The following is a 57,260-nucleotide window of genomic DNA, read 5'->3' on the forward strand; positions in this document are numbered from 1 at the left end:
TACCGGTATCCGGCGTCCCGCATCCCCGAGGACACCATCGAGTCGGCGGCCTGGCGGACCTGCGCCTCGGTGATCCCGCATCCGAAACTGTTCCAGCTGTTCCATCCCAGCGGCGGAGTGAGCGCGGGGCTGCCCGGTGCGGCCGCGGCGGTCGTGCCGACGGAGGCGGTGACGGTGGCGGTGAGCGTCAGTGCGGTGGCGGTGAGGAGACGCAGCAGTCGTCTGTGGATGGGAACCATGGGAGGTCCTTCCCGGGAGGCGAAGCGGAAGCTGCTTTGCCTCCCTCAAGGGACAAGGTCACGAGCTGGTGATCACGTGCGCGCAGGTCAGCGCTGAAGGGTGAGCACGCCCGGCCGGTACGGCAGTCGCTGGTAGGGGGTTTGGCTTGGGATGTTGGGGTCGTAGCCCTGGTAGAGGAACTGCAGGTTGCAGGGGTCGATCGTCATGGTCTGGTCGGGGTTGGCGCGGACCAGGTCGCCGTGGCTGATGTCGTTGGTCCAGGTGGCACCGCTGTTGGCCTTGCCCGCGAAGGGGCTGCTCTCGCTGCCGGCCTGGAGGGTCCACGGACCGTTGAGACTGGAGGCGGTGAACGAGCGGAAGTAGCGGCCGCCCGCGCCCTTCGCCTCAACGATCATGAGGTACTGGTTCTGGCCCTGGACCTTGTAGACCTCCGGCGCCTCGAACAGCTTGTCCTCCGTGTCGCTCATGACCGTCGTGTACGACGAGCCGAAGCTGCTCGGGAAGTTCCCGATCGGCATGGTCGACTTGAAAATGCTGCCCTTGTCATTGGCGAAGAACAGGTACATGTTCTGGTCGTCGGCGATCACGGTCGGGTCGATCGGGCCGCCTGTGGGGAGGCTGCCGGTGAAGAGCTGCTGCGGCGCGGACCAGCCGTTGGGGTCGGTGGGGTCGCTGGACGTGCGGTAGGTGAAGGGCCAGGCGGTGCCCCATCCATTCGAGACGAGCACCCATATCCTCTTGGGCGCGAAGTAGAAGAGTTTGGGCGCCACCGCGGCCCCGCTGATCCCGGTCTGGCCGGCCGAGGCCATGTCCGACCAGTTCGTGAAGGGCCGGAACGTCATCGCGCCCCACGACGATCCGTCAGAGGTGGTCGCGTAGACCAGGCGCTGGCCGTTGTACGTCACGGTGGTGAAGTCCTTGAGCGCCACCCAGCCGTTCGCCGGCTGCGCCAGCGGACCGGTCGACGTCCATCGGTATGTCGACGGAAGAGAACACGAGTTGGGCGTCCCGGACAGGCCGGTCCACTTCTGGTTGCTGCCGCCGGTGCAGTTCCAGAGCTGCACCGCCGTGCCGTTGGCCGTAGCGCCGCCGCTGACGTCCAGACACAGCCCGGACTCCACGGCGATGATCGTGCCGTCGGCGTTCACCCGCCACTGCTGGTTCGTACCGCCGTTGCAGGACCAGATCACCGGCCGGGTACCGGCCGTGGTCGCGTGGCCCGGGACATCCAGGCACTTGTTGCCGTAGACGGTCAGCTGGTTGTTGTCCGTCAGCGTCCACTGCTGGTTGGTCCCGCCGTGGCAGTCCCAGATCTGCAGGTTCGTGCCGTCGGTCTGGGCGGCACCCGGTACATCGAGACACCGATTGGAACCGACACCGCGCACGGCACCGGTGGTGGCCGCCTGAGCCGGATTGGCGACGAGCGTCGCCGCCGACGCGACCAGGGCCGCGAGCACCACGGACAGATGTCTGCGGCTGAAACGTAGTCTGCGCAATGCGGGCCTCACATTCGTTGAGTGAGCGTTTCCGGTTCGCCTCCGTCAGAGGCTGTCCGGACTGTCGATGCGCTGCGCCTCGACCTCTTTTGTTCTCGATATCGAACAAAGGTCGAAAGCTCGAGCGCGGTGGAGGATGGAGACCGACCAGGATGTGCTTCCTCGGCGGCCTAGTTCCTTACGATGCGCCACCGGTTGTCGGCACTGCCGTCGTCCGAGTCCTGGACCGCGAACGCACCCACAGCGGTGGAGTTGTTCGCGATGGCGAGCAACTTGCCGCTGTTCTCGTTGCGGATCTTGTAGGTTCCGTCTCCCTGGTCGAGCAGCGTCCATCGGTGGTCGGCGGTGCCGTTGTCCGACCACTGCAGGACGGTCGCGCCGTCTGTCGTCGACATGTTCAAGACGCCGAGCACCTTGCCGCTGTGGGCGTTGCGGAAGCGGACCGCGTTTCCGTCGGCGATCATTTGCCAGTCGTGGTCGGCGGTGCCCGAGTCGTTCCACTGCAGAGCGCGTCCACCGTCGGCCGTGGACATGTTCTGGATGCCCAGCACGAGACCGCTGCCCACGTTGGCGAGCCGGACGGTGCCGCTGGTGTTCCAGTAGACGGTGTAGTTGTGGCCGTGCGCGTCGTGGAACGGTCCCAGGTTGACGGTGGAGCCGTTGGCGGTCGCGGTGAAGGCGAGCGAACTGCTGCTGGTCCGTGTGATCGAGGACGTGTTCAGCACTGGGAGGGAACTGAGCCCGGAGTCACCGTAGTTGCCGGACAGGACCACCGGGCCGTAGGTGATCGCGGTGACGTTCGGGTTGTCGTTGGCCGCTCGCATGATGACCCGCATGGGCAGTCGAACGGTGACCGTGTCGCCGGAGGTCCAGGAGCGCGTCAGGGTGGCGTAGCTGCCGGGGGTGGTGGTGATGTTCTGCCGCGTGCCGTTGACGCTGATCGTGGCCCCGGCGGTCCAGCTCGGGATGCGGATGCGCATGGCCCACGTGCCGCTGACGTTGCCGGTGACCTGCAGGGTCGTGGTGTCACTGACGGGGTACGTGGTGGTCTGGGTGACCGTGATTCCGCGCTCCGACCAGTTGAGCACCGAGGGCACGAACAGGTTCACGATCAGCTTGTTGTCACTGCGGAAGTAGATGGAGTCCATCAGCCTGGTGTGCATCTCCAGGCCTGTGCCCTGGCAGCACCAGAAGGTGCCGTAGTCGGTGCTCCAGGTGCCGCCGCCCCACGCCGGGCCCACACCGCGACGGCCGCCCGGATTGAGGGGGGTGAAGTAGGTGACGTGGCCGTGGTCGTCTGCCGGGTTCTGCTGGCCGATCATCTGGTTGAGCCACGCCTGCTCGTAGTAGTCGAACAGCGCGGTACGGTCCGGGTCCAGCCCGAACAGCTCCCGAGTGAGGGTGAGCATGTTGAAGGTGTTGCAGCTTTCGCACGTGTCCTTGTTGAGGTAGCCGGCGATGGCGTTCGGGGCGCGGAAGTGCTCCGCCTGGCTGTTGCCGCCGATGGCGTAGCTGTGCGCGTTGACCGTGAGGTTCCAGGCGTTGGTGGCGATGTCCCGGTAGCGGGTCGTGCCGGTGGCCTTGTACTCCCGGGCGGCCCCGATCCACTTGGGCACCTGGGTGTTGGCGTGCAGTCCGCTGAGCTTGTCCTGGTTGGACGCCAGGGGGTCGAACACCGCGGCGTGGTCGAACCGCTGGGCGACGGTGAGCCACCGCGCGTCGCCTGTCTGCTGGTAGAGGTCGGTCAGCACGGTGTTCATGCCGCCGAACTCGGTCTGCAGCATGTCCTGCATCTGCTGGCTGCTCAGTCTGCCGGTGCGCCGGTCGACCCATCCGGCCAGGGCGAGCAGCACGTCACGGGCCTGTGTGCTGCCGATGTGGCGCCATACGTCCAGCAGGCCGGCGAGGGTCTTGTGGATGGTGTAGTACGGCACATTGCCGTTGCTCAGGGTCCGCTGTTCGAGAGCGGTGAAGTCGGACTCGGGGTAGCCGGAGAGGTACCCGGCGTTGAAACCGACGGCGCTGTTGTTGGCCTGGCACTTGGCCAACTCCGCGACCATGTGGGTCGCTTTGTCCCGGCAGGTGGTGTCCCCCGTCACGGCGTACAGCTGTGCCCAGGCCGTGAGGAAGTGCCCTTGGACGTGGGTGCGGAAGGGGAAGTCGGGTGCGTCCCAGCCGCCGGTGGCGGCGGCGCCGTTGGTGGAGAGCCGATGGTTCGCGCGGAAGTTGTACAGCAGCCGGTCGACATCGACGAACCGCAGATAGTTCTGCGTTCGATTCTGGTTGTCCAGCCACCGGCTTGCGGTGAGCTGGACCTGGCCGAGTTCGAAGGGGTGTGCCAAGACCCCTATGTCGGCCCTTGCGGGAGGAACGGCCGCCTGCGCGGGAGATGCGCCCATGAAGGATCCCGTGGCAGATGCGGCGACCGTGGCCCCGGCTACTTGCAGCAGGCGCCGTCTGCTGACGAAGGAAGACATCTTGCACCTTTCGATGACGAGAGAGCGATTGCTTGGTCGTCTGACCCGGCGAGACGTCCGCCTCCACCCCTCAGGGACCCTGGCCGGTGACGCGATGGATGGTCCATCGCTGGCTGGAACTGCCGATGCCGCGGTACTTGATCAGCGCGACACCGTCGGCCGTACTGCCTCCCCTGACGTCGAGCACCTTGCCGCTGCGCACGCTGACGCACGTGTAAACCCTGGTGGGCGCGATGGTGTACTTGCACCGAGTCGACGTCGACGTAGCCGGTGCCGTTCGGGTTGCAGGTGTAGAGGTCGCCCCGGTCACCGCGGCACACGTCGTTCCAGCCGGAGATCCGCCACAGTGAGTGCAACGGCTCCCACGGCCCGGCCGGCGACGAGGCCGACGTCATGAGGAAGCCCTCGTCGGACGTGTTGAAGTACAGCCAGGAGCCCCGCATGGAAGCGGAGGGCGCCGGCCACGGTGAGTCGGCCGAGTTGTCGTCCGGTGATGTCCAGGAACCGGCCCTCTTCAGATGTCATTGCGTGGGCGGGCGGTTTTCCCACGCGAGACACCGCTTGGATCTTCGAGGGGCGTCGAAGTCCGGTGTCCAGGCGGTGGGGTGGGGGAATGGGGCACGCCTGGAAAGCGCGCGGTTCGGGGCATGGGGGGTGGGTTCCTTCCGGAGGCGGGACCGCTCTCGCACCGCGAATGACCGATATTCCGAACGTAGGTCGAATTGCCGGACGGGGTCGGCGCCGAACGTAAAGGGTGTCCCGTACGGAAGTCAACGTGTGTGACAGTGCGGCTTCTTCGATATCCGGGGCGGCGCGAAATGCACCGAACGGTACTCGTCGGAAACATTGACGGAGCCACGGCCGAAACCTATCTTCTGCTCGAAGTTCCGCACGCTGTTCGTTATGTCGAACAATCGCATACCTCGTCACGGCGATCGCCCAGCGGACTGGCCGAGCCCGGAGGAAGAGTTGAACAGAACCGTAAGAAGGCTGCTCGCCCTGCTGGGCCCGCTGCTGCTGGTCCTGCTGGGCGGCGCCGTCTTGGAGGGCACCGCCTCCGCCGTCGCCCCGCCGGCCGGGCAGGCCACGCGGTACACGATGACCGCGTTCACCAACAGCAGTGAGTCGAACCTGTATGTGTACGACTCGCCGGACGCCACCGGATTCACCCTGCAAAAAGGCCCCGCCTACACCCCGCCGTCCGCGCTGATCCGGGACCCCAGCATCTTCAAGCACACCGACGGCTACTACTACCTCACTTACACCACCAACTGGACCGGGAACACGATCGGTTTCGCCCGGAGTACCGACCGGGTGAACTGGACGTTCCTGTACGACTACACGATCCCGATCAACGGGCTGACCCGCACCTGGGCACCTGAGTGGTTCATCGACACCGACGGCAGCGTCAACGTCATTGTGTCCCTGACGGCGGCGAGCACCGCCACCCACTTCACCGCCTACAAGATCACGGCGACCAACGCAGCGCTGACCGCCTGGTCCGCGCCCGCCCAGCTGTCCGGTATCGGCCCGAACTACATCGACACCTTCATCGTCAAGGTCGGCTCCACCTACCACGCGTTCACCAAGAACGAGACGACGAAGTACATCGAGTACGCCACCGCCTCCAGCCTCACCGGCCCCTACACCCTGCGTAAGACGGGCGACTGGGCCGGTTTCGGCGACTGGGTCGAGGGTCCGGCTCTGGTCGAGCTCGACAACGGCGGCTGGCGCATCTACTACGACGGCTACCGTGCCGGGAAGTACTGGTACAGCGACAGCTACGACAACTTCGCCACCTGGTCCGCGCCCACCGAGGTGCCCGGCCTGTCCGGCTTCATCCGCCACGCCACCGTGCTGAAGGAGACAGTCCCCGGCGGTGTCACCCTGCCCACCAACGCCACCAGGTCGCTGCGGCCGGTCAACTACCCCGACCGGTACGCCGTGGTGCGCTCCGACAGCCTCGGCTACATCGACCCGGTGAGCACCTCCAATAGCACTGCCGTCAAGCAGAGCGCCACCTTCACCGTCGTACCCGGCCTCGCCGACGCCAACTGCTACTCCTTCCGCGACTCCTCCGGCCGCTATCTCCGCCACTGGGACTTCCGGGTCCGCTTCGACAGCAGCAATGGCACCGACACCTTCAAGAAGGACGCCACCTACTGCGTCCGCCCAGGCGGCGCCTCCGGCTCCGTCCGCCTGGAGTCGTACAACTACCCCGGCCGCTACATCCGCCACTACAACTACGCCCTGCGCGTGGACCCCTACCAGAACACCGACACGTTCCGCGCCGACAGCTCCTTCACGGTGGTCAGCCCCTGGGCCTGACCTGTCCGCGATGGGGAGGGATGGACTGTCGGTCATGACGCTCGTTTGACGCTGCTTCCGACGGACCGTCAGGTGGGTGGCACGCGGGCTGCCTGGTCACAACTGGCCCCGGCACACTCGTCTGCGACTGCTCTGTCCCGCGTCGGGGCAGCCGGCCCGCTCCCCGTCGGGGCGGCCTCCGCCCGCCACAGGACAGGGGCGAGGTCCACCGGCCGCCTCGTCGAGGAGTGGCCCGTCGCTGTCGGCTGACGACGGAAGACGCCGGAAGACACTGGTCGGCATGGCGACTCAGGAGGCCAGGGAGTCTGTCGACGGCGCTGAGCGTTCTCGTTCTGCCAGGCACCGGCCTGCCGGGGGCAAGGGCTCATGCAGTCCTCCCCGCTGTTACGGCGAGCATCGCGGCCGCCCGGCACTGGGCCGCGACTGCGTGGAAGGTTTCGGCGGTCCGCTGCACCAGCACCGGATGATCCAGACCGCCGAACTGCTCGTCTCGGAACTGATCACCAATGCCATCCGCCACGGCGTCGTCCCACCCCTGATCCGGCTCACCTGGAACGGCCGACTGCTGCGCATCGCGGTCAGCGATGACAGCGACCGCTGGCCGCGCATGCGTGCCACCAAGAACACCGAGCCCGGCGGCTTCGGCATGCAGCTCCTCGAACGGCTCGCGCACCGCTGGGGCGTCACCCCGCGCCACCCCGGCAATACGGTCTGGGCGGAACTCAGCCTCGCTCCCTGAGCTCGCCCTCCCGCCAAGCCTGAGTTGGCATGGGCGCCACTACAGGAGGACACGTACTCGGTCGCATGAGCTCCACCAGCTCACGTCATCGGGACCCGCGCAGGTCAGGCCCGGCCCGATTCTCTCGCGTGGCCGGACTGGGCGTCCGCCGTGCCTGACCGGGTATCGTGCAAGGCGATCGATATGAGCCGCCGTGCGGCCGAGCCCGGGGAACTGGGGGCAAAAGCGTGGATGTCGCACCTGGCGTGGGCGGGCCCTCCGCCGCGCCGCCACGTGAGGCGGTACTGCAGATCGATCCGTTGCCCGACAGTTCGGGGCTGGGGGCGATCGGGGAGATCAGCATGAACACACGGACGGTCTGGCAGCAGGCGCTGCAGCGACTGGTCGAGCGTGGCACGGACGTGCATCACGTGGATCTGTCCCGGGTGCGATTCGTGGATGTGGCCGGCGTGACGGACCTTGCGGTCACCGCCCAGCGTCTCCCCGCGGGACAGCGGATCGTACTTCACCGACCTCCGGCGCAGCTGCCCCGCATCCTCGAACTCTTCTGGCCCGGGCTTACCGTGATCGAGGTGGCTGCGTGATGACCACAGTGCCCTCGCACGAGCCGTTCGTGCACCCGGCGCTCTTCTACGAGGGGACCGACCAGTACGTCGCGGGAACGGTTCCCTTCCTGCGGGAAGGGCTGGACGCCGGTGAGCCCGCAGCCGTCGCCGCCCCGCCGGATCGTTTGAAGCTGATCCGCGAGGGGCTCGGTGAGCGAGCGGCACAGGTCCGTTTCATCGACATGACCCAGGCCGGCCGCAACCCCGGCCGCATCATCGCCAACGTGCTGCGCAAGTTCGCCGACGCCCAACCCGGCGCCCGCCGGGTCCGTATCATCGGCGAACCGATCTGGCAGGGCCGTTCCGCCGACGAGTACCCGGCGTGCGTCCAGCACGAAGCGCTGATCAATGCCGCTTTCACAGGGCGCGCGGTGACCATCCTCTGTCCCTACGACGCCGGGCAACTAAGGCAGCAGGCGCTCTGTGACGCCCTGGCGACCCACCCGGTCGTCATCGACGCCGACGGTGAGAGGCAATCCACCGCCTACAGCCCCGAAGAGATCATTGCTCGCTACAACGAGCCCCTGCTCGCTCCACTCGATGCTGCGGCCTGTACTTTCGCCGCACCGACCCTGCCCGAGACTCGCGACTTCGCCGTGTCCCGGGCGCGGGCCCTGGGCGTGTCCGGCGTGAGCCTGGGCGACCTGGAACTCGCGGTGGCGGAGCTGACCACCAACAGCGTCGTCCACGGCGCCGGCTCGGGGACGCTGCGGATCTGGGCCGAGAGCGACCGCATCGTCTGCGAGGTCCACGACGGCGGACAGCTGACCGATCCGCTGGCCGGCCGCCGCCCGCCGAATCCCACGCAGCCCGGCGGCCGCGGACTCCTGCTGGTCCACCAACTCGCCGACCTCGTCCGTGTCCACACCGGCCCCGACGGCACCACCATTCGCTGCTACCTCCCCAGCTGACACGACCAGGTAGCGAGCCTGCTCAACACCGCACAGGTATAGGTGCGGGAAGGCGGGGTAGACGCTGCGCCGTCGGCCGTTTTGCAGGCGGTAGCGGTCGGCTCGAACTTTGGGAGGGGCACAGCATGGCGCTCATGAGCATTCCGGCGGCACTGGACGCACGAACGAGCGAGCTGCCGGAGGTCGCCGACCCCTCCCGGGTTGCGCCACAAGACGCTCGCCAGCTCTCCAAGCTGTTCTTCGAGCAGCTGACGGTCCTGGAAGAGGGCACGCCCGAGTACAGCTACGCCCGCAGCACACTGATCGAGATGAACATGTCCCTGGTCCGGTACGCGGCCGGCCGTTTCCGCAGCCGCGGCGCGGAAGAAATGGAGGACATCGTCCAGGTCGGCATGATCGGCCTGATCAAGGCCATCGACCGGTTCGAGCTGACGCGCGAAGTGGAGTTCACCTCCTTCGCGATCCCCTACATCGTGGGCGAGATCAAGCGGTTCTTCCGCGACACCACCTGGGCCGTACACGTGCCGCGCCGGCTGCAGGAAGCCCGCGTCCAGCTCGCCCGCGCCACCGAGGAATTGCGCAGCCGGCTCGGCCGCACCCCCACGGTCAAGGAACTGGCGGAGCTGATGAGCCTGCCCGAGGACGAGGTACGGGAAGCCCGACTTGCCGCCAACGGCTACAACTCCTCCTCCCTGGACGCCGCGATCGGCGGCAGCGAAGACGGCGAGAGCGCTCTGCAGGACTTCATCGGCGCCGAAGACCAGTCGCTGGAACTGGTGGAGGACTTCCACACCCTCGCCCCGCTCCTCGCCGAACTCGACGAGCGAGACCGGCAGATCATCCACATGCGGTTCGTGGAGGAACTCACCCAGGCCCAGATCGGCGAACACCTGGGCGTGTCCCAGATGCACGTCTCCCGACTCCTCTCACGGACCCTGGGCCGCCTGCGTGAAGGCATGCTCATCCAGCGCTGAGGCCACCGGCAAAAGCGACGCCAGGTCCGCAAAGGCCGCCGATGGACGTCGGCCAGAACCGGGCGACTGCGCTGCCGTCGAGGTGGGCGGTTGCCGAAGTCGGCCGATAAAGACGCCGGTCGAAATGTGGATGATCACGCGCACGGAGACAGGGCCTCTCGGTAGCTCGGGCATGCACATCCGATCGAGCAGTGGGGGGAGGCCCTGGCGTCCTTGTTGCACGTGTCCGAGCCGGTCCAGTTCAACTCGGCTGATACGGCCACCACTCCCGATGCCCGGTCCGGCCCAGCAGGGCCGGACCGGGCATCGGGAGTCATAGGGGGCTGCCTGGGTCACGCCTCGGCCACTTGGAGCAGCCAGCTGACCGGGATGTCGTCCTCGGTGTCGCTCGCGCTCTTCCTGACGCGGCCGATGGCGATCTTCTGCGTACTCGTCGGGAGCTTCGCGCCGTTGTGGACCCGGCCGCCTGCCTGCGTGACGTTCAGGTCCACGGCGGCGCTCCAGTTGGAGCCGTCGTGCCAGTTCACCTTGATCTTTGCATCCCCCCAGGCGGAGCCGAAGCTGATCCACATGTCGCCCGACCAGCCGGCCTGGTTGGCCGCCGGGACGGCCAGGACGAGGCCGTACTTGTAGTGGATGAGCCCGCCGCTCTCAGTGAACGCGAAGCCGGGGGGAATCTCGCCAGTCTGGAAGTTCGCCATTCAGTGCCCCTTGCCTGTCGCTGCTCCGGTGCCGCGGGAAGCGACGCCGCACCGCAGCCCGCAGACCACGGCGCGAACCACGCTAGGGACGCATTCAGGTCCCTCCTCAACTCCCGGGTCAAAACCACCAGTTGAGGGGTAGTGCAAGCATGCCCAGCTCATCCGCTCCGCTCCTGCGCTCCCGGATGCCCCCTGCCGCACCCCAGGGAGCGGCTGACCCCTTCGGCCGTCGGACGGGGCCCAGGGGCTGCTACGGAAGCGGATCTTGGTCGTGGATGATCACGCATCGTGGGACACGGTGATGCCACAGGAGCGCTGCACCCAACGGAGGCATTCGATCTGTTGCGTCAGCTGTACCGGCTGCCGGAAGAGAGTCGTTCGGCGCGGCCTGGACGGCTCGCTGACAGGGATCAGGGGCCTCCGCCGGCGCGCAGCAGGCCGACAGGCAGGACGGTCTGCGCATCGCCGGTGGCCGCTGCAGTCCTCGGCCGACGTCACGAGCCTCCGCCGGCAAGGAGCAGGAGATACCAGGCGACCAGTGCAGCACACACCATCGAGGGGACGAGTTTGGGCAGCCCGTCTCCCTTGCGCACGTGCGTGATCACGGCACCGGCGAGCAGCATCAGCAGGCCGAGTCCGGCCAGCTCTCCGAACAGCGGTAGGACCGGGCCGATCGCCACGCCGATGGCGCCCGCCAGCTCCAGCGCACCGATCATCCGGTAGGAGGCGGTAGTGAAGCCGGCATGGGCGGCCAGCTCGGGCATCGGACCGAGGGCCAGGATCTTTGCCACGCCCAGCAGGGCGAACATCAGCACGATGAGACAGGCCAGGGCGGCGGTGGTGCTCATGAGGCGTCCTTGACGGTGTGCGGGCGGCGGGCGCGGCGGCGTTCGGCTCCCAGGTCGGCGAAGTAGGCAACCAGGTCCGGGTTGTCGACCGCCGAGAGATTGAGGACCCGCTCGACGGGCGCCCCCTGGAGGAGGCGCTTGACCGGGACCTCGAGTTTCTTGCCGGTTCTGGTGTGCGGGATGGCCGGCACGGCGAGGATCTCGTCGGGCACGTGGCGGGGCGAGGCACCGGTGCGGACGGCGTCGCGGATCTTCTCGCGCAGGGTGTCGTCCAGCGTGACACCGGGCGCGGGGACGACGAACAGGGGCATCCAGTAGCCGCCGTCGGGTTCCTCCGCACCGATGACGAGGGCCTCGGTGATCTCGGGGAGGCGTTCGACGATGTCGTGGATGTCGGCACTGCCCAGGCGTACGCCGTTGCGGTTGAGGGTGGCGTCGGAGCGGCCGTGGACGATCACCGAGCCGTGGGAGGTGTGGGTGATCCAGTCGCCGTGCCGCCACACGCCCGGGTGGGCGGTGAAGTAGGTGTCGCGGTAGCGGCTGCCGTCGGGGTCGTTCCAGAAGTACAGCGGCATGGAGGGCATCGGGCGCGTGATGACCAGTTCGCCGACCTGGTCGACGACCGGTTGTCCCGCGCCGTCGTACGCCGCGAGCGCCACGCCGAGGTTGGGGGCGGACAGCTCGCCCGCCCAGACGGGGGTGGTGGGGGCGCTGCCGGCGAAGGCGGAGACGACGTCGGTGCCGCCGCTGGTGGAGGCCAGCTGGATGCCTGCGCCCACGTGGTCGCGGACCCAGGGGTAGGAGGAGGCGGGCAGGGCGGAGCCGGTGCATCCGACGGCCCGGATGGCCGACAGGTCATGCGTGGACGGTTCGATGCCCAGTTTGGCCATGGCCAGCAGGTACTGGGGGCTGGTGCCGAAGACGGTGACCTTGTGGCGGGCCGCCAGCTCCCACAGGATGTCCGGGCGGGCCTGCGGCGCGGGGCTGCCGTCGTAGGTGCAGGTGGTGGCGCCGGTCAGCAGGGTGGAGACAGCCAGGTTCCACATCATCCAGTGGGTGGTGGTGTACCACAGCAGGCGGTCCCCGACGCCCAGGTCACAGTGCAGGCCGAGGATCTTGAGGTGTTCGAGCAGGACGCCGCCGTGGCCGTGGACGATGCCTTTGGGCAGGCCGGTGGTGCCGGAGGAGAAGACGATCCACAGGGGGTGGTCGAACGGCACCGAAGCGATGGTCAGGTACTCGGTGCGGGTGGCCGCGTCCTCCCACGGAACCGTCAGTCCGGTGTGCCGGATCTCAGGCCAGGCAAACCCCAGGTGATCCACGAGCACCGTGGCCTTCAGTGTGGGAAGGGCTCCGGCGAGGTCGAGCGAGGCTGCGCGGCGGTCGTGCCGGGTGCCGTTGAAGAGGTAGCCGTCCGCTGTGATCAGCACGGTCGGTCTCAGCTGCGCGAAGCGGTCGGCTGCGGCCTTGGGGGCGTAGTCCTGGCCGCACACCGACCACACCGCGCCCAAGCTGGCCGTGGCGAGGAAGGCGATGACGGCGTGGGGGGTGTTGGGCAGGTAGCCGACCACCCGGTCGCCCTGTCCGACGCCCAGGTCGCGCAGGGTGGCCGCGACGGAGGCGACCTGGGCGCGTAGCTGTCGGCCCGTGAGCTCGTAGCCGGCTCCTGTCTCGTCCAGCGCGGTGATCGCGGGGGCGTCCGGGTGCAGGTTGCGCAGTGCGTGGTGGGCGTAGTTGAGGGTGGCGCCGGGGAACCAGCGGGCGCCGGGCATGGTCTCCTCGGCCAGCACCCGCTCGTACGGGGTGGTCGCGTCGATGTCGAAGTACTCCCACACCGCGGCCCAGAACCCTTCCAGGTCGGTGACGGACCAGTGGTGCAGGGCCTGGTAGTCGGTGGGGTCCTGGATCCCTTCGGCGCCGTGCTGCCGGGCGGCCCGGCGGGCGAAGTCCGCCATACGGCTGCCGGCGGCCGTCTTCGGATCGGGCGGCAGGAACGGTTCGGGATGAGGGGTGGTCACGGTGCGGTGCTCCTCGGCGGGGGGACGGGCCGGGCATCGGTGGTACGGCGGGCCGTGTGGAGCAGGGAGGCCCAGGTGGTGGGGTCCGGGAAGTGGCCGGTTCCGGCGGGGACGGTGTCCATCACGACGCGGTCGGGGCGTAGCAGGGCGGCGTCGGCCCGGCCGCGTGCCAGCCAGCTGGCCAGGGTGCCGTCGTCGTCCAGGTCGTCGACGTGGATCGTGGCCGCGTTCAGTGCCGTGGCCACAGCTGTCATGTGCGGGGTGGGCGGCACAGCGGTCAGGAGGGCGAAGGAGTCGCCGAGGACGTTGTCCAGGCGCGTTCGCCTGCCGTCGGCGGTCACCCAGGGCTGCGGGCAGAAGGTGCCGGTCAGCCCGCGTCCGACGAGCCCGGGGCGGCGCCGTACCAGTGGGCCGGCGGTCAGCGCGGGGCTGAGGTCGCGGCTCACCGCCGCGGTCACGCCCGGGAGGCGGCATGCCGCGCCGACGACGGCCCGGCGGAGTACCGCGCCGCGGTCCTGTCCACCCGTCATGGCCCAGCCGACGGCCACCGCGAGCCGGATCACGTAGCGGGCGTGCGGCTTGCGCTCGCGCTCGTACGTGTCCAGAAGCCCTTCGTCCGCGCCCTGGCGGAGAACACGGGCGAGCTTCCAGGTGAGGTTTCGGGCGTCGCGCAGGCCCGCGCACAGACCCTGCCCGATGAACGGTGGAGTGAGGTGGGCCGCGTCGCCCAGCAGGAAGACGCGTCCCCGGCGCCACCGGTCGGCCAGGCGGGCCCGGAAGGTGTACTGCGCCTGCCGGATCACCTCGAAGTCTTCGGCCTCCGCGGCGTCGGACGGCACGTCCACCCAGGGGGCGACCAGCTCGCGCAGGCGTTCCCGGCCGTCCGGGCCGTCCAGGTGCACGTCGGCGGGCAGGCGGAACTCCCAGCGGTAGCGGTCCTCGCCCAGGCGCATGAAGGTGGCGGGCCGGCTCGGGCAGCAGATCTGGTCGACGCCCTCCCAGGTCCGTACCGGGCGGCTGGTGCGTACGTCGACGACTCGCCAGCTCTCCTCGAAGTGCAGGTCCTCCCATACGGCGCCGATGGTGTGGCGGGTGAGGCTGCCGGCGCCGTCGCAGCCGAGAACCGCATCGGCCCACACATGCTCGTCCTCGTCGCTGCCGTCGCGGCGGAAGGTGACCCGGACCGGAGCCGTCCCGTCGGTGTCCTGCTTGACGGACACGACCTCCACCCCGCCCCACAGCTCACACTCCGGGCGGCGCGCCAGAGCTTCGCGCAGCAGACGCTCCAGGTCCGGCTGGTCGAACATGCTGGTCTGGGGGAAGCCGTGACGGCCGTCCCGGGACCGTGTGAATTCGGCGATCACGCGGTGCCGGGCGTCCAGCAGCCGCAGCCCGCGCGCCGGCCGGGCGAGGGCGGCGAACTCCTCGTGGATGCCGACGCTCTGCAGGATCCGGCGCACCTCGTCGTCCACGACGACAGCGCGCGGCAAGGGGTAGACGTCCCGGTGGCGTTCGAGGAGCAGGCTGGGCACTCCGTGCCGGGCGAGCAGGAGCGCGGCCGTGACGCCCACGGGCCCCGCCCCGATGATGACCACCGGCCTCCGGGCTGTGGCGCTCACGCCGCGTCCGCCACGGCGGTCCGCTGCTCGCCCAGGTCGATGTGCCCGTCGGGGGTGGCGATGGTGGCGGTGACCAGGTCGCCGTCGCGCAGGTACAGGGGGTTCTTGGCCTGGCCGTTGAAGAACGCCTTCCACTTCAGCGCGGGCGGCAGCAGGGCGGCGATCTTCTCGACCGGCTTGGGCGGGGCCTTCAGGGCGGTGCCGCCAGGTGTGCCGGTGAGCAGCAGGTCGCCCGGGTCGAGGGTCTGGAAGCGGGCGAGCAGGGTGAGCGCCTGCGCCGGTCGTACGATCATGTCGGCGAGGGTGCGGTCCTGGCGCGGTACGCCGTTGACGTTCAGTCGCAGCCGCAGGTCGATCAGGCGGGCGAAGTCCTCCGGCTCCAGCAGGGCCAGGTACGGCCCCGTCGGTGTGAACGTCGGGTAGGACTTGCTCTCGTAGAACTGGGTCTTGGTCAGCTGGACGTCGCGGGCACTGACGTCGTTGGTGAGGACGAGCCCGGCGACGTACGAAGGCAGGTCCCGCTCCTCCACAACAGTGCCCACGGGCAGCGGCGCGCCCATGACGAGGCCGAGTTCCACCTCGTAGTCGAGGAAGTTCACGTGCGCGGGGCGGACGATCGTCTCGTGCGGGCCGCTGACCGAGCCGGACGCCTTGCGGAAGAAGGTGGGAGGGATATCGCCGGTGAACCCCGAATCCTTGGCGTGGCTGCGGTAGTTGACCATCTGGGCCACCACCCGGCAGGGCGTGGTGACCGGGGGCAGCGTCACCAGGCCGGCCACGGGCGTGCCGCTTTCGCCGGAGGCGGCGGCTTCCCGCACGGCGGCCCGGTCGGCGATCAGTTCGGCGGTGGTGACCGCCTTGGTCTCGATGCGGACGGCGCGCTCGTCCCGGACGACCCACCAGCCGCCGGGGGTGCGCAGAACGTTGGTGCTCATGAGCTCATCGCTTTCATCAGGCCCAGCAGGCGTGCGGGGTCGAGTTCGTTGTCGCCGCGCAGGGCCGTCATGACCTCGCGGAGCTTGGCGGGGGAGGGGTTGGTGCCGAGGAAGTCGCGGGTGACGGGCGGCCCCCACTGAGCCAGGCCGCTCGCCGACATCGGGGCCCACCCGGGTTCGAGGTCGCAGGAGAACAGGTCGCCGTCGGCGAAGTGCTCCAGCATGAAGCGGTCGGGGTCGCGCCAGTAGTCGAAGAGCTGGCTGCCCTGGATGTGCCGGCCGATCCCCCAGCTGCGCTGGTATCCGCGCTCGGTCAGGTACTCCCCGCCGGCGGCGATCGCGTCGAGGTCGGTGACCTGGTAGGCGGAGTGGACGTAGCCGGTACCGGGACCCAGGTGCAAGGCGAGAGTGTGGTGGTCCACGGGCAGACTGCCCTGGTCGCAGCGGATGAACGCCATGGTCGGCCCGCGCTCGCGCTGCCCGTCCAGGAACAGGAAGTCGGACACGATCATCCCGAGGGTGTCCAGGTACCAGTCCAGGGTGCGGGCGAACGTCCGTGTCTCCAGCACCACATGGCCGAGGCGCTGGATGCGGGACGGCTCGCGGGGCGGGCGCTGGGTGGCGTTCGTACGGCGCGGTTCGGCGCCGGTGTTGAGGATCAGCGGCGGCTGCTCGGGCAGCGCGGGCAGCGGTTCGGCGCAGTGCACCACCCGGACCGGGACGCCCGAGGGATCGAACAGGGCGACCGACCGGCCGCCGCCGGGGACGTCGATGTCCCGGACGGTGTGTTCTACGGCTGCGGCCAGCCGGTCCACATCGGCCCGCTCGGCCGCGCGGAACGTCGGCCCGAGGAAGCGGGAGGCGTGCCCGCGCCGGATGACCATGCAGGGAGAGCCCGTGAAGGTGCCGCGCAGCCAGAGTTCGTGCTGGGTGCGGGCGGCGATCGCGAAGCCGAAGTCACGTGCGAACACTTCGGCCCGGTCCAGGTCGGGCTTCTCGAACTCCAGCCAGGCCAGGTCCGCCACCTTGATCACCGGGTTCCGGGATCGTCCGGGGTGCTCGCCGCGTAGGGCGCCCTGTTCACTGTGGAGGTCTTGGTGGGGCGTCAGAGGACCGCCCTTGTCAACGGGGATGTGGGACATGGTGTCCTCCAAGCAACACTGCTGTAATGAGGAAATCATCAACTCTGCCGTTTCCATCCGTCAATGGGTTCAGCCCAAATAATTGAGGATCTCATCAGTAATGGCAGTGTCATCGTGGCGGCGGTTACACTGGGCCGTATGCCGACGTCAGCCCCGCCCAAGAACCGCTTCGAGCGGCGCCGCGCCGAGACTCGCCAGGCGCTTGTCCGTGCGGCCCGGCAGATCCTCGCGGAGACCGGGGACACCGGCGTCAGCATCCAGGCCATCGCCGAGCGCGCCGATGTCGGTTTCGGGTCCTTCTACAACCACTTCGAGTCCAAGACGGAGCTGTTCGATGCCGCGGTGACGGACGCCCTGGAGGAGTTCGGGCAGGTGATCGACGCGCGTGTGGAAGGCATCGACGACCCTGCCGAGCTGGTCGCGGCCGGTTTCCGGCTCACCGCGCGGATGGCGGACTCCCACCCGGAACTCCTGCGGATCCTGCGTGACCGCGGACTGGCCCACATCCACTCCGACAGCGGCCTCGCCCCGCGCGCCCTGCGCGACCTGGAGATCGGCATCGCCTCGGGCCGCTTCGCCTGCAGCAACGCGACCACCGCCCTGTCCGCCCTGGGCGGGACCCTGCTGTCCCTCGTGGCCCTGAGGCTGGACCGCCCGGACCTCGACGGCGACGAGGCCGCCTCCGACCTGGCCGAGATGGTCCTGCGTATGCTCGGCCTCGCTGCGGACGACGCCCATGAGGTCACCCGGCGCCCGCTGCCCGATCTCGCCTGACAACCTCCCGCACCCGGAGCCCAGCCGCCTGTGGTGCCACGCCGGCGGCTACGAGGAACGCAGTCGCCGCGGCCTCGTCTGTGAGGTCCGCCCACGTGCCCGCGGCGTTCTCCTCGGCGAGGGCCAGCATCAGTGCCTCCAGCGCCTGGGCGAGGACGGGTGCCGGAAGGTGGTCCGCGAAGACGCCTTCGCGCTGACCACGTCGTAGGGTCGCGATGGCCTCTTCGCGGGCCGTTGCAAGGGTGGCACGGAACGCGTCCTTGCCCGGGTGGCGCCGCCCCAAGGCGATGAGCATGCGGTATTGATCGCCCACCGCCCAAGCCGCCAGCACCATCCGCGTCATCGCCTCGATCGGGTCGGCATCCGTGGTACGGCCTGCGGCGAACGCCTGTTGGAGTTCGCCGCCTGCTTCCTGAGCCAGGTGGGCGATCAGCGCATGTCGGCTGGGAAAGTGTCCGTACAGGGTGCGCCGGGCGACGCCGGCCGCCAAGGCGATGCTGTCGAGACTCGCGTCGGGGTCGTCCCGCAGTTTTTGCCGGGCGGTCGCGAGGATGCGTCTGTGGTTGGAATGAGCATCTTTGCGCTGCGGAGTACGGCCCAGGGCTTCGGTCGTCTGCATGATTCTGTCTCTCCACGGTTGCCGGAAAGCCGTGGGCGCCGGTGCTCCCTCACGCACCGGCGCCCACTCACCCCTGCCCAGGGTGGCTTGATGTCCTGCTGACGGGCGTCAGGGGACGAGGATCAGGCGGACCGGGTCGCCGATCTTGTTCTCCAGACGGCTGACCGCGTCGGCCGCGTCCACGAGCGAGATGTGGTCCGTGATGGAGGGGGCCAGGTCGAGGCGGCCGGCCGCGGTCAGCCGCACCAGTTCGGAGACGGATTCGGGGCTGCCGCCGTAGTGACCGCGGACCTGCTTGCACAGGTAGTTGAACGTCAGGCCCTCGGTGATGGTGAGCGGCCTGGGCGTGATGCCCACCAGGATCAGGGAGCCGCCCAGGCCGAGCGCGGAGGCGGCCTGCTCGCGGACGGCGGGGACACCGGCGCAGTCGAAGGCGAAGTCCAGGCCCCGTCCTTCGGTGGCCGCGCGGACCTGGTCGGCGAGCTCGGGGTCGGCCGGATCCAGGGCGTGGTCCGCGCCGAAGGCCAGGGCGCGCTCGCGGGCGCTGGGCAGCGGGTCCACGGCGATGATCGGTGCTGCACCGACCAGGCGGGCGAGACGTACGTTGTGGGCGCCGACTCCGCCCACGCCCCAGACACCGACGGACTGGGCGGGACGGACGCCCGCCGTGGTGACGACGGCGGCGTAGGGGGTGGAGACCGCGTCGGGGATGATCGCCGCCTGGTCGAAGGGGAGGCTGTCGGGGATGGGGATGAGGGTGTCCTCGCGGGCGATCACGTACTCGGCCCAGCCGCCGTCGTAGTCGATGCCCGCGGTGAGCATCCGGGTGCAGGGCCGGCGGCGCACACATCCGGCGCACGTGCCGCAGGTCTTGCCGGCCTCCAGGGTGACGCGGGTACCGACGGGCAGGCCGCGCTTGAGGTCGGGGCCGAGCGTGTGGACCACACCGGAGACCTCGTGGCCGACGGTGACCGTGTCGGAGGTGGCGAACAGCGGGACGAGGGAGCCGTCGATCAGGTGGACGTCCGAGAGGCAGACGCCCGCGGCCTTCACCTCGATGAGGACCTCACCCGGGCCCGGTACGGGGATGGGGATCTCTTCCACGGCGAACTTCTTGCTGTCCAGGTGGAAGCGTCCGGCGAGCATGGTGTCCATGAGGATCTGCTTTCTGTGAGCGGCACTCGGCGTTCTCGGGCCGATGCGTGCCGTGTGGTGTCCCAATGGCTTGTGGTGGCCGGGAGGCGTGCGGGGACTGGCAGGACGGGGGCCGCACGCCTCCCGGCGTCCGGGGGATCAGGCGAAGACGTCCTGCTGGTAGCGCTCGTCGGCCTCGAGCTGGGCGAGCCACTGCTGGGCGGTCTCGTCGTCGCAGCCGGTCTTCTGGCGGTGGATGGCGGCGAGAGCCTCGCGGACGGCGGGTGCCATACGGCGGCCGTCACCGCAGACGTAGATGTACGCGCCGTCCTCGATGGCCTGCCACACCGCGTCGGCGGCATGGGAGATGGCGTTCTGCACGAACCGGGCCGGGTGGCCGGTCACCGCGGAGAAGGCGGTGTGGATCCGTGCGATCCCGGCCTGCTCCCAGTCCTGCATCTCCTGCCGGTAGAAGTAGTCGTGCTCCGGGTGGCGGCAGCCGACGAAGACCTGTGACAGGCCGACCTCGGCGCCGTTGGCGTGCTGCCAGGCCCGCTCCTCCAGGAAGCCGCGCAGCGGCGCGATGCCGGTGCCGGGGCCGATGAGGATCAGCGGAGTGGCGGGGTCGGCGGGCGGGGCGAACGTCGGGGAGGGCACGCGGACGTAGCCGTAGACGGCGTCCCCGGGCTTGAGGCCGGCGATGTAGGAGGAGCAGGTGCCGCGGTACTGGCCGTCGCCGGACAGGGCCGGGCCCTCCAGCAGGCCGACGGTCAGGCGCACGTGGCGCGGGTTGGCCGACGGGGCGGAGGAGACGGAGTAGAAGCGGGGACGGATCGGGCCCGTCATCTCCAGGAACACCGCCAGCGGCAGCTCGACCGCCTCGAAGCGCTCCAGCAGGCCCAGCACCGAGACCCGCTTGCCGAGGATCTCCTTGCCGTAGCGCTCCTCGGCCTCCTCCGTGTCGGCGGTGTACGCCTGGAGCTGTGGCCGGGTCCACGGGCACTGGGTGTACTCGGCCAGGGTCTGGATCTGGGAGCGGGTGGCCACGTCCTGCAGTTCCAGGAACTCGGTGAGCAGGATGCCGGCGGTGACCGGGGTGCCTACCGGCAGGTGGGTGCGACCCCCGGCCGGCTGGTCGAGCCGGAGCACCTGGTCGTAGTCCACACCGAGCCGCCTCAGCGCGCGTTCCACCAGGGCGGGTTCGTTCTTGGCGAAGACGGCCAGGTGGTTGCCGGTGTCGTAGGTGACACCCTCGGGCAGCTCGAAGGTGATGGATTTCGCGGACGGGCGCGGCGGCTCGATGCTGAAGTCCCACAGGCCGGTCGCGTCGGCCACGAGTTCCTCGTTGGCCACCACTGTGAGCGGGTGCGCCTGCTCGGAGACGATGGCGGGACGCACGTCGGACTCGGTGAGCAGCTGGACCTGGTAGCGCGGGCCGCTCGCCGCGGAGGTGTCGGCGGCGTACTCCTCGGCCAGGGTGGCCCACAGGTTGTCCATCCAACGGGTGGCCATGCCGTCGAAGTCACCGGCGGCGTCCGCGATGCCGCGCTCGACGACCGGGGTGGCGCCTGCGGCCAGCAGGCCTTCCTCGATCCGCTTGGGGAATGCCTGGTAGGTGGCCACCCACTGGGTGTTGCCGGCGCCCAGCAGCGCGAACCGGACGTTCGCCAGCGCGCCCTTTGGCAGGCCGGCGGCGAGGAGGTCGTCGAAGCGCTGGGCGTTGTCGGGGGCCTTGCCGTTGTAGCTGGCGGCGACGACGGCGAGGATGCCCTCGGCGGGCAGGCTGTCGCCCAGCTCGTCCAGACTCACCAGGGTGGTGCCGAAGCCGGAGCGCTCGCTGCGGTCGGCGATGGTGCGCGCCAGGTCCTCGCAGGAGCCGAGGCTGGAACCGTAGGCGACCGTGAGGTTGACGCCGACGCCGCTGACCGCTGCCTGCGCCTGCGTGTCGCCGGTCTGCAGGTCCGCGGCGCCGAAGACGGTCCGCTCGTGTTCCTGACGGCGACGGACGATCAGCTCGAAGTTGCCGGGCTTGCGCGTCAGCGCCTCCCGCACGTCCATCTTGTAGTCGCTGGTGTCCGAGAGCTTGAACTTCTGCAGTACCAGCGCGAGAGCGAGGCGGGCCTCGGTGAGCGCGAACTGCCGGCCGATGCAGGCACGCACGCCGTTGCCGAACGGCTTGTAGGCGTGCGGGTGCTGCTGAGCCCGCTTTTCCGGCAGCCACCGGTCGATGTCGAACTCCTCCGGACGCTCCCAGGCCGTGGGGTGGGTGTGCAGTGGGCCCTCGAGGATGTTGACCCGCGTGCCCTTCTTGAGCAGGTAGCGGCCGCCGATGACGGTGTCCTCAAGCGGGGCCTTGCCGAACGCCGGGATCGGAGCCCACAGGCGCAGGGTCTCGTCCAGAACCCGCGGGATCACGTCCAGCTGCATGATCGTGTCGTAGTCCGGCACGGTGTCGCCGGGCATCAGGCGGTCCACCTCGGCGTACGCCTGCGCCAGGACGTGCGGGTTGCGCATCAGCGAGTAGGTGGCGAACGACAGCAGGCCACTGGTGGTCTCGTGACCGGCGATCAGGAACGTCAGCACCTGGTCACGGACGTTGTCGTCGGCCAGCAGCTTGCCGGTCTCCGGGTCGGTGGCCGCCAGCATCAGGCCCAGCAGGTCGTCCTCACTGGTGCCCTTCCCCTCGCGGCGCTCCTTGATCACGCTCTCGACCAGGTCCTGCATCAGCCGGATGTTGTCCCGGTACTTACGGTCGTCCGCCTTGCGGAGCTTTGTCATCATCGGCAGCTCCTGGGAGCGCCGCAGCGACTCCACCAGCGCGCCCAGCAGCGCGTTGAGGAAGGGGTGCAGCTCCTCCTTGTCGAAGGACCGGAACCGGTAGCCGAATCCCGACAGAGCGATCGTGTCCAGCGTCAGGCGGGTGTAGTCGTCGGTGATGTTGACCGGCTGCCCCTCCCTGCGCTCCCACTTGCCCGCCAGGTTCTGGGCGATCTCCAGCATCTGCCCGAAGTACGCCCTCATGGCCCGCTGGCTGAACGCCGGCAGCAGGACACGGTGGGCCATGCCCCATTCCTCTTCGTGCTGGTGGGCGGTGAACAGGCCCGCCCCCGCGAAGTCCCGGACGTGGTGCAGCGGCGTCTTGTCGATCTGCTTGAAGAACCGCGTCTCGTCGCAGACCTCGGCCACCAGGTCCGGGTCGTAGACGAAGACCTGCTCGATGCCGGCGATGTCCATGCCGTAGATGCCCTCGGGGAACTGCTTGGACAGCTCACCGAAGTACTCCACCGGATTGGTGTCGGGGATCTGCGGCGTGTTGCCGAGGAGGGGGATCCCACGAGGGGACCGGATGGGGCGAAGGTCGTTCGCGGAGTGCGTTGTCATGGCTTGCTCCTCTGCGTGGAGGGAGATGGGCAAGGGGGCGCTGCGCAGGTCGATACCGTGGCGCCGCACGGAAACATACGCCGTATGGAATTAGTACCGTACGGCGTATGGAAACTTGGAGCAAGCCAGGTCGCAGCGGCGGGCGATGTGATTCAGGTCATTTCCATACGGTGTACGGAACTGATACCGTACGTGGTATGGAAAAGAAGGTGAGGCGTCCCCCGCGGGGAACGAGGAAGAGGGACGTGCCTCTGACCGAGGCCGGGATCTATGCCGCCGCCCTGCGGCTCATCGACGAGGACGGGGTCGAGGCGCTCACCATGCGCAAACTCGCCACCGTGCTCGACGCGAACCCGATGTCGCTGTACCACCACGTGCCGAACAAGGAAGCCGTGCTGCGCGGGGTGGCGAGAACGGTCGGAGCCCAGTTCCGCACCGTGACGCTTCAGGACGCTCCCTGGCAGGAGCGCATCCGCCTGCTGGCCATGGACTTCCGGACCCTGGCGCACCGTCACCCCGAGTTGATGGCCTACTCGTTCAGTCACCAGCCGGACTTCATCCAGCCTGACGACCCGTTCTGGACCGCGCTCACCGCGATCGTGGCCGCTGCCGGGGTGCCGCAGCCGGAGGTCCCGGAGACCGCCGCTCTCATGGTCGCCGTCGTCGTCGGCGTCCTCGGCGCCGAACTCAACGGCTCGCTCCAGCAGTGGGCGAGCCTCAAGCCCCCCGGTGCCGCTTCCGGCGCGGACGAGGGCACGGACGCAGACCAGGCAGGCCGTGATCAGGACCACATGTTCCGGCTGGTGATCGACACGCTCATCACGGGCCTGGAGGGCCGGCTCGCCGCCGGTCGTAACGGCCGGGGCGCCGGGCGCTGAGGCGGGGTGGTTCCAAGGCGTTGCGGCCTGGGCACGTCCATCGTCGGGCGAGTTGGGGCCGCAACGCACCGTGACGCACGTCTTGGAGGCGCAACGGTTTTCGCCCGAAGTCTCCCGGGCTGTCACCAGCGCGCCTATTCTGCTGTCCCACCAAGGCATCGCCATCCGGGGGGATCGTGTCCGACGCGTTCAAATCCAAGCCTGCGCTCCAGCGCTGTGCCGTATGCCGCCTACCGGTGGCCAAGAAAAAGCTCGTCTTCGCGCCGGGCGGACACCCGGTGCACCGCGACTGCCGGTCGACCACGGACCGCTCGTCGACCCGTTCGGCGGCTCCGACCGGTCTCACCCGGGTACCGAAAGACATCAGCCGCGCCGAACTCCTCAAGAGGATCGAAGCGTTGCGGAAGCGCGACGCGAAAATGAAGCCGGGTGCCGCGAAGGTGCAGCCCGCCGACCGCCCCAAGCCGTCGACAGTGCCACACCGCGGCAAGCGGCCGGTCGCCCCGCCCCAGCCGTACTACGGCGTGGAGATGAAGTTCATCGACGGCCGGTGGGTACAGATGCACCCTGACTCCGAATAGTGGCCGCCCTCAGACGCACGAGGCCGACCGCTACGTCGCGGCACAGCAGGTCTGGTCGAGGAGTTCGTGCAGCGAGGGCTTCACGTGCCGCCGCCTGCTGTCTGGACGATCGCTCCGTCCGCGGTCACTGCCAGGAGCGCGCCAATGGGCGAGCCGCGCCGAGGTGATGACGCCGTGGTTCGCCGCGCTCGCCGGTAGTTTGACGCCCAGCGAGGCGGCCAACCCCCGGGGATGGGGCGCGCGTTGGCCGCGGCCCCCACGTCGTACACCCCGAAGACAGCGCGGGCCTTGCCAGGCCCTGCTCCTCGGGGAGTCTCAGGCCCATTCACCTTGATCACCGTGCCGATGGGATCGCAGCCTGCCCGCTGACGGATCTCCCCAGGGCACGGCCTGCCCGGTGTACTTGACGCGGGACAGACCTGCGACCCCCTGTTTTGCTACCTGCTCATTTCTTGGCTCCAGCCGACGGCGGTGCCGTGCTGAGGAGGAGCGCCACGTCGGGGGCGATGCCGATGCCGGCTTCCAGCGGTTCGTCGAGGACGTCGAGGTCGCGAAGGCAGGTCAGCACGGCATCGCCGGGAGCGCGGCACAGCACCGTGCACATCTCGTGCCGGAAGTCCCGGACCTCGTCCGCGCGGAGCCCGCCCCGGCGTACGGCGGGCATGACGGGAAGGCGGGTGGAGGTCTCGGCGGCGGCGTACACGTACGGCAGTTGGAGTTCGGCCCCGACCAGCTTCCGGCTGTCCGGGGCGAACCGGAAGACGTCCGGCGTGTCCCACAGCCGGTGCTGGCTGCCGAAGGTGTTCGCGAGCAACCGTCATGTCCTCCTGCCGGTCCTGATCCGCCTCGGCCTGCTTATCCTGATCGAGGGCGGTGCCTAAGGCTTGTGACCACGTGGAGAATTGAGCTGGGGCAGGCCGGATCGCCGGCCGTGACGCTCGCGCGTCGCCATTCTTGAGACCGCTGCGAAGAGCGTCTGACCTGCTGGTCCTTCTTTATAACCTCAACAAGTACGGAAGGCGTGCGGCCAACTTACTCACGCCTCCCCGAGCACGAACCGCCGGACGGGCCCTGACCGGGCCCAGGTCATAGCGGCGAAGCCGAGTGCTGTCGGAGACCGCCGCACACTGCCCCTGACGCGCGGCCCGTCCGGCCGAGGTCTGATCAGGCCTTGCCAGGAGGCGCGGCCGGCCGGCCGGTGAGCTCCTGCTCGACAACAGCCGTGTACTGGGGGCTCCATGGTGACGGGCGGCCGTTCGCCAGGTCGATTTTGATCACGACGCGATGCCCTTCCGCGTGCACCGTGCGGCCGTCCAGAGAGACCACGGCGAATTTGTACGTCGCACTGGTGTTGCCCATTCGCTCGACCCAAATCCGGATCTCCACGGCGCCGGATTCCCGCACCGGGGACAGGTACGAAACGCTCATCTCGCGAACGGCGATCGCCCCGTCGGGATGGCTCGGGCGGCCGTCCCGCATGGTGACACCATACCGAGACCAGAAATCGGAAATCGCGCGCTCGACCAGGACGGGATATCGGGCGTTGTGCAGCATGCCCATGGCATCGAGGTCGTCGTAGTGCACGGACTGCCGGAGCGTGACCCCACGGTTCACACACGTATCCATCGCCGTGCCTCCATTTGGGCTAAGTCGGTCCCGCACCCATGTCACCCGCTCACACCGGAGAGCATAGTGATCCTCCCTGAGGGACAACGCGGCGCTCACTCGAAAGAGGGACTTTCGGCGTGGCGACGGCCGAGCTGCGCCAAAAGGTGAGGGAAGGAGGTTCGGTGCGTTGGAGTGGACCGGACCTCTGGTGCCTATCTCGGGAGTTCTCTGATGGCCAGTCGCGACGAAGTCTTCGATGCGCTTGTACAGAATCTGATGCAGGTCAACCCGGCCTTGTCCGCCCAAGACATCAGCGGGGAAACGTCACTGGCGGCAGACCTGGGCCTGGATTCGTTCGCCCGGGTTGAGTTGCTGGTCCTGGCGGAGGAGGCGCTCGGTCTTGCTCGCCAGGTGGACCCGAGGATTTTCATCGGCGCGCGCACCCTCGACGACCTCGTCGCACAGCTGATGGCGACCGAACTGCCCACGCCGATGCAGAACTACCCAGGAGGATCGACAGGGAACGGCACGACATGAGTACGCCAAGCAGCCCTGCCTGCCCGGCGCGCGAGACCGATCCGCGGGCGGTCAAGCACTGGGCTCAAGGAGCGTCCGGCCTGTTCGCGGCTCCCGCGCTGGGTCCCGTGGAGGCAGACCGGTGCTTCTACGTGCACGGGCCGGACTTCGCCCGTCGGTTCTTCCACGCCGACGATGGTGCGCTCAGTCATGCCGACGGATGGAACAGTGTCCTGGGAGCAGCCTTTGGACACGGGATGCTCAATCTCGATGGGCGTCTTCACGACACGTACCGGCGGGCGGTGATGCCGCTGCTGAAACGACGTGCCGTTGCCGCCTACGCCCCGCACATCACCTCCGCCTTTCGCAGGGTCACTACGGAGCTCGGCGGAACCGTCGACGTGTTCCCTCTCGTCCGCAGACTCGTGTTCGAGATCTCCGCGCAGATTCTCGCGGGTATCGCACCGCGCGACACCGAGGAACTGTTGGAGGCGTACATCCAACTGCAGGCACCTCGGCCTCTAGGCACCGCGGAGGGTATGCGCGCCGTGCAGCGTGCCGTCAGGGCGCGCCATGCACTGCGCGCCGGTCTCCTCGCCGCCGCCCGCCGGCCAAGCGGTAACCGCGACAACGCGGTTACCCGGCTCAGAGCGCTGGACGACCGGCCATCGGACCTCCAGATCGCCGAGAACCTGTCCATTCTCCTTCTCGGCGGATACGAGACCACGGGCTACCTGCTGTCCCGGATGCTGTGGCTGGTGGCTCGCCACGCGGAACTACAGGAACAGCTCCGTCGGGGGTTCCAGGGGGAAGACCCTCTCGGGGGACAGTCGTTGTTCGAGGCGGTGTTCGCCGAGACGGCCCGTCTGCACCCACCCCTCGCGCATCTCCCGCGGCGTTCGGGCGTCGACCTGGCCTGGGCAGGACACCACATTCCCGCAGGCAGCCATGTGTTCTTCTCCGTTCTCACTGCCCACCACGACCCGGACCTGTTCCCCGAGCCGGAGAAATTCCGAATCGGCCGCTTCGGTGTCGGAAAAACGGAGGCGACCCCGCCCGGCTTCGCCTTGGTCCCCTTCGGCGCAGGCCCCCGTATCTGCCCCGGTGTCCATCTCGCCACACTCACCAGCAAACTCATCACCCGGCACTTCCTGGAGTCGTTCCGCATGAACGCCGATTCCGACAGGTACGTGGCGGACGTCACGCACAACGGGGCGAGCATCTCCCCGGCCGGACCGCTCGCCATCACTTTTTCGCAGCACCGGGAACGGACCTCGCGATGAACACAGCAGCGGACCATCCACTGGACCAGGCGACGTTGCCCGCGGCCTTGGCAGCACTGTCACGTCATTTTCCGGCCGCGACCGCCACGTTCCCCGGCATGAACGTGAGCCTGGACGCCGCCCGACTCGACCGGGCATCGGTCCGATTCGCCCGCGGCCTGCTCCGCCACGGAGTACACCCAGGAGCCGTGGTCGGTCTCGCCGTTCCGACCTCGGCGGACTTCCTGGTGAGCCTCTTCGGCGTACTGCGGGCGGGTGCGGCGGTCTGTCCGTTGCCGGCACTGAAGGGGCTGTCCAGCAGCAGCAGAACTCGTCTCGCCCGCGCTGTGCGTGCGGCAGGAATGCGTCACCTGATCACCGACGCAGTAGATCCGACCGCTATCGGGTATCTGCGCGAATCCTGTCCCGGTCTGGCGCTCCTAGGAGCCGACATCGGCGCACGCGGCAGCGGCAGCCTGCCCGAGGTGGCGCCCGACGATCTCGCGATCGTTCAGTTCACTTCCGGCAGCACCGCCGAGCCCAAGGGCGTCATGCTCCCGCACAGGGCAGTTCTGGCCGGTCTGCGCGCCATTGTGCTGTCCGGTGGACTGACGCCGGACGACGTGCTCGTGCAGTGGGTGCCGCCCCATCACGACATGGGACTCTTCGGAATGCTCGCCGCGCTGCTCAACGGCGGCAGCGCGGCCCTTCTCAGCCCGATGTCCTTCATCCGAAAGCCGACGGGCCTCTTGGCAGAAATGGCCCGAAGCCGCGGCACGCTCATGACCGGGCCGGACTTCTCCTATCGACGCCTGGCTTCGGCGGCGACCCCGGAGACCCTCGCCGGGCTGGATCTGCGCCGCTGGCGCATCGCCTTCAACGGCGCCGAACCGGTCCGCGCCGCCACACTCACGACATTCGAGGAGCGCTTCGCCCCGGCCGGGGTCGCATCGTCGACCATGTATCCCGTCTACGGGATGGCAGAGGCGACCTTGGCGATCACCTTTCCCGAACCGGGCAGCCGGCCCCGCGTGGTGCACGTGGACCGGGAAGTGCTCAGCAACGAAGGCGCTGTTCGCTTGCGCCCCCACGACCACCCCGGAGTCAAAGCGCTCGTGGCCGTCGGCAAGCCGGTCCACGGCATGCGTATGCGGCTGGTGGATAAGTCCGGAGAGCTGTGCCGTCCCGGCCGACTCGGCGAAGTCCAGATCAGCGGTCCAGCCGTGACCACCGGCTACTACGGAAATCCCGAGGCCAACGGGGAAGCTTTCGACGGCTCTTGGTTCCGCACCGGCGATCTCGGTTTCCAGCTCCGGGGAGAGCTGTTCGTCGCGGGCCGCATCAAGGAAATGATCATCATTCGGGGTGTGAACGTCTTCCCGGAGGACATCGAGGCGGTCGCGAGCCAAGTCCAGGGCGTCCATCGGGGACACTGCGTCGCCTTCCCCGTGACGGACCACGACGGTGATGAGCGCATCGCTGTGGCGATCGAGGTCGCACGCACCGGAGCACCCGAATCCACCGCCAGGCGTGTACGGCGAGCGGTGTGTGAGGCGCTCGACATCAACGTCGTGGAGGTTCACACCGTCGCTGCCAACTCCCTGCCCCGTACCACAAGCGGGAAGTGGCAGCGGGCCCTGACCCGGCAACGCATCTCTCGTCCGGCGTCGGCTGCCGCCGCTCGCGAGATGGCCCGCTGAATGGCGTTGCGTGCCGGTGCCGAGTCGTCACCCGGCACCGGCACGTGGATCAGTAGGAGCCGAAAGCCATGTTCCCCGGAGCGGCAGGGTCGGTGCTGGTGTAGAACTCCTCAATCGCCCGAATCAGTTCCTCCAGGCTGACGGAACCGTCGCCGTCGCGGTCCAGCGCGGTGAACGCCAAGTCTGCGTCGGTGGTGTTCATGCGCAGGCTGCGCTGTACCCGGCGCAGCTCCTCGCGGCCGATCCGACCATCGTCGTCGGTGTCGCACAGTTCGAGCGTTGCTTTCGCCAGGGGGCGCATGACACTCCCGTAGTCGATCGGACCGTCGGCATGCAGCGATGCGACGTACTCCTCGCGAGTGACCACCCCATCGCCATCCGCGTCCGCGTGCCGCAACAACTGCTCCCAGAGCTGGGCGTACGCTTTGCTGAGTGCTTCGTACTTCGGCGCCCCGGGTGGTTCGTCGAACTCCTCGGCCAGACGGCGAAGAGAATCCTGGAAGTCTGCGGCCGTGATCGCGCCATCGCCGTCGACATCGAGAAGTTCGAAACGCTTCGCGATTTTGGACATCAACAGATCAGTTGACATGTGGACTCCACGATTGACTAGCGAGGATTCGCCACCAGTACGTGACTCCCACATTACCGCTTATGTGTCACGGCCCGGCGGGCTTTTGGCGTCCTGACGTGTTTCTGCTGCGCGCAGCCGGTTACCGCTGGGCTTAAAATATGGAAATCGTTGGAGCGGAGTAAATTCAGTCTCGGCAGGCTGTTGCTCCCGCAATTCGATCTCCTGTCCGATGGCCGTGATGCTGCGCACGCGAACCCGGCCGGAACTCGTCCGGGCCCTGGACAATCACCGGGCTACGCGTCGGCGTCCCAGTCGATCCGGTTCAGTAGTCGGGGGATGCGATTGGGGCCCGCATGTCCGGCGGTGACAACGATCATGGGCGTCCAAAGCGTGTTTACTACTGGCGTCGCACCGCGGCCGCAAGGGCGGCAGGGCATCACATCACCGTCGCGGACCGGGCGGCGCCGGGAACAACTTCCGAGCAGCAGCAACTGCCCTGACCCAAGCTGCATGGATGTGTTCAATATCCGGAGTGAGGGAGTGAGGGCCCCTGCGCGATTACCCCAAGATCCGATGCCGCAGGATGCCGCACTACAGCACCTGCAGCTGCCTTCAGGACAGCGGTCCGTCGCGGTCAGCTGTGGGGGGAGGAGGCGGGCAGGCCCTGGTCGGCGGCCCAGGAGGCGAGAACGCGCAGCCGTTCGTGGGTGGGGGAGCCGGGCTCGGCGGTCCAGACGGTCAGATGCTGGTCGGGATCGGTGTTGGCGGTGAGGGTGTCCCAGTCCAGGACGAGCTCGCCGACGACCGGATGGTTGAGGGTCTTCGTGCCCACGGTGCGGGCGGCGACGTGGTGATCGCCCCACCAGCGGGCGAACTGCTTGTCGCTATGGACAGTTCACCGACCAGCTCGATCAGGCGCGGGTCTTCGGGATACTTCGCGGCCTCCATGCGCAGTTGGGCGACGGCGATGTGCGCGGAGCTCTCCCAGTCGGCGTACAGGGTGCGCATGGCGGGGTCCGTGAAGATGATCCGCGGGTAGTTGCGGTGCTTTTCCGCGAGACGGGAGAAGTCGGTGACCAGGGCGGCGGCCAGCGCGTTCCAGGCGAGAATGTCCCCGCGCCTGCCCTGCACGATGGCCGGAGTGGCGGTGAGGTCGTCCAGGACCCGCTGCAACTGTGGCTGGACCTTCTGCCGGCCGCGGCGCCGGGTGCGGGTGGTGGTCTTTGCCGTCGACGGCGAGGAACTGTTCTTCTCCCACGTCGGCCTGCGCGGCGGCCCCGCAGGGCCGGATGGCACGGGGACAGCAGCCCCGACACGCTGGTCCAGCGCCTGTACGACATCCACACCGAGCGGGACGGCTTCCGCCGCTACTCCGAGTCTCTGCCCGACTAGCCACAGGACGCCCCCGTGAACCCCGCCCCCTTCCGCGCTCTCGCCCGCGTGGTCCCGGCCGCCGCCCTGCTGCTGGTCGTGACCGCCTGCACCGACGATTCCCCGTCCTCCTCCTCCTCCTCCTCCTCCGCCGCCTCCTCCTCCGCGCCCGCGTCGCCGCAGGCTTCGACGGCCCCGGCAGCCACCACGCCGACCGGCAGGACAACCGCGGTGAACATCCGGCTCACTCTCGACGGCCACTACATCGCCGCCACCCTGAACGACAGCCCCACAGCCCGCGACTTCGCGGCCCAGCTCCCCCTGCCCCTCTCCCTGCGCGACCTCAACCAGGTCGAGAAGGTCGCCGATCTGCCCCGGAAGCTGTCCACCTCCGGCGCCCCGGAAGGCGCCGACCCCGAGGTCGGCGACCTGGCGTACTACGCCCCCTGGAACCAGCTCGCCACCTACTACCGCGACGCCCCGTACGCGACCGGTCTGGTCATCCTCGGGCACATGGCCGACGGCGGTGCCGAGCGGCTCGCCGGCGCCGACGAGATCACCATCGAAGCCGCGCCCTGAGCCGCCCCACCGCTCGCCCGTGCATGAAGGGGGGAGGAGATCCTCCCCTTTTCGTCCGGTCCGCCGCATGGAACCGTCGAAGATGTGGCCGCGCCGTCCACCGTCCGCCGCGACGGCTTCAGCCGCGAGGCACGCCCCTTCGCCCTGGCCACCGTCGTCGGCGTGCACGGCAGCGCCCCTCTGCCGGTCGGTACGTCGGTCGCGGTGGACGAAGACGGCAACGCCGTCGGCAGCATCTCCGGCGGCTGCGTCGAGGGAGCGGTCTACGAGCTGTGCCGGCAGGTGCTCCATGACCGGGGCACGCCGCAGCGGGCCTGGTTCGGCTACTCCGACGACGGTGACCGGCGCTCGGGACTCGTTCCCGCCCTCACATCATCGCGACGACGACCTTGCCGGCCTTTGCCCGTCCCTTTTCGACGTACTCCATGGCCTGGAGGGTTTCTTCGAACGGGAAGACGCGGTCGACGACGGGGCGGATCTTCCCGGTGTCGATGAGGGGGGTGAGTCCGCGCAGTTGGTCGCCGCTGGCCTTCATGAACAGGAATGAGTACTTCACACCGTGGCGCCTGGCGTTGCGCCGGGTCTTGAAGCTGAGGGCGGTCATGGCCAGGCGGAGGATCGGGTTCGCGCCCAGTTCGCGGGCGAAGGCCGGGTCGGGCGGACCCGCGACGCTGATGACTGTGCCGCCGGGCTTGAGAACGCGCAGGGACCTGGCGACGTTCTCGCCGCCGAGGCTGTCGAGGACGACGTCGTAGCCGTCGAGGACCTCTTCGAAGTCCTGGCTGCGGTAGTCGACGACGACGTCCGCGCCGAGGTCCTTGGCCAAGTCGGCCTTGGCGGTGCTCACGGTGGTGGCCACGTGCGCGCCCAGCGCCTTGGCCAGCTGGACGGCGATGGAGCCGAGGCCCCCGGCGCCCGCGTGGATGAGGACCTTCTGGCCCGGCTGCACGTGTGCCCGCTCGACCAGTGCCTGCCATGCGGTCAGGGCGACCAGGGGGAGGGAGGCGGCCTCGGCCATGGTGAGGGTGGCCGGTTTGGGCGCCAGGTCGTCCTGGTGGACGGCGATGAGTTCGGCGAAGGTGCCGATGCGGTCCTTGTCGGGCCGGGCGTAGACTTCGTCGCCCACCGCGAAGCGAGTGACGGACGGGCCGACCCGGACGACCGTCCCTGCGAGGTCGTTGCCCAGAACGAGCGGGAGACGGTAGGGCATGAACGCCTTGAAGTCTCCGTTGCGGATCCTGAGGTCCAGCGGGTTGATGCCCGCCGCGTGGATCTTGACCAGGACGTCGTCGGCACCTACCTGCGGGGCGGGTACTTCGGCGGCGCGCATCCCGGCTTGGTCGCCGTAGTTCTCGACTATGAAAGCCTTCATCGTCGTCTCCGTTCCGTTCCCCGTCCGTGAAGGTCGAGGTCTCCGCTCGCCCCGGGTGTTTCCCAGTACGAGGTAGTTTTTGTTGTTTTTCTGGCTGCGCGCGGGCGCACCGCGTCCTCGGCCGCGTTCGCCCATCAGGCCACCGGCACGACCGGGGCGGTGACGCGGTCGGCGGCGCCTCCCTGGAGGCGGTCGAGGGAGGCGGCGATCCCCTCGTGGGGCGCGCCGAGCGGCACCGCGCTGACATCGGTCAGGCGGGTGTACTGCTCGTCGGTCAGCTGGACGTCGAGGGCACCGAGGTAGCTGTCGAGCTGGGAGAGACTGCGCGGGCCGATGATCGGGACGAGCGTGGTCACGGAACGGGCGGCGCGCTCGCGCACCCAGGCCACCGCCACCTGGGCGGGCATCATGCCGGTCTCCTCGGCGATCGCCAGGACGGTGTCGACGACGGCGGTCTTCCGGCCGGTGCTCTCGGTGTGGATGACCATGCCGAGGTCGCTCAGGCGTCCCTCGGTGGAGCTGCGGTATTTGCCGGTGAGCAGTCCGCCGCCGAGCGGGGACCACAGGGCGGCGCCCAGCCCGAGGCTCTCGGCCATGGGCAGGAGCTCACGGTCGGCGGTGCGCTCGACGAGGCTGTACTCGTGCTGGATGCCCACGATCGGGGCCCAGTTCTTCAGGTCCGCGAGGGTTACGGCGCGCGAGACGCGCCAGGCGGGGAAGTTGGACAGCGCGGCGTGGTGGATCTTGCCGGCGCTCACCAGGTCGTCGAGTCCGCGCAGGAGTTCCTCCATCGGAGTGAGCTCGTCGGGGAAGTGCACCCACAGCAGGTCGATGTAGTCGGTGTTCAGGCGCTTCAGGCTGGCCTCGACCGAGGCGACCATGTTCTTGCGGCTGTTGCCGGTCTTGGAGATGTCCGGATGCGGGGCGGCGCCCAGGGCGAACTTCGTGGACAGGACGAAGTGGTCGCGGTCGGCGGAGATCAGCTTTCCGGTCAGTTCCTCCGACTCGCCGAACTGGTAGCCGTCCGCGCTGTCGAGAAAGGTGCCGCCGGCCTCGGCGAACCGGTCGAAGATCCGGCGTGCCTCGTCGGGCTCGGCGCCTGCGCCCCAGCCGGTGCCGAAGTTCGCGGTGCCGAGCGCGTACTCGGAGACGCGCAGTCCGGTCCGGTGGCCGAAGCTCGTGTAACGCATGAGATGTCCTTGCGTGAAGGGGTGTGAAGGTGGTCGCGCCGGGGTGGAGGGTGAGCGTCAGTCCGCGTTCGGCTGGGGCGCCGCGGACAGGCTCTGCTTGACGTAACGGGTGGTCTCGTCGGCGAGGATCTCGGGCAGGCCGGTCTCGATGCCGGAAAGGGCCTGGGCCGCGACGTCGTCGGCGGCGACCTTCTGATCGGCGGGCACGTCGGCGGCCATGTCGGTGTCCATGTAGCCGACGTGCAGCGCCGAGACGGCGATGCCGCGGGGTGCCAGCTCGTCGCGGGTGGCGCCGGTCAGCGCCCACGCGGCGGCCTTGGACGCGGCGTAGGAGCCGAGTCCGGCCGGGTGGAACCAGGACAGGACGGACAGGACGTTGAGAACGGCGCCGCCGCCGTTGGCCTCGATGACGGGGGCGAAGGATCGGGTCGTGACGAGCGGGCCGAAGAAGTTGGTCTCCATCTCCCGGTGCACCTCGGCCACGTCGCCTCCGATCAGCGACGTGCCGGTGGAGATGCCCGCGTTGTTGATCAGCAGTGTGACGTCGGACGCCACGCGCGCGGCCTCTCGTATCGACGCCTCGTCCGTGACGTCCAGCCGCAGCGGGACGACGCCCGGCACGTCGACCGTCTCGGGGCGTCGGGCCGCGCCGTACACCTTCGCGCCGCGCTCGACGAGCTGGGCGGCCAAGTGCCGCCCGAGGCCCCGGTTGGCGCCGGTGACGATCGCGACCGCGTTCTTCAGTTCCATGCTCGCTCCTGGTCGTGGCGGGCGCCGTCGGCCACCCGCAGGGGATTAGATTACGGAGGTAATCTAAACACGAGGGCTATGATAGATGCCAGTCGACATCCAAAGGGGAAGTGGTCATGGGCCGCGTATCGCAGGCGCAGGCGGAGGAAAACCGCAGGCGGGTGGTGGACACCGCGTCCCGGCTGTTCCGAGAGCAGGGCATGCAGGTCAGCGTCGCCGACCTGATGAAGGCGGCCGGTCTGACGCACGGCGCCTTCTACAAGCAGTTCGCCTCCAAGGAGGCGCTCGTCGACGAGGCCACCGCCCACGCCTTCGCCGAGCTCGCCCAGCGCCACAGCGCCGGGCTCGAGAAGTACGACGGGCAGCGCGTCGCCGCCCAGCAGGCGCTGATCGACACCTACCTCTCCGTCGAGCACCGTGACGCCCCGGCGGACGGCTGCCCGGTCGCCGCGCTCGCCACCGACATCGCACGCGAGGGCGGGGGGCGCGAGGCCCGTCGCGTCTACGCCGAGGGGGTGGCCGACTTCGCCGATTTCCTGGCCGGTGACGACCAGGACGGCATGGTCCGGCTCTGCACCCTGTTCGGTGCGCTGGTCCTGTCCCGGGCCACCAAGGGCTCCCCGCTCTCCGGGGAGATCCTCGCCGCCGCGCACGCGGCCTTGACTGAAGCAGGCTGATCAAGGGCTCGGTGCGGGTGCACATCGACCGGGCTCGCGGGCGACGGGGCATTCGTGGCCGGGCGGGGCGGCGGGAGAAGGCCTTCGACGACGAGGACGGTGTACAGGACTGACCGGTGACCGGGCGGCGCCTGGGCGCTCGGTCGGTCCCCGGCTCGGGCGTGGTGCCGCGCGGTGTCGTTTCGTGGCTCAGAGCCACTTGTTGCGGCGCAGGGCTCGGTAGGTCAGGGTGCAGACCACGACGATGACGGTGAGGACGGCGGGGTAGCCGTATCGCCAGGTGAGTTCGGGCATGTGGTCGAAGTTCATGCCGTACACGCCGACGACCATGGTGGGCACCGCGATGAGGGCGGCCATGGCGCTGATGCGGCGCATGTCGGCGTTCTGCTGAACGCTGAGCTGGGCGGAGCTGGCATTGAGGATGCCGGTGACCAGTTCGTCGAAGCCGGTGATCTGCTCGTTGGCGCGCTGGTGGTGGTCGGCGACGTCGCGCAGGTAGGCGCAGACGTCTGCGGGGATGTCGGGCATGGTCCCGGACGCGAGGCGCTGCAGGGGGCCGGCCAGGGGGGCGACGGCGCGCTTGAACTCCATGAGCTCGCGTTTGAGCTGGTAGATGCGGGCGGGATCGACGGGCTTGCCGGGGGAGAAGACCTCGCTCTCCAGGCTGTCGATGTCCATCTGGAAGGCGTCGGCCACGTCCAGGTAGTGGTCGACGACCATGTCGGCGACGGCGTGCAGGACGGCCGCGGGCCCGTGCCCCAGATGGTGGCGGTCGGCCTCCAGCTCGCGGCGCACCGCGTCCAGGGGCGGTGCGCTGCCATGGCGGACGGTGATGGCGAAACCGGGCCCGGCGAAGACCATGATCTCGCCGGTGTCGACGATCTCGCTGGTGGGAGTGATCTCCTCGTGCTCGCAGTAGACGATGGTCTTCAGCACGAGGAAGAGGATGTCGCCGTAGCGTTCGAGCTTGGGCCGCTGGTGGGCGTGGACGGCGTCCTCGACCGCCAGCGGGTGCAGGTCGAAGGCGTCCGCGACACGCTGGAACTGTTCGGCGGTCGGCTCGTACAGGCCGATCCACGCGAAACGGCTCCCGTCGGGGTCTATCCGCTGCAGGATCTTCTCCAGCCCGGTGCGTCCCGGGAGCCGTCGGCCATCCTCGTACAGTGCGCAGTCGACCACCGCCGGCGGCAGGACATCACCGCCCCCGGCCGCCCTGTCATCGTCCCGCTCGGCCATCGCCGGCCCCCTTCCTTGTGGTGTCCCCGACTCCCTCTGCCCCGGCCGGTGCCCGGTGTCACCGGGCACGGGTCTATCCGGTCAGGGCGATGTACGCCGTGATGAAGACGATCCAGGCCACGATCGCGGCGAGGAGCAGGGTGCGCAGAGTGGGCCTCATGGTGGTCTCCTCCTGCCGGCCGGGGCGGAACGCCGCCGGGGTCACAGCCAGTCGCGGCGCTTGAAGACGACGTACAGGCCGCCGCAGACCACGCCCATCAGCAGCAGGGCGAAGGGATAGCCGAACACCCAGCCCAGTTCGGGCATGTGGTCGAAGTTCATGCCGTAGATGGTGCCGACCAGGGTGGGGGCGAAGAGGATGGCGGCCCAGGCGGAGATCTTCTTGATCTCCTCGTTCTGCGCGTGGCCGGCCTCGGCGAGGGCCTTCATCTCCTCGTTCTGCTGCTGGGTGACCAGCGTGGCGTTCACGGTGAGGATGTCCTGCAGGGCCTGCTTGAACCCGTCGACGCGTTCGGTGACGTGCGTGGCGTGGTCGGCGACGTCACGCAGGTAGCGGCGCAGTTCCTCGTCGATGTTGTACTTCTCGAACCCGGCCGACAGACCGCCCACGATGCCCGCCAGCGGGCGGGTGGCACGCTGGAAGTCCACCACTTCGCGGGACAGCTCGTAGATGCGGCGCGAGACACCGGGGGCATTGCCGAAGACCTCGGTCTCGATCTCGTCGATGTCGTTCTGCAAGCCCGCCACGACGGGGGCGTAGCCGTCGACGACGGCGTCCATGATCGCGTACAGCACCGCCTCGGGACCACGCTTGAGCAGATCGGGACTGTTCTCCATCCGGGCGCGGACCGCCGCCAGATCGGGGGCGGCGCCGTGGCGGACGGTGATGACGAAGTCACGGCCGACGAACACGTGCAGCTCCCCGAAGTCGACCTCCTCCGCGGCATCCATGTACCGGGCGGCCCGCAGCACCACGAACAGGGTGTCGCCATAGCGCTCCAGCTTCGGCCGCTGGTGCGCCTCCAGCGCGTCCTCGACCGCCAGCGGATGCAGATCGAACTCCGCCGCCAGGGACTGCAGCTCCGCCGGGTCCGGCCGGTACAGGCCGATCCACGCCATACCGCCCGGATGCTTGCGCAGTTCCCGGAAGGTCTCCGTCAGCGAGTCAAGGGTGCTGATGCGCCGGCCGTCCTCGTACAGCGCGGCGGTGATCACACTGCTGTCCCGCTCGTGCCGCACGGCCTGCGCGTCCGGGCCGGGCTGCTCGGTGGCCGCTCCGGCGGCGGAACGCTTGACGGGCGGCTTGCCGGGGGTGAAGGCGCGCAGGCCGCGCAGACGACGCTCGGACATGAGGGGGACCCCTTCCAGGGGCAGGAGGAACGGGACGTGACGTGGGATGCGGCATGCCGCGGGACGCCACCCCCGGCTCCCCTACGGAGTCCTGGTGCGGGCGGCGCCGTGCGGCATGCGACTGGGAGGTTCACCGCTCATCGCGGAATCCACCACTTTTCGACGCAAACGCAGACAGGGCCGTCCAGCAGCGTATACCGCCCTCCCCCAGGGCGGGGCCGCCGTGAGCCAGGCCCATACGCGATCTGTACGCGTGACCCCGCAGGCGGCGACAGACACGGCGATCACCCGAGCCCAGAACCGGCGCGACGCCGACGTCCGGGCCGCCACCGGCACTGGCACCGCCACCGCCACCTTTTCCGCTCAGACGTTCGGCGCGCTCGGGCTCGGCGCCTTCGCCCGTGGCCGGCTGTGCGCTCACGGCCGCGGGGGATCAACGGAACAGCCGGTGATGCTGAGCCCCGGTGGGCCAGTCCGCCCGTTCCGAAGGCGGATCCCGCAGCAGGAAGAAGAACGGGGGCGACGGGTGGAGGGCCGGCCCGGTTTCTCACGTCAGCCGGTGTGTACGCGCGGGCGGCGGGCCCGGTCCGGTTCCGCCGCGCGCAGCACCTCGCGGGTGACCGGCGCGACCTCCCCTTGGCCGAAGAGGAAGAAGCGCAGGAAGTTGGCGAAGGGGTTGCCCTCGGTCCACTCGAAGTAGATATGGGGGACGGTGCCGGTCGTGTCGCGGACATGCATGAGGAGGGCCGCCAGGGCGTTGGGAATGGAGGAGGATTCCAAGGTGAGGACGCGGTATCGGTTGTGCAAGACCTCACCGCGCACGGTCAGACCGGCCTCGAACTCGGACGGGTCGGTGACGGTCACCTCCAGGAAGACGAAGTCCTCCTGCTCGGGCAGGTCGTTGTCGGCGCGGATCTGCTCGATCTTCTCGCGGTACTCGGCCTTGTCCCGGCTGTCGGGCTCGTTGGCGATGAAGCGGATCTTGCGGCTGGCTATGTCCCTGACGAACCGTTCCGCCATGTCGTCGAGCGTCACGCTCGTGACGCGGAGTTCGAAGGCGCGCACCAGTCGCGAGAGCAGGGAGATGAGAATGATGCCGGCGATGAAGCAGGCGCCGATCTTCACCCCGTCGGGGCGTTCGATCACGTTCACGACCGTGGTGTAGAGGAACACCACGGAGATCACCGTGAACGCGATGAACCAGCCCCGCTGCCTCGCCTTGCGGGCCGCGATGGTCACCGCGATCGACGCCGAGCTGATCAGCACGAGGACGCCGGTGGCGTACGCGCCGCCCTGCGCGTCGACGTCGGCGTCGAAGATCCAGGTGACCAGGAAGCCCACCAGCGTGAACACGATGACCATGGGGCGGACGGCGCGGGCCCAGTGCGGGGCCATGCCGTACCGGGGCAGGTAGCGCGGCATCAGGTTGAGCAGGCCGGCCATGGCGGAGGCACCCGCGAACCACAGGATGGCGATCGTCGAGACGTCGTAGACCGTGCCGAAGGTGTTGCCGAGGTAGTCGTGCGCGAGATAGGCGAGGGCACGGCCGTTGGCCTGGCCGCCCGGCTCGAACTCCCTCTCCGGGATCAGCAGGGTGGTGATGAAGCTGGTGGTGATCAGGAAACAGCTCATGATGACGGCCGCGACGGTCAGCAGCTTCTTGGTGTCCCTGATCCGGCCCCTCGGGCTCTCCTCCGTGTCGCCCGGGTCGCCCTTGACGTGCGGCATCACCGCCACCCCGGTCTCGAAACCGGACAGGCCGAGCGCGAGTTTGGGAAAGACGATCAGCGCCACGCCGATCATGGTGAGGACATTGCCGTGTTCAGCGGTCAGGGCGCTGGACCAGTCGGTGACGACATGCCCCTCGGTGAGCACGTGCCACAGACCTGCGACGACCACCACGGAGTTGAGCGCGAGGTAGACGCCCACCAGGACCACCGCGACACCGATCGCCTCCAGGAAGCCCTTGAGGAACACCGCACCGAGCAGCGCGATGAGGATCAGGGTGATCAGCAGCCGCTTGTCGTGAAGGGCTTCTGCGAGATGGGGGTTCTCCACGAGGTGGGTGGAGGCGTCCGCGGCCGACAGTGTGATGGTGATCAGGAAGTCGGTCGCCGCGAAGCCCAGCAGGGTCAGGACGAACAGCTTGCCCTTCCAGAAGGACAGCAGCCGCTCCAGCATGGCGATGGAACCCTCGCCGTGCGGGCTCTCCTGGGCCACGCGGCGGTAGACCGGCAGGGCGCCGGCCAGGGTGACCACCACCAGGACGATGGTCGCGACCGGCGACAGCAGCCCTGCGGCGAGGGCGGCGATGCCCGGCTGGTAGCCGAGCGTCGAGAAGTAGTCCACGCCGGTCAGGCACATGACCCGGTACCACGGCTGGCCCTTGTGGGCGGGCTCCGGCGCGGCGTGGGGCCCGGTGTGACCGCCCGTCCTGCCCATGTCGGACAGACCCTCCAGCATCCAGGCACGCAGACGGCGCGGTGGGCGTTCCGTGGTGGCCATCGGCGTGCTCCTGATGCGCGGATCGGCGTGGAGTTCCGGCCATCACGCGGACGGCGGCACCAGCGTAAGCACACAGTGACGCGTGGGCCCACGGATGAGCCCTCCAAATGCGTCAAGACCGCGTTAAGAACCCGGAGAGCGCAGCCACCGCGGCCCAGGGGACCAGGTCCGGCGGTCGTTCGCGCGCCACCTCGACCGCGAAGCCGCGGTGGATCCGCGAGGTCGGCAGCAGACACTCAGTGTGATGTCGTGCGAGGCTTCCTCACCGCTCGCAGGCCCTTCGCGGCCTCAGGGACCGGGCGTACGGACGCCGACTGGGCGGGGCCTCTTCGCCGGTGGATCGCCAGACGCTGAGCCGATGGCGGGACACCGGGCTCCCCACCGCATCCTGGACGGCGTCGGCGTCGGCCGGTTCCAGCCGGCGCAGCGTGGCCCCGAACAGGACGGCTGCCGTTTCCAGGCGGCGCAGTGTGACCCCGAACGGGACGGTTGCCGGCTGCGGCTGGGCCTGCCGGGTCCGCCATGCGCTCCCAGGCGTGAGCCGTTCGAAGGCGGCGCCGAGCTGCTGGGCGCCCCGCCCCGGGGGCAGCCCGGACGAAGGCTGCGCGGCACGCAAGGGCTGACGTTCACTCCAGGCCGGAGATCTTGAAAACGGCGCGGGCTGTTTCGCGGTCCACGCGTTCCGAGAGGCGTCGCAGGGCGGTCGCGCCGCAGAGCAGCGAGCCGTCGTCGGCGGCCTTCCGAGCCCCCCGCTCCAGGCAGAACCACAAGTGCGGGTGGCGCACCAGGACCCCGGGGTCGATCTCGACACGTCCTCCCAGGCGATCTCGCAGCAGGAGCCGCTGGGAGACCCCGTCCAGGCAGCGTATCGACACCAGCAGATCCGTGCGGACCCGGTGCCCGCGGACCAGGCCGCGTGTGGTCAGCCAATTGCCGCCCGCGGACACGCGCTGGGGGTAGAGCACGGCGTAGAGCAGTCCGGCGAGGACGAACCACAGCAAGGCCCGCCAAGGAGTGATCAGGCCGGAGCCCCAGTCGAGCAGGAGGAGGAAGGACAGCAATACGCCGGCGCAGAGGACTGCGCTGCGCAGTTCACGTGCGCGCTCGAGGTCGTTCGTCGCCTCACTGGTTCCGTCGGGGTCCTCCGCCCGTGCGGCGAGCCGTCCCCCGTGTGCATCGTCACGGCGTCCCATGGGCTGGACGCTAATGCGCCGGGGCTGTCGATCGGCGCGCCTTGACGCGGCTCTGACGGATACCGAACGGCATCTTGCTCCGACACCGCCTCGCACCGCCCGAGCGGCCGGGCAGCCGGGGCGAGGGCTCTGCCGTCGCCCATGTCACTCGCGTATCAACATCCCGTCAAAGTTGGCCGTTCGGGCGCGAAGAAGGCGCAAGGAACAGTCGGACGCGATGGGAATCGGACAGAACCTGGGCGCACCCGAACACCGCTCGAAGGAGCACCTGTCCATGACCGCAGTGACCGCCCAGCCGGATGCCGTGCCCGCCGGCGAGGAACCACCCGATACCGGTGAGCGCCACCGGCTGACCGCCGTCACCGGTCTGGCCGCCCTGTCCCTGGACGCCATGGCATCAGTGGCCTACGGGCCCGAGGCGATCGTCCTGGTGCTGGCCGCCGCGGGTGCTCACGGTCTGGGCTTCACCCTGCCGGTCACGCTGGCCATCGCCGGGCTGCTGGCGGTGCTGGTCGCCTCGTACCGGCAGGTGATCGCGGCCTTTCCGGACGGCGGCGGCTCCTACGCCGTCGCCAAGGCGCACCTGGGCGCGCGCACGAGCCTGGTGGCCGCGGCCTCGCTGGTGCTGGACTACGTCCTGAACGTCGCCGTCGCCGTCACTGCCGGAGTCGCCGCCCTGACCTCGGTCTTCCCCGCCCTCTACGACGACCGGCTGGCGGTGTGCCTGGCCGTGCTGGCGCTGATCACGGCAGTGAACCTGCGCGGGATCGTGGAGTCGGCGAGGGTGTTCATCGTGCCGACCGTCGTCTTCGTCGGCTCGATCCTCGTGCTGATCGCCGTCGGCCTGTTCCGGACCGAGCCGGTGAGCACGGCGACCGCGGCGGGCCACCCCTCCGTACTCGCCGACAACGCCACCGCCGTGGGCGCCCTGCTCCTGCTGAAGGCTTTCGCTTCGGGCTGCTCCGCCCTCACCGGCGTCGAGGCCATCGCCAACGCCGTTCCCTCCTTCCGCGTCCCCCGCGTCAAGCGCGCCCAGCGCGCGGAGGTCGCGCTCGGAGCCGTCCTCGGTGTGATGCTGATCGGTCTGTCGGTGCTGATCTCCCGGTTCCATCTCCAGCCGGTCGAGGGCGTCACGGTCCTCGCCCAGCTCGCGGACGCCTCGCTCGGCCACAACTGGGCGTTCTACGTGATCCAGTCCGCGACGATGATCCTGCTCGCCCTGTCCGCGAACACCTCCTTCGGCGGCCTTCCGGTGCTGCTGAAGCTGCTGGCCCGCGACAACTACCTGCCGCACGTCTTCGCCTTGAAGGCGGACCGCGAGGTGCACCGCCACGGCGTGCTCGTGCTCGCCCTGGTCTCCTGCGCGCTCCTGGTCTTCTCCGGCGGTGACACCAACACCCTCGTGCCGCTGTTCGCCATCGGTGTCTTCGTCGGCTTCACCATCGCCCAGGCCGGCATGGTCCGGCACTGGCGCAGCCGGCGCGGTCCGGGCCGGCGGGGCAAGGCGGTCCTCAACGGCTTCGGCGGGCTGCTCACCGGAGTCTCGGCGGTCGTCGTCACCGCGACCAAGTTCGAGGAGGGTGCCTGGCTGATCGTCATCGCCCTGCCCCTGCTGGTCGTGGCCTTCCAGACCGTGCACCGCGCCTACGCCCGCATCGGCGAGCGTCTCGGCCTGGGCCGGATCCCCGAGGTCCCGCACCGCGACCGCTCGGTCGTGATCGTGCCCGTCTCCTCGATCTCCCGCCTGACCTCCGAGGCGCTGACCGCGGCAGCCTCCCTCGGCGACGAGGTCCGAGCGGTGACCGTCTGCCACCCCGACCCGGAGGACCGCGCCGCCCTGTACGCGCTGGAGCGGGCCTGGGCGGAGTGGGACCCCGGGGTGCCGCTGGTCGGGCTGAAATGTGAGCGGCGCTCGCTGGGCCGCCCCATCGCCGCGTACGTCCGTGACGTGGGCGCCGCCGAGCCCGGCGCGCGGGTCACCGTGCTGATCCCGGAGACGGAGCCTGAGCGGCTGTGGCAGCGGCTGCTGAACAACCAGCGGGCCGCGGTCGTCGCGCACGCCGTGCGGCGGGAGACGGACGCGGTGATCTGCCGTCTCCGTTTCCGGCTGCCGTGAGGCCGGATCACCTGCTCCGGGGCGGGTCTGCTCGCCCCTTCGGACCGGATGCCGTCAGGGTTCCGTCAAAGCCGTGGGCCCCGCCGTAAGGGAGGCGTCAACGACCGGCCTGATCCGGCCACAGATGCGCTTTCCTCTAGTCGTCCGTATCAACCGAACCTCACTCCAGGAGTTCGCGATGGCCGATCTGGCCTTCGTCGTCGTCACGATCGCGGGTTTCGTGCTCGTGGCTCTCGCAGCCAAGGGGGTGACGAAGCTGTGACCGCCGAGAACATCGTCGGCCTCGTCGTGGCCGTCTCCCTGCTGGGCTACCTCGTCCTCGCCCTGCTCTTCCCGGAGAGGTTCTGAGACAAGAGATGGGTCCCGTACTCGCCGGCGTGCTTCAGCTGCTCGCTCTCGTGGCCGCGCTGGCACTCGCCTACAAACCCCTCGGCACCTACATGGCCAAGGTGTACTCCTCGAAGCAGCACCTGCGCGTCGAGAAGTGGATCTACAAGGGCATCGGCGCCGACCCCGACACAGAGATGCGCTGGCCCGCCTACCTGCGCGGCGTCCTCGCCTTCTCCGTGGTCGGCGTCCTGTTCCTCTACGCCCTCCAGCGACTCCAGGGGGTCCTGCCCGGCTCGCTCGGCTTCGACGCGATCGACCCGGATCAGGCGTTCAACACGGCCGTCTCCTTCGTGACGAACACGAACTGGCAGTCGTACTACGGCGAGCAGGCCATGGGCCACGTCGTGCAGACGGCCGGTCTGGCCGTGCAGAACTTCGTCTCCGCCGCCGTCGGCATGGCCGTCGCGGTGGCGCTGGTGCGGGGCTTCGCCCGCTCCCGGTCCGGTGAGCTCGGCAACTTCTGGGCCGACCTGGTGCGCGGTGTCGTACGCATCCTCGTGCCGCTCGCCTTCGTCGCCGCGATCGTGCTGGTCGCCTGCGGCGCCATCCAGAACTTCTCCGGGATCCACGAGGTCGGCCAGTTCATGGGCGGACAGCAGCAGTCGAACGGCGGCGCGGTCGCGTCCCAGGAGGCCATCAAGGAACTGGGCACCAACGGCGGCGGCTACTTCAACGCCAACAGCGCCCATCCGTTCGAGAACCCCACCCCGTTCTCCAACCTGTTCGAGATCTTCCTGATCCTGGTGATCCCGTTCGCCCTGACCCGCACCTTCGGCGTCATGGTCGGCTCCGTGAAGCAGGGCTACGCGATCCTCGCCACGATGGGCACCATCTGGCTCGGCTTCGTCGCCCTGATGATGTGGACCGAGTTCTCCCACCACGGCCCGGCCTTCGAACTGGCGAACGGGGCGATGGAAGGCAAGGAGGCCCGCTTCGGCATCGGCGGCTCGTCGATCTTCGCCGTGTCGACCACGCTCACCTCGACCGGCGCGGTGGACTCCTTCCACTCCTCCTTCACCGGCCTCGGCGGCGGCATCACCATGCTCGGCATGATGCTGGGCGAGATCGCACCCGGCGGCGTCGGCTCCGGCCTCTACGGCATGCTGATCATGGCGATCATCGCGGTGTTCATCGCCGGTCTGATGGTCGGCCGCACCCCCGAGTACCTGGGCAAGAAGATCGGCTCCCGCGAGATCAAGCTGGCGGCCTGCTACATCCTGATCACCCCGGCGCTCGTGCTCGTCTTCACCGCGTTCGCGATGGCCCTGCCGACCCCGGCGAACTCGATGACGAACAGCGGTGCCCACGGGTTCTCCGAGATCCTGTACGCCTACACGTCCGGCGCGAACAACAACGGCTCGGCGTTCGCCGGCCTCAACGCGGACACGCAGTGGTTCAACACCACGATCGGCCTGGCGATGCTGCTCGGCCGCTTCCTGCCGATGGTGTTCGTGCTGGCGCTGGCCGGCTCGCTCGCCGAGCAGAAGCCGGTCCCGGCGACGGCGGGCACCCTGCGCACGGACAAGCCGCTGTACACCGGGCTGCTGGTCGGCACGATCATCATCATCACCGGTCTGACGTACTTCCCGGCCCTCGCGCTGGGACCGCTGGCCGAAGGGCTGGCGTGATGACCACCGACGTAAAGAAGCAGGACTCCATGTCCACTCCCACCCTCGCGCCCCACCAGGACGCCCCCACCGGGCACAAGGCCCCCGAGGGCCGCGTCGGCGCGGGCCTCTTCGACCCCAAGCAGCTGGTCAGGTCGCTGCCGGACGCCTTCCGCAAGCTCGACCCGCGGGTGATGGTCAAGTCTCCCGTGATGTTCGTGGTGTGGATCGGCTCCGTGCTGACCACGGTCTTCTCCTTCACGGACCCGGGTGACTGGTTCGGCTGGACCATCAGCGCCTGGCTGTGGCTGACGGTGATCTTCGCCAACCTGGCGGAGGCCGTCGCCGAGGGCCGCGGCAAGGCCCAGGCCGACACCCTGCGCAAGGCCAAGACCGACACGGTGGCGCGCCGCCTCGTGGGCGACCGCGAGGAGCAGGTGCCGGGCACCGAGCTGAGGATCGACGACCTGGTCGTCTGCGAGGCCGGAGACATCATCCCCGGTGACGGAGACGTCATCGAGGGCGTGGCCTCCGTCGACGAGTCGGCGATCACCGGTGAGTCGGCCCCCGTGATCCGCGAGTCGGGCGGCGACCGCTCGGCGGTCACCGGTGGCACGAAGGTCCTCTCCGACCGGATCGTCGTCAAGATCACGACGAAGCCCGGCGAGACCTTCATCGACCGGATGATCAACCTGGTCGAGGGCGCGGCCCGGCAGAAGACGCCGAACGAGATCGCGCTCAACATCCTCCTGGCCTCGCTCACCATCGTCTTCCTGCTCGCCTGCGCCACGCTTCCCCCGCTGGCGGACTACGCGGGAACCCACCTGACGCTGGTGGTGCTCGTCGCTCTGCTGGTCTGCCTGATCCCCACCACGATCGGCGCCCTGCTCTCGGCGATCGGCATCGCCGGCATGGACCGGCTCGTGCAGCGCAACGTGCTCGCCATGTCCGGCCGCGCGGTCGAGGCCGCCGGTGACGTCTCCACCCTGCTGCTGGACAAGACCGGCACCATCACCCTGGGCAATCGCCAGGCCGCCGAGTTCGTGCCGGTACGCGGCACGACCGAGGCACAGGTCGCCGACGCGGCGCAGCTGTCGTCGCTGGCCGACGAGACGCCCGAAGGACGCTCCGTCGTGGTCCTCGCCAAGGAGAATTACGGGCTGCGGGAGCGCCACCAGGGCGAGCTGCTGGGTGCCGAGTGGATCGCCTTCACCGCTCAGACCCGGATGTCGGGTGTGGACGTCGACGGGCGCAAGATCCGCAAGGGCGCGGCCGGTTCGGTCACCGCCTGGGTCCGGGAGCAAGGCGGCACCGTCGCCGACGACGCGGACCTGATCGCCGACCGCATCGCCGAGGCCGGCGGTACGCCGCTGCTCGTCGCGGTCGAGGACGCCCGCGGCGCCCGTGTCCTGGGCGTCATCCACCTCAAGGACGTCGTCAAGGACGGCATGCGGGAGCGGTTCGAGGAGCTGCGCCGCATGGGCATCAAGACCGTCATGATCACGGGCGACAACCCCCTCACCGCCAAGGCGATCGCCGAGGAGGCCGGCGTCGACGACTTCCTCGCCGAGGCCACCCCCGAGGACAAGATGGCCCTCATCAAGCGGGAGCAGGCCGGCGGCAAATTGGTCGCCATGACCGGTGACGGCACCAACGACGCTCCCGCGCTCGCCCAGGCGGACGTCGGCGTGGCCATGAACACCGGCACGTCGGCCGCCAAGGAGGCCGGCAACATGGTCGACCTCGACTCCAACCCCACCAAGCTCATCGAGATCGTGGAGATCGGCAAGCAGCTGCTGATCACGCGTGGCGCGCTGACGACGTTCTCCATCGCCAACGACGTCGCGAAGTACTTCGCGATCATCCCTGCGCTGTTCGCCGCCGTCTACCCGGGCCTGGACAAGCTCAACATCATGGGTCTGTCCTCCCCGGACTCCGCGATCCTGTCCGCGGTGATCTTCAACGCACTCGTCATCATCGCGCTGGTGCCGCTGTCCCTGAAGGGCGTGCAGTACCGGCCGGTCAGCGCGGACAAGCTGCTGCGGCGCAACCTGACGATCTACGGCCTCGGCGGCCTGGTCGCGCCTTTCGTCGGCATCAAGATCATCGACCTGCTCATCTCCCTCATTCCCGGAATCGGCTGAAGGCCATGAACAACTCCGTATCGAACACCGCCCGGCTGCTCGGGGCGGGCCTGCGCGCCCTCCTCGTGCTGACCCTGGTGACCGGCGTGCTCTACCCGCTGGTCGTCACCGGCATCGCGCAGGGGCTGTTCCACGACAAGGCGAACGGCTCCGAGATCAAGGCGGACGGCAGGGTCGTCGGCTCGTCCCTCATCGGACAGGCGTACAACCTGCCGCTGAAAGAGGGAGAGGACACCCCGGCGCCGGACCTGAAGTGGTTCCAGGGCCGCCCGCAGAACGGCCTCGGCACCAACAGCGTCAACACCCAGTACCAGCTCATCCTGTCCGGCGCGACCAACCGGTCAGGGGACAACGAAGAGCTCATCCGGTGGGTGAAGGACGCCAAGGCCGCCGTCGTCAAGGACAACTCCACGGGCACCTACAAGGTGAAGCCGTCCCAGGTGCCCGCAGACGCGGTCACCTCCTCAGGGTCCGGACTCGATCCGAACATCTCCCCGCAGTACGCGGACATCCAGGTCCACCGGGTCGCCGAGACGAACGGTCTGTCCACCGCCGAGGTGCAGAAACTCGTCGACGAGCACACCGAGGGCCGCACCCTCGGCTTCATGGGCGAGCCGCGCGTGAACGTCCTCGAGCTCAACATCGCCCTCGAGGAACTCCTGGCGAAGAGCTGATGGCGTTACGCGATGTCCTCGGGAGCCGGCGGCTTCGGGAGCATCCCGGGCCCGCCGGCTCCCGCAGCCGCGACGTCGGGCGCCCCGCTTCCGGGCGTGCACGGCACGACGTACGACAGGAGAGGCAGACACCCATGACCCGGGTGCTCGTGGTCGAGGACGACCCGCAGCTGGTGCGGGCCCTCGTCCTCAACTTGCAGGCCCGTCACTACGGCGTGGACGCGGCACCGGACGGGGCCACGGCCCTGCGGCTCGCCGCCGCACGGCAGCCCGACGTGGTGCTGCTCGACCTCGGTCTGCCCGACATGGACGGCGTCGACGTCATCAAGGGCCTGCGCGGCTGGACCCGGGTTCCGATCCTGGTCCTGTCCGCCCGCCAGGGGTCGGACGAGAAGGTGGCAGCGCTGGACGCCGGTGCCGACGACTACGTCACCAAGCCGTTCAGCATGAACGAACTGCTGGCCCGGCTGCGGGCCGCCGTACGCCGTACCGAGGACACCCCGGCCGGTCCGGCGGCGACGCTCGTCGAGACCGAGGACTTCACCCTCGATCTGCTGGCCAAGAGGGCGGTGCGCGACGGAGAGGATGTGCGGCTCACGCCCACCGAGTGGCACCTGCTGGAGATCCTCGTGACGAGTCCGGGCCGGCTGATCACACAGAAGCACCTGCTGAACGAGGTGTGGGGCGTTTCGCAGAGCAGCAAGACCAACTACCTGCGGGTCTACATGGCCCAGCTGCGGCGCAAACTGGAGAAGGACCCCGCCCACCCCCGGTACCTGATCACCGAGCCCGGCATGGGCTACCGCTTCGAAGGCTGACCGAGGAACGACATGGCACGCGGCAAGCTCCGGATCTACCTCGGCGCGGCACCCGGCGTCGGCAAGACGTACGCGATGCTGTCGGAGGCCCACCGCCGCATCGAACGGGGCACCGACTGCGTGGTCGCCTACGTGGAACACCACCATCGGCCGCGCACCGAGGTGATGCTCCACGGCCTCGAACAGGTCCCGCGCAGGGAACTCGCGTACCGGGGCGGCACCTTCACCGAGATGGACGTGGACGCCGTCCTGCGCCGTGCCCCGACGGTGGCCCTGGTCGACGAGCTCGCTCACACCAACGTGCCAGGCTCCCGCAACACCAAACGCTGGCAGGACGTCGAGGAACTCCTCGCCGCCGGCATCGACGTCATATCCACCGTCAACATCCAGCACCTGGAGTCCCTCGGCGACGTCGTCGAGTCCATCACCGGGGTGCGCCAGCGCGAGACCGTCCCCGACGAGGTCGTACGGCGTGCCGACCAGATCGAACTGGTCGACATGTCCCCGCAGGCGCTGCGCCGCCGCATGGCACACGGCAACTCCGAACGCCGGCTTCCGTGCCCTCCCCCCAGCCACGTCAGTGATCCGTCAAGGTCGTCGGCACCGCGTCAGCGTCCCGTCAGGACAGCGCGGGACGGCGCGGTGGTGGGCATACCGTCGTTGGTGAGCCCCGGACCGCCTCCCCGCGTGCCGGGGTCTCTCCCACTCTGCTCCTGGCGCACCACGCACACCTTTCCGGTGTGGCCGCCCCGCTGGGGGTCACCACGGGACCGCTCTCGGGGGCGGTGGTCAGGCTCTTCTCCATCACGGGGAGGCAAGAGCACTTCGCCTTCGCGGAGTCGCTGGAGCATGCCCTGAAGTGACCGGACCGCCTCGCAGGCCGTTCGCGTCGGTGTGCTGCTGCTCCTGAAGTGTCCGTGTGTCGACTACGTGATCTCTGCGGTAACCCGTGGTCGTCTTCCCGAAGATTCCCTCGTCCCCGTGGAGCGGGTCCGAGCTCACGCGCGCCACCGGCGGGCCGGCGCCTGCGGCTCGTCGACCCGCGGCTCGGTGAAACCCGCGTCCGGCGACCGGGCCCGGTGGACATCGCCGCCCACCGCGATGCGGAAACCGCGGGCCGTCCTCGGCGGTCAGGCCGGGGGAACCAAGAACAGCCTCACCCGCGCAAAGCGCCAGGAACGACTTGCGGGCATCGCAGACCGTCGTTTCACTGGTGACGACAGGGAGCGTGGCCGGTGGACAGACCAGTGACGGTGGGCGTGGACGGCACCTCTGCGAGCATGACGGCGCTCGATTGGGCCGTCGACGAGGCCGCCCTGCACGGCCGGCCCCTTCGTATCGTGCACGCGTCCGTGTGGGAACGCTTCGAGGGCGCCACCCCTGCGGAGGATCTCCCTGAAGGCCCCGCCGAAGCCGCCCTGCTGGAAGAGATCATCCGTGATGCCGCAGCCCGGGCCCGCCGACGCCGACCCGAGGTCAGGATCCACGCCGAAGTGCTGCCCGGGGAGCCCGTCGACGTCCTGGTCCAGGCGGCAGAAGACGCCTTCGCCATGGTCGTGGGCCATCGTGGGCACGGTGCCCTCGCGCGCCGCCTCTTCACCGATTCCGTCGGGCCTGGTGTGGCAGGACGCGCGACGTGCCCCATCGTGGTCGTCGGCGACTCCGTCCCGGGGCGCCGAGCAGGAGACCGGCAGATCGTCCTCGGCGTGGGGGAGGGAACCGACGCCGGCGCCGCCCCTGTCACCTTCGCCCTCCAGGAAGCACGTGCCCGCGGTTGCGATCTGGTCGTGGTGCATGCCCGGAGTCGGCAGGAAACGCGGCAATCTTCACCCGGCCTCGGCAGCTCGCCGGCCGCCGATGCTCTCCTGAGCGCGGCAGTTCCGGACCGGGCAGCCCTCGAAAGCGGCGTCGTCGTGCACAGACGAGTCGTCGACGGCCCCTCGCGGCATGCCCTGCTCCAAGCCGCCGACCACGCCGACCTCCTCGTTCTCGGAGTCCGGCACAGGCATGGCATGGTGGGCCGCGAACTCGGACCCACCCACCACGCCGCACTACGCCACTCGCCCTGCCCCATTGCCCTCGTAGGTGGCCCCTGGTCTTCCCCATGAGAGATCTTCACGGACACCAGCGGCTTGATCTCCTCCCGGAGAGGAGGGCCGTCATGGCTGTGCGCCCGGTGGCGCACCGCGCTCGGACGGGATCCCGGGCCGGTCCTGCGGCAGCAGCACCCGCAGGGCACCCGGCCGGATGGCGCACACGACGGGGAGAGGAAGCCGCGTCGCTTCGCCGTCGACACCTGCGTCCAGGTGCGGTACGTCACCGTGCAGCGTGATGCCGGGAGCCGACCACATGACGACCCCTTCGCCCGACGGGCCGGCACCGCGCGCGTGCTGTCGCAGTTCCTCGCGCAGGTGCCGCAGGAGATCCGGGGGAGTCTGCGCCGGGCGCTTGAGGACAACGGCGCCCAGCTGTCCCGTGGTCAGGGAAGAGCGACGCCCCAGCCAGCGCGGCGTGGCCAGGTGGTACGGGTTGTTGGAGATCAGCACCACCTGCGGGAACTCCACGGTCCCCCAGGGGGTGTCCACGCGGGCCTCGACCCCCTGCTTACCCCTGAGATAGTCGGGCGCCACGGTGACGAACGCATGCGGCTTGTCCTCCCGGTACCCCGGCTCCAGCAGGGCGTCGGCGTACATGCCGAACGAGACGTTGTTGACGAAGACACGGGAGCCGAGCACCCCCAGGTCCACCTGGGTGGGCTCACCGTCGACCAGGGCGTCCAGCGCCCGCCCCGGATGGCGAAGGTCGAGGCCGAGGTCCCGGGCGAAGTGGTTCCGGGTGCCAGCCGGGACCACGACCAGCGGCCGGCCCTCGTCGGCGGCCACCGCGGCGACCGCCGACACGGTGCCGTCGCCGCCCGCCACCCCGAGCACCTGGGCCCCCTCCCGGACGGCGTTCCTCGCGAGCGACGCCGCGTCCCGTTCCGCGCTGGTCATCCAGACCTGGGCTCCCATGTCCTCGGCCCGCTGCACCAGGCCGTAACGAGCGACCTTGCCGCCGCCCGAGCGCGGGTTCGTCACGATCACCACCCGGGCACGCGTCCGAGCGCCGGACATCACCGCACCCACTCCCGCCGTTCTGGGCGGCCCACGGCCGCCCGGTCGACGTAGGACATCGCTGTCCGCGCCGCGATCAGTGCTGAGGGTGCGGTTGGGAGCGGAACGCGGGCCGCCGCTTTGCAGTGGTCCTGGGCGCGAGACGGCCGACTTCGATGCGCATCCTGATGGCGTGGAACACCTCGATCACGCCGAGGACGATGGCCATGATGCCCGCCGTCAGGGTGAGCGCGCCGATCGAGGTGAACGGCGAGACGATCAGCACGATGCCCGCCAGCATGCCGATGATCCCGGTGAACAGCATCCAGCCTCGCGCGGGCGTGTCCGGGGTGGAGGCGGCCGTGGCCGTCACCATGGTGCCGCGCAGCAGCCAGCTGAAGCCGATCCACAGGGCGAGCAGCAGGATCGACTGCAGGGTGCCGCGGAAGCAGATCAGCCCGAGCAGGACGGAGAGCGCCCCCGCGAGGAAATGCAGGGCCCGAAGATGCCCGGGGATGTGCGTGCCGAAGGCGGCGGCCAGCTGGAAGACGCCTATGACCAGCAGGTAGATGCCGAAGAGCACGCCGACGACTCGCAGTGTCTCCTCCGGCCAGGCAAGGACCACGACGCCGAGGGCGATGGCGGCCAGGCCCGTGACCAGGAGAATCTGCCAGCCCATGTTCGCCACCGCCGTCAGCCCTCCGCCCAGGGAGGTGTCGCGTGGCTCGGTGGCGTTCTGGGGCGCGGTGCCGGGGCCTGACGGTGAATCGGACGGAGAGGCCATACCAGCTCACCCTTCGCGAAGAGAGGAAGCGGATCGGTTCCCCTCCATCGTCACCCCGTCCGGCCCTCTGGCGCCTGGCGAGGACGGAGGTGGCCAGGGCAGAGCTGACGTGCCGGTTCTGCAGACCGCGATGCCACCTTGCGCGATCTCCGTGCGTTGCTGACGGTGCCCCGCAGGTGCCGGGCCTTTCTCTCTCCCTCCAGGAAATAGCTCGGACGGGAAGGGCGAAGACTCCTCCGCTGCGGCATTCCGGACGCTCGGAGTCGCCACATGGGGAGCCCGGGCGGTACGACAGCGCAGCACCCTGGGCATGCAGGGTGTGGCTCCCAGCCCGGTTCGCGGCGCCGGCACGCGAAGCCAGGGCGAGCGCGGACGCGGGATCGCTCGTAGATTGACAGGGCAGGGAGCCGCTCTCGCGAGCGAGGAGAGCGCGTGATGACAGCGGACATCGGGTTCACAGCGTTCTTCGAAGCCGCCCCGAGCCCGTACCTGGTGCTGGACACGGACCTGGTGATCCGCTACGTCAACCCGGCATGCCTGAGGACCACCGGCCGGACCAGGGACGAGGTGATCGGGAAGTACTTCTTCCACGCCCTGCCGGCACATCCCGGCGCCCACGAAGACGCAGAACGGAACCTGAGAGCGTCACTGCGCCGCCTTCTGGACATCGGGAAGCCGGAGACCGTGGTGATGAAGCGCCATGACGTTCCCCGTCCCGACCAGCCGGACGGGTTCGAGGAGCGGTGGTGGTCCATGATCTACACACCGCTTTTCGGACCTGACGGCACGGTGAAGTGGATCGTCCAACAGGTGGAGGATGTCACGGCCTTCGTCCGTGCGGCGCAGGAACGTCAGCTCGGCGAGGAGCCGACCGAGCAGGCAGTGGTCGTGGCAGCGGAGTTGTACGCGCGAGCCCGCGAGCTGGACCGGCTGAACCAGGAACTGCGTCAGGCTCACGCCCGCGAACAGCAGGTCGCGGTCACCCTGCAGGAAGCCATGCTCTCCGTCCCCGACCTGGACCGGCACAGCAACATCGCCGTGCGCTACCTGCCGGCTGCAGCGTCACTGAATGTGTGCGGCGACTGGTACGACGTCGTCGACCTGCCACCCGACCGCTACGCCGTGGCGGTCGGAGACGTCGTCGGCCACGGCCTGCACGCCGCAGCCGTCATGGGCATGCTCCGCAGCGCCCTGAGCGCCGTCATCCGCGCCGTCTCCAGCCCCGCCCAGGCCCTGGAGATTCTCGGCCTGTATGCCCGCTCCGTGGACGGCGCCGTGGCCGCAACCGCGGTCAAGGTTCTCATCGACACGCGCAGCAAGCTGATCATCTACAGCAACGCCGGGCACCCACCGCCGATCCTGCTTCACCCCGACGGGACCTGCGAACTGCTGGACCAGGCCACCGATCCGCCCCTGGGCGCACGCGAGTACCACGTTCCCCGTCCCCAGGCCGGCCTCGCTTACGCCGAGGGAGACACTCTCGTGCTGTACACCGACGGCCTCATCGAGCGCCGCGGCGAGGACATCGACGCAGGCCTGGAACGCCTCATGACCGTCCTGGCCCAGGACCGGGCCCTCTCCCCGGACCTGCTGGCCAACGCACTGCTGGCGCGGTTCGACGTCGCTGGTGGAGCCCTCGACGACATTGCTCTTGTCATCGTCCGCCTGTGATCTGTGGGACCTCTGAGCCGGCCTGTCGGGGCCGGTGCCGCCGATACGGCGGCCAGTTCGTTCAGGTCATGAACCGCGTCCTGCGGCAGACAAAGGCTCTGATCAGCCGCCCACCCCTGGCAGCCCACCGGCATCTCGTCCACTCCCGGAGCCTCGGTTCCGGGTGACAGTCGGCAAGGCGCATACTCAGTGATCGTCGCGTCGGCGCGAGAGCGGTGGCTTGCGGCGATCATTTTGACCGTCAGGACGAAGAGAGCATGGGGGATATGAGCCAGGCGAGCCGACCAGTGATGCCGGAGACGGTGGACAGTCCCGCGCTGCGGGCGCAGCCGGCCAGTTCGGCGGCGCGGTGGATGCTGCGTCACAGGGTGCAGCCGGTGGGGCCGGCGGCCGGTGAGAGCCATGCCGAGCCGCATGCCTGGTGGAAGGTGATGTGCCTGACCGGCGTCGACTACTTCTCCAGCCTGGCCTACGTCCCGGCGATCGCTGCCCTTGCGGCGGGGGCCGTATCCCCTCTCGCGACGTTGCTGATCGTGGCGCTGACGCTGCTGGGGATGCTGCCGATGTATCGCCGGGTGGCCAGGCAGAGCCCGCACGGTGCGGGATCGGTGGCGATGCTGGAGGACCTGCTGCCGTTCTGGTGGGGCAAGCTGTTCGTGCTGGTCCTGCTCGGTTTCGTGGCCACCTCGTGGATCATCACCATCACCCTGTCCACGGCTGACGCCTCGGTGCACGTGGTGGAGAACCCCTTTTTCCCCTCGGTACTGCACGGCCATGAGGTCGCCCTGACGGTGGCGCTGCTGCTGATCCTCGGTGGGGTGTTTCTGCTGGGCTTCAGCGAGGCGGTCAAGGTGGCCATCCCCCTGGTGGCCGTCTTCCTCGCCCTCAACGCCGTCGTCATCGGCGTCGGCGTGGCCCACGTTCTCACCGATCCCGGAGCCTGGTCGGCGTGGACCGGATCCCTCACCGACCTGGGCGGCTTCGGTGATCTGGCCGGCCCTGCCCTGCTGGCCTTCCCCCTGCTGGTGCTGGGACTGTCCGGTTTCGAAACCGGTGTGAGCATGATGCCGCTGGTGGCGGCCGACGGCGCCGACGACGAGCAGCGGCTGCGGGCCCGCATCCGCAACACCCGCAAGCTGCTCACCGCAGCAGCGCTGATCATGAGCGTCTACCTGCTGGCCGCCAGTTTCGTCACCACCGTCCTCATCCCCGAGGACGAGTTCGAGCCCGGAGGCGCCGCCAACGGCCGTGCCCTGGCCTGGCTCGCGCACGAGCACGTCGGTGAGGCATTCGGCACCGTCTACGACATCAGCACCATCCTCATCCTGTGGTTCGCCGGTGCCTCCGCGATGGCAGGACTCATCAACATCGTGCCCCGCTATCTGCCCGACTACGGCATGGCCCCCGAATGGGGCCGCGCAGTGCGCCCGGTCGTCCTCGTCTACACCGCCCTGTGCGTCATCATCACCATCGCCTTCGACGCCGACGTCGACAAGCAGGCCGGCGCCTACGCCACCGGCATTCTGGCGATGATGGTCTCCGGCGCCTTCGCCGTCACCGTCTTCGTCGCCCGCAACCGACGGCGCGCGGCCACCGCCGGCTTCACCGCGCTCACCGCGATCCTGCTCTACGCACTGATCGCCAACATCGTCGACAAGCCCGACGGCATCGCCATCTCCGGCTT

48 protein-coding genes and 5 pseudogenes (1 of these 53 running past the window's edge) are annotated in these 57,260 nt (G+C 69.1%); 25 read left to right on the top strand and 28 right to left on the bottom strand.

Going from position 1 to position 57,260, the window contains the following annotated elements:
- The 5 genes and pseudogenes from ACZ7EG_RS20350 to ACZ7EG_RS20370 form a co-directional block, all read right to left on the bottom strand.
- Positions 1–239, bottom strand: a pseudogene (locus ACZ7EG_RS20350) (alpha-galactosidase); the annotation flags it as partial.
- An 87-nt stretch (positions 240–326) separates the two neighbouring features.
- Complete coding sequence (locus ACZ7EG_RS20355) at positions 327–1,736, bottom strand: non-reducing end alpha-L-arabinofuranosidase family hydrolase (protein WP_471080441.1); 1,410 nt, start codon at positions 1,734–1,736, stop codon at positions 327–329.
- Positions 1,737–1,906: 170 nt separating this feature from the next.
- Entirely contained in the window at positions 1,907–4,213 is a 2,307-nt protein-coding gene (locus ACZ7EG_RS20360) for a beta-L-arabinofuranosidase domain-containing protein (protein WP_471080444.1), read from the bottom strand.
- Positions 4,214–4,283: 70 nt separating this feature from the next.
- Positions 4,284–4,415, bottom strand: coding sequence for an RICIN domain-containing protein (locus tag ACZ7EG_RS20365; RefSeq protein ID WP_471081834.1), 132 nt, complete (start codon positions 4,413–4,415; stop codon positions 4,284–4,286).
- 6 nt (positions 4,416–4,421) lie between these two features.
- Positions 4,422–4,523: pseudogene (locus ACZ7EG_RS20370) on the bottom strand (hypothetical protein); the annotation flags it as partial.
- Between the two features lie 659 nt (positions 4,524–5,182).
- Here ACZ7EG_RS20370 and ACZ7EG_RS20375 point away from each other — a divergent pair.
- The 5 genes from ACZ7EG_RS20375 to ACZ7EG_RS20395 all read left to right on the top strand — a co-directional run bounded on the left by ACZ7EG_RS20375 (position 5,183) and on the right by ACZ7EG_RS20395 (position 9,770).
- Positions 5,183–6,541, top strand: a complete 1,359-nt coding sequence (locus ACZ7EG_RS20375; RefSeq protein ID WP_471080447.1) for a glycoside hydrolase family 43 protein — start codon at positions 5,183–5,185, stop codon at positions 6,539–6,541.
- 463 nt (positions 6,542–7,004) lie between these two features.
- Entirely contained in the window at positions 7,005–7,280 is a 276-nt protein-coding gene (locus tag ACZ7EG_RS20380; RefSeq protein ID WP_471080450.1) for an ATP-binding protein, read from the top strand.
- A gap of 245 nt (positions 7,281–7,525) precedes the next feature.
- Entirely contained in the window at positions 7,526–7,864 is a 339-nt protein-coding gene (locus tag ACZ7EG_RS20385; RefSeq protein ID WP_471080453.1) for an STAS domain-containing protein, read from the top strand.
- The gene (locus tag ACZ7EG_RS20390; protein WP_471080456.1) at positions 7,864–8,796 is read left to right on the top strand and encodes an anti-sigma factor RsbA family regulatory protein; all 933 of its coding nucleotides are present in this window, start codon (positions 7,864–7,866) and stop codon (positions 8,794–8,796) included. Before ACZ7EG_RS20385 ends, ACZ7EG_RS20390 begins: the two co-directional genes overlap by 1 nt.
- A gap of 125 nt (positions 8,797–8,921) precedes the next feature.
- Positions 8,922–9,770 carry an RNA polymerase sigma factor SigF gene (locus ACZ7EG_RS20395; RefSeq protein ID WP_471080459.1) on the top strand — a complete coding sequence of 283 codons (849 nt, stop codon included), beginning with the start codon at positions 8,922–8,924 and terminating at the stop codon, positions 9,768–9,770.
- Positions 9,771–10,102: 332 nt separating this feature from the next.
- Here the strand turns inward: ACZ7EG_RS20395 and ACZ7EG_RS20400 are convergent, their stop codons facing one another.
- From ACZ7EG_RS20400 to ACZ7EG_RS20425, 6 genes are all read right to left on the bottom strand, one after another.
- Entirely contained in the window at positions 10,103–10,471 is a 369-nt protein-coding gene (locus ACZ7EG_RS20400) for a hypothetical protein (protein WP_471080462.1), read from the bottom strand.
- Between the two features lie 494 nt (positions 10,472–10,965).
- A complete protein-coding gene (locus tag ACZ7EG_RS20405; RefSeq protein WP_471080465.1) occupies positions 10,966–11,319 on the bottom strand; it encodes a DoxX family protein in 354 nt (117 codons plus the stop codon).
- Positions 11,316–13,337 carry an acetoacetate--CoA ligase gene (locus ACZ7EG_RS20410; protein ID WP_471080468.1) on the bottom strand — a complete coding sequence of 674 codons (2,022 nt, stop codon included), beginning with the start codon at positions 13,335–13,337 and terminating at the stop codon, positions 11,316–11,318. The genes ACZ7EG_RS20405 and ACZ7EG_RS20410 overlap by 4 nt, the downstream gene beginning before the upstream one ends.
- On the bottom strand, positions 13,334–14,956 hold the full coding sequence (mhpA, locus tag ACZ7EG_RS20415) for a bifunctional 3-(3-hydroxy-phenyl)propionate/3-hydroxycinnamic acid hydroxylase MhpA (protein WP_471080471.1): 1,623 nt from the start codon (positions 14,954–14,956) through the stop codon (positions 13,334–13,336). Before mhpA ends, ACZ7EG_RS20410 begins: the two co-directional genes overlap by 4 nt.
- A complete protein-coding gene (locus tag ACZ7EG_RS20420; RefSeq protein WP_471080474.1) occupies positions 14,953–15,891 on the bottom strand; it encodes a fumarylacetoacetate hydrolase family protein in 939 nt (312 codons plus the stop codon). Before ACZ7EG_RS20420 ends, mhpA begins: the two co-directional genes overlap by 4 nt.
- Complete coding sequence (locus ACZ7EG_RS20425; protein ID WP_471080477.1) at positions 15,888–17,033, bottom strand: VOC family protein; 1,146 nt, start codon at positions 17,031–17,033, stop codon at positions 15,888–15,890. Before ACZ7EG_RS20425 ends, ACZ7EG_RS20420 begins: the two co-directional genes overlap by 4 nt.
- A 138-nt stretch (positions 17,034–17,171) precedes the next feature.
- Here ACZ7EG_RS20425 and ACZ7EG_RS20430 point away from each other — a divergent pair, with 138 nt between their 5' ends.
- Complete coding sequence (locus ACZ7EG_RS20430; RefSeq protein WP_471080480.1) at positions 17,172–17,807, top strand: TetR/AcrR family transcriptional regulator; 636 nt, start codon at positions 17,172–17,174, stop codon at positions 17,805–17,807.
- Here ACZ7EG_RS20430 and ACZ7EG_RS20435 read toward each other — a convergent pair.
- The 3 genes from ACZ7EG_RS20435 to ACZ7EG_RS20445 form a co-directional block, all read right to left on the bottom strand.
- Positions 17,776–18,426, bottom strand: a complete 651-nt coding sequence (locus ACZ7EG_RS20435; RefSeq protein ID WP_471080483.1) for a TetR/AcrR family transcriptional regulator — start codon at positions 18,424–18,426, stop codon at positions 17,776–17,778. The two genes, ACZ7EG_RS20430 and ACZ7EG_RS20435, sit on opposite strands and share 32 nt — an antisense overlap.
- A gap of 108 nt (positions 18,427–18,534) precedes the next feature.
- The gene (locus tag ACZ7EG_RS20440; protein WP_471080486.1) at positions 18,535–19,581 is read right to left on the bottom strand and encodes a zinc-binding dehydrogenase; all 1,047 of its coding nucleotides are present in this window, start codon (positions 19,579–19,581) and stop codon (positions 18,535–18,537) included.
- Positions 19,582–19,719: 138 nt separating this feature from the next.
- Entirely contained in the window at positions 19,720–22,941 is a 3,222-nt protein-coding gene (locus ACZ7EG_RS20445; protein WP_471080490.1) for a bifunctional cytochrome P450/NADPH--P450 reductase, read from the bottom strand.
- Positions 22,942–23,186: 245 nt separating this feature from the next.
- Here ACZ7EG_RS20445 and ACZ7EG_RS20450 point away from each other — a divergent pair, with 245 nt between their 5' ends.
- Together ACZ7EG_RS20450 and ACZ7EG_RS20455 are read left to right on the top strand one after the other, a co-directional pair.
- Positions 23,187–23,819 carry a TetR/AcrR family transcriptional regulator gene (locus tag ACZ7EG_RS20450; protein WP_471080493.1) on the top strand — a complete coding sequence of 211 codons (633 nt, stop codon included), beginning with the start codon at positions 23,187–23,189 and terminating at the stop codon, positions 23,817–23,819.
- 176 nt (positions 23,820–23,995) lie between these two features.
- The gene (locus ACZ7EG_RS20455) at positions 23,996–24,400 is read left to right on the top strand and encodes a hypothetical protein (RefSeq protein WP_471080496.1); all 405 of its coding nucleotides are present in this window, start codon (positions 23,996–23,998) and stop codon (positions 24,398–24,400) included.
- A gap of 445 nt (positions 24,401–24,845) precedes the next feature.
- On the opposite strand, the gene ACZ7EG_RS20460 is transcribed toward ACZ7EG_RS20455, so the two are convergent.
- Positions 24,846–25,214 (bottom strand): hypothetical protein, encoded by a 369-nt coding sequence (locus ACZ7EG_RS20460; RefSeq protein ID WP_471080499.1) that lies wholly within the window; start codon positions 25,212–25,214, stop codon positions 24,846–24,848.
- A gap of 350 nt (positions 25,215–25,564) precedes the next feature.
- Positions 25,565–25,984: an acyl-CoA thioesterase gene (locus ACZ7EG_RS20465; RefSeq protein ID WP_471080502.1), complete on the bottom strand. Its 420-nt coding sequence runs from the start codon at positions 25,982–25,984 to the stop codon at positions 25,565–25,567.
- Positions 25,985–26,239: 255 nt separating this feature from the next.
- On the opposite strand from ACZ7EG_RS20465, the gene ACZ7EG_RS20470 reads away from it, so the two are divergent.
- The 3 genes from ACZ7EG_RS20470 to ACZ7EG_RS20480 all read left to right on the top strand — a co-directional run bounded on the left by ACZ7EG_RS20470 (position 26,240) and on the right by ACZ7EG_RS20480 (position 29,486).
- Positions 26,240–26,545, top strand: a complete 306-nt coding sequence (locus ACZ7EG_RS20470) for an acyl carrier protein (RefSeq protein ID WP_471080505.1) — start codon at positions 26,240–26,242, stop codon at positions 26,543–26,545.
- A gap of 131 nt (positions 26,546–26,676) precedes the next feature.
- On the top strand, positions 26,677–27,807 hold the full coding sequence (locus ACZ7EG_RS20475) for a cytochrome P450 (RefSeq protein WP_471080508.1): 1,131 nt from the start codon (positions 26,677–26,679) through the stop codon (positions 27,805–27,807).
- Positions 27,804–29,486 carry an AMP-binding protein gene (locus ACZ7EG_RS20480; protein WP_471080511.1) on the top strand — a complete coding sequence of 561 codons (1,683 nt, stop codon included), beginning with the start codon at positions 27,804–27,806 and terminating at the stop codon, positions 29,484–29,486. The genes ACZ7EG_RS20475 and ACZ7EG_RS20480 overlap by 4 nt, the downstream gene beginning before the upstream one ends.
- Positions 29,487–29,535: 49 nt before the next feature.
- Here ACZ7EG_RS20480 and ACZ7EG_RS20485 read toward each other — a convergent pair whose 3' ends face one another.
- Together ACZ7EG_RS20485 and ACZ7EG_RS20490 are read right to left on the bottom strand one after the other, a co-directional pair.
- Positions 29,536–30,075: an EF-hand domain-containing protein gene (locus ACZ7EG_RS20485; RefSeq protein WP_471080514.1), complete on the bottom strand. Its 540-nt coding sequence runs from the start codon at positions 30,073–30,075 to the stop codon at positions 29,536–29,538.
- 616 nt (positions 30,076–30,691) lie between these two features.
- Positions 30,692–31,281 (bottom strand): annotated as a pseudogene (locus ACZ7EG_RS20490) (MmyB family transcriptional regulator); the annotation flags it as partial.
- Positions 31,282–31,464: 183 nt separating this feature from the next.
- Between ACZ7EG_RS20490 and ACZ7EG_RS20495 the strand changes: the two are divergent.
- Positions 31,465–32,007: a cyclophilin-like fold protein gene (locus tag ACZ7EG_RS20495; protein ID WP_471080517.1), complete on the top strand. Its 543-nt coding sequence runs from the start codon at positions 31,465–31,467 to the stop codon at positions 32,005–32,007.
- An 84-nt stretch (positions 32,008–32,091) separates the two neighbouring features.
- Positions 32,092–32,364 (top strand): annotated as a pseudogene (locus ACZ7EG_RS20500) (XdhC family protein); the annotation flags it as partial.
- Positions 32,365–32,374: 10 nt separating this feature from the next.
- On the opposite strand, the gene ACZ7EG_RS20505 reads toward ACZ7EG_RS20500, so the two are convergent.
- The 3 genes from ACZ7EG_RS20505 to ACZ7EG_RS20515 all read right to left on the bottom strand — a co-directional run bounded on the left by ACZ7EG_RS20505 (position 32,375) and on the right by ACZ7EG_RS20515 (position 35,319).
- Entirely contained in the window at positions 32,375–33,379 is a 1,005-nt protein-coding gene (locus tag ACZ7EG_RS20505; protein ID WP_471080519.1) for an NADP-dependent oxidoreductase, read from the bottom strand.
- A 134-nt stretch (positions 33,380–33,513) separates the two neighbouring features.
- On the bottom strand, positions 33,514–34,569 hold the full coding sequence (locus tag ACZ7EG_RS20510) for an aldo/keto reductase (protein WP_471080522.1): 1,056 nt from the start codon (positions 34,567–34,569) through the stop codon (positions 33,514–33,516).
- A 57-nt stretch (positions 34,570–34,626) separates the two neighbouring features.
- Positions 34,627–35,319: an SDR family oxidoreductase gene (locus ACZ7EG_RS20515; protein ID WP_471080525.1), complete on the bottom strand. Its 693-nt coding sequence runs from the start codon at positions 35,317–35,319 to the stop codon at positions 34,627–34,629.
- A 116-nt stretch (positions 35,320–35,435) separates the two neighbouring features.
- Here ACZ7EG_RS20515 and ACZ7EG_RS20520 point away from each other — a divergent pair, with 116 nt between their 5' ends.
- Positions 35,436–35,996 carry a TetR/AcrR family transcriptional regulator gene (locus ACZ7EG_RS20520; RefSeq protein WP_471080528.1) on the top strand — a complete coding sequence of 187 codons (561 nt, stop codon included), beginning with the start codon at positions 35,436–35,438 and terminating at the stop codon, positions 35,994–35,996.
- A gap of 189 nt (positions 35,997–36,185) precedes the next feature.
- Here ACZ7EG_RS20520 and ACZ7EG_RS20525 read toward each other — a convergent pair whose 3' ends face one another.
- The 5 genes from ACZ7EG_RS20525 to ACZ7EG_RS20545 form a co-directional block, all read right to left on the bottom strand.
- Entirely contained in the window at positions 36,186–37,232 is a 1,047-nt protein-coding gene (locus ACZ7EG_RS20525; RefSeq protein ID WP_471080531.1) for a magnesium and cobalt transport protein CorA, read from the bottom strand.
- Positions 37,233–37,305: 73 nt separating this feature from the next.
- On the bottom strand, positions 37,306–37,437 hold the full coding sequence (locus tag ACZ7EG_RS20530; protein ID WP_471080534.1) for a hypothetical protein: 132 nt from the start codon (positions 37,435–37,437) through the stop codon (positions 37,306–37,308).
- Positions 37,434–38,582: a magnesium and cobalt transport protein CorA gene (locus ACZ7EG_RS20535; RefSeq protein WP_471080536.1), complete on the bottom strand. Its 1,149-nt coding sequence runs from the start codon at positions 38,580–38,582 to the stop codon at positions 37,434–37,436. The genes ACZ7EG_RS20530 and ACZ7EG_RS20535 overlap by 4 nt, the downstream gene beginning before the upstream one ends.
- Before the next feature lie 552 nt (positions 38,583–39,134).
- On the bottom strand, positions 39,135–41,087 hold the full coding sequence (locus ACZ7EG_RS20540) for an APC family permease (protein ID WP_471080539.1): 1,953 nt from the start codon (positions 41,085–41,087) through the stop codon (positions 39,135–39,137).
- 626 nt (positions 41,088–41,713) lie between these two features.
- Complete coding sequence (locus tag ACZ7EG_RS20545) at positions 41,714–42,280, bottom strand: hypothetical protein (protein WP_471080542.1); 567 nt, start codon at positions 42,278–42,280, stop codon at positions 41,714–41,716.
- 274 nt (positions 42,281–42,554) lie between these two features.
- On the opposite strand from ACZ7EG_RS20545, the gene ACZ7EG_RS20550 reads away from it, so the two are divergent.
- From ACZ7EG_RS20550 to ACZ7EG_RS20590, 9 genes and pseudogenes are all read left to right on the top strand, one after another.
- Positions 42,555–44,396, top strand: coding sequence for an APC family permease (locus ACZ7EG_RS20550; protein ID WP_471080545.1), 1,842 nt, complete (start codon positions 42,555–42,557; stop codon positions 44,394–44,396).
- A 124-nt stretch (positions 44,397–44,520) separates the two neighbouring features.
- The gene (locus ACZ7EG_RS20555) at positions 44,521–44,658 is read left to right on the top strand and encodes a hypothetical protein (RefSeq protein WP_471080548.1); all 138 of its coding nucleotides are present in this window, start codon (positions 44,521–44,523) and stop codon (positions 44,656–44,658) included.
- Positions 44,655–44,744 carry a K(+)-transporting ATPase subunit F gene (gene kdpF, locus ACZ7EG_RS20560; protein ID WP_388244487.1) on the top strand — a complete coding sequence of 30 codons (90 nt, stop codon included), beginning with the start codon at positions 44,655–44,657 and terminating at the stop codon, positions 44,742–44,744. Before ACZ7EG_RS20555 ends, kdpF begins: the two co-directional genes overlap by 4 nt.
- An 8-nt stretch (positions 44,745–44,752) precedes the next feature.
- On the top strand, positions 44,753–46,414 hold the full coding sequence (gene kdpA, locus ACZ7EG_RS20565) for a potassium-transporting ATPase subunit KdpA (protein WP_471080551.1): 1,662 nt from the start codon (positions 44,753–44,755) through the stop codon (positions 46,412–46,414).
- Complete coding sequence (gene kdpB / locus ACZ7EG_RS20570; RefSeq protein ID WP_471080554.1) at positions 46,414–48,537, top strand: potassium-transporting ATPase subunit KdpB; 2,124 nt, start codon at positions 46,414–46,416, stop codon at positions 48,535–48,537. Before kdpA ends, kdpB begins: the two co-directional genes overlap by 1 nt.
- Positions 48,538–48,542: 5 nt before the next feature.
- Positions 48,543–49,211: a potassium-transporting ATPase subunit C gene (locus ACZ7EG_RS20575; protein ID WP_471080557.1), complete on the top strand. Its 669-nt coding sequence runs from the start codon at positions 48,543–48,545 to the stop codon at positions 49,209–49,211.
- 134 nt (positions 49,212–49,345) lie between these two features.
- On the top strand, positions 49,346–50,029 hold the full coding sequence (locus tag ACZ7EG_RS20580) for a response regulator (protein WP_471080560.1): 684 nt from the start codon (positions 49,346–49,348) through the stop codon (positions 50,027–50,029).
- 12 nt (positions 50,030–50,041) lie between these two features.
- Positions 50,042–50,569, top strand: a pseudogene (locus ACZ7EG_RS20585) (histidine kinase); the annotation flags it as partial.
- Positions 50,570–51,264: 695 nt separating this feature from the next.
- Complete coding sequence (locus ACZ7EG_RS20590; RefSeq protein ID WP_471080563.1) at positions 51,265–52,137, top strand: universal stress protein; 873 nt, start codon at positions 51,265–51,267, stop codon at positions 52,135–52,137.
- Positions 52,138–52,188: 51 nt separating this feature from the next.
- Here the strand turns inward: ACZ7EG_RS20590 and ACZ7EG_RS20595 are convergent, their stop codons facing one another.
- Entirely contained in the window at positions 52,189–53,106 is a 918-nt protein-coding gene (locus tag ACZ7EG_RS20595; protein WP_471080566.1) for a diacylglycerol/lipid kinase family protein, read from the bottom strand.
- A gap of 112 nt (positions 53,107–53,218) precedes the next feature.
- A complete protein-coding gene (locus ACZ7EG_RS20600) occupies positions 53,219–53,905 on the bottom strand; it encodes an HdeD family acid-resistance protein (protein WP_471080569.1) in 687 nt (228 codons plus the stop codon).
- Between the two features lie 435 nt (positions 53,906–54,340).
- Between ACZ7EG_RS20600 and ACZ7EG_RS20605 the strand changes: the two genes are divergently transcribed.
- Together ACZ7EG_RS20605 and ACZ7EG_RS20610 are read left to right on the top strand one after the other, a co-directional pair.
- Positions 54,341–55,576, top strand: coding sequence for a PP2C family protein-serine/threonine phosphatase (locus ACZ7EG_RS20605; RefSeq protein WP_471080572.1), 1,236 nt, complete (start codon positions 54,341–54,343; stop codon positions 55,574–55,576).
- Positions 55,577–55,866: 290 nt separating this feature from the next.
- Positions 55,867–57,260, top strand: partial view of an APC family permease gene (locus ACZ7EG_RS20610; RefSeq protein ID WP_471081837.1) — the 5' portion only. Its footprint extends 562 nt past the window's final position; 1,394 of the gene's 1,956 nt are visible here — the first part of the coding sequence; it begins with the start codon at positions 55,867–55,869; its stop codon lies beyond the right edge, outside the window.

The organism is Streptomyces sp. NPDC037100 (assembly GCF_055606225.1).

Coding starts and splice junctions, on each gene's coding strand:
- ACZ7EG_RS20360 (WP_471080444.1), bottom strand. CDS start 4,213: ATGTCTTCCTTCGTCAGCAGACGGCGCCTGCTGCAAGTAGCCGGGGCC.
- ACZ7EG_RS20380 (WP_471080450.1), top strand. CDS start 7,005: ATGATCCAGACCGCCGAACTGCTCGTCTCGGAACTGATCACCAATGCC.
- ACZ7EG_RS20390 (WP_471080456.1), top strand. CDS start 7,864: ATGACCACAGTGCCCTCGCACGAGCCGTTCGTGCACCCGGCGCTCTTC.
- ACZ7EG_RS20395 (WP_471080459.1), top strand. CDS start 8,922: ATGGCGCTCATGAGCATTCCGGCGGCACTGGACGCACGAACGAGCGAG.
- ACZ7EG_RS20400 (WP_471080462.1), bottom strand. CDS start 10,471: ATGGCGAACTTCCAGACTGGCGAGATTCCCCCCGGCTTCGCGTTCACT.
- ACZ7EG_RS20405 (WP_471080465.1), bottom strand. CDS start 11,319: ATGAGCACCACCGCCGCCCTGGCCTGTCTCATCGTGCTGATGTTCGCC.
- ACZ7EG_RS20420 (WP_471080474.1), bottom strand. CDS start 15,891: ATGAGCACCAACGTTCTGCGCACCCCCGGCGGCTGGTGGGTCGTCCGG.
- ACZ7EG_RS20425 (WP_471080477.1), bottom strand. CDS start 17,033: ATGTCCCACATCCCCGTTGACAAGGGCGGTCCTCTGACGCCCCACCAA.
- ACZ7EG_RS20430 (WP_471080480.1), top strand. CDS start 17,172: ATGCCGACGTCAGCCCCGCCCAAGAACCGCTTCGAGCGGCGCCGCGCC.
- ACZ7EG_RS20435 (WP_471080483.1), bottom strand. CDS start 18,426: ATGCAGACGACCGAAGCCCTGGGCCGTACTCCGCAGCGCAAAGATGCT.
- ACZ7EG_RS20440 (WP_471080486.1), bottom strand. CDS start 19,581: ATGGACACCATGCTCGCCGGACGCTTCCACCTGGACAGCAAGAAGTTC.
- ACZ7EG_RS20445 (WP_471080490.1), bottom strand. CDS start 22,941: ATGACAACGCACTCCGCGAACGACCTTCGCCCCATCCGGTCCCCTCGT.
- ACZ7EG_RS20470 (WP_471080505.1), top strand. CDS start 26,240: ATGGCCAGTCGCGACGAAGTCTTCGATGCGCTTGTACAGAATCTGATG.
- ACZ7EG_RS20480 (WP_471080511.1), top strand. CDS start 27,804: ATGAACACAGCAGCGGACCATCCACTGGACCAGGCGACGTTGCCCGCG.
- ACZ7EG_RS20485 (WP_471080514.1), bottom strand. CDS start 30,075: ATGTCAACTGATCTGTTGATGTCCAAAATCGCGAAGCGTTTCGAACTT.
- ACZ7EG_RS20505 (WP_471080519.1), bottom strand. CDS start 33,379: ATGAAGGCTTTCATAGTCGAGAACTACGGCGACCAAGCCGGGATGCGC.
- ACZ7EG_RS20510 (WP_471080522.1), bottom strand. CDS start 34,569: ATGCGTTACACGAGCTTCGGCCACCGGACCGGACTGCGCGTCTCCGAG.
- ACZ7EG_RS20515 (WP_471080525.1), bottom strand. CDS start 35,319: ATGGAACTGAAGAACGCGGTCGCGATCGTCACCGGCGCCAACCGGGGC.
- ACZ7EG_RS20520 (WP_471080528.1), top strand. CDS start 35,436: ATGGGCCGCGTATCGCAGGCGCAGGCGGAGGAAAACCGCAGGCGGGTG.
- ACZ7EG_RS20525 (WP_471080531.1), bottom strand. CDS start 37,232: ATGGCCGAGCGGGACGATGACAGGGCGGCCGGGGGCGGTGATGTCCTG.
- ACZ7EG_RS20535 (WP_471080536.1), bottom strand. CDS start 38,582: ATGTCCGAGCGTCGTCTGCGCGGCCTGCGCGCCTTCACCCCCGGCAAG.
- ACZ7EG_RS20540 (WP_471080539.1), bottom strand. CDS start 41,087: ATGGCCACCACGGAACGCCCACCGCGCCGTCTGCGTGCCTGGATGCTG.
- ACZ7EG_RS20545 (WP_471080542.1), bottom strand. CDS start 42,280: ATGGGACGCCGTGACGATGCACACGGGGGACGGCTCGCCGCACGGGCG.
- ACZ7EG_RS20550 (WP_471080545.1), top strand. CDS start 42,555: ATGACCGCAGTGACCGCCCAGCCGGATGCCGTGCCCGCCGGCGAGGAA.
- ACZ7EG_RS20555 (WP_471080548.1), top strand. CDS start 44,521: ATGCGCTTTCCTCTAGTCGTCCGTATCAACCGAACCTCACTCCAGGAG.
- kdpA (WP_471080551.1), top strand. CDS start 44,753: ATGGGTCCCGTACTCGCCGGCGTGCTTCAGCTGCTCGCTCTCGTGGCC.
- kdpB (WP_471080554.1), top strand. CDS start 46,414: ATGACCACCGACGTAAAGAAGCAGGACTCCATGTCCACTCCCACCCTC.
- ACZ7EG_RS20575 (WP_471080557.1), top strand. CDS start 48,543: ATGAACAACTCCGTATCGAACACCGCCCGGCTGCTCGGGGCGGGCCTG.
- ACZ7EG_RS20580 (WP_471080560.1), top strand. CDS start 49,346: ATGACCCGGGTGCTCGTGGTCGAGGACGACCCGCAGCTGGTGCGGGCC.
- ACZ7EG_RS20600 (WP_471080569.1), bottom strand. CDS start 53,905: ATGGCCTCTCCGTCCGATTCACCGTCAGGCCCCGGCACCGCGCCCCAG.
- ACZ7EG_RS20605 (WP_471080572.1), top strand. CDS start 54,341: ATGACAGCGGACATCGGGTTCACAGCGTTCTTCGAAGCCGCCCCGAGC.